At 71.9% G+C, this 56,879-nt stretch carries 50 protein-coding genes and 2 tRNA genes (1 of these 52 only partly in view); 10 read left to right on the forward strand and 42 right to left on the reverse strand.

Translation table 11 applies throughout. The features are described from left to right. Positions 1–286: 286 nt before the first annotated feature. From ACIRC0_RS15745 to ACIRC0_RS15755, 3 genes are all read right to left on the reverse strand, one after another. Positions 287–1,453: a carbohydrate kinase family protein gene (locus ACIRC0_RS15745; RefSeq protein ID WP_403616326.1), complete on the reverse strand. Its 1,167-nt coding sequence runs from the start codon at positions 1,451–1,453 to the stop codon at positions 287–289. Between the two features lie 203 nt (positions 1,454–1,656). Next, positions 1,657–2,952, reverse strand: a complete 1,296-nt coding sequence (locus ACIRC0_RS15750; protein WP_403616328.1) for a glucarate dehydratase family protein — start codon at positions 2,950–2,952, stop codon at positions 1,657–1,659. Next, positions 2,949–3,845 carry a 5-dehydro-4-deoxyglucarate dehydratase gene (locus ACIRC0_RS15755; RefSeq protein WP_403616528.1) on the reverse strand — a complete coding sequence of 299 codons (897 nt, stop codon included), beginning with the start codon at positions 3,843–3,845 and terminating at the stop codon, positions 2,949–2,951. The genes ACIRC0_RS15750 and ACIRC0_RS15755 overlap by 4 nt, the downstream gene beginning before the upstream one ends. 177 nt (positions 3,846–4,022) lie before the next feature. On the opposite strand from ACIRC0_RS15755, the gene ACIRC0_RS15760 reads away from it, so the two are divergent. Continuing rightward, positions 4,023–4,805, forward strand: a complete 783-nt coding sequence (locus tag ACIRC0_RS15760) for an IclR family transcriptional regulator (RefSeq protein WP_403616330.1) — start codon at positions 4,023–4,025, stop codon at positions 4,803–4,805. 261 nt (positions 4,806–5,066) lie between these two features. After that, on the forward strand, positions 5,067–6,317 hold the full coding sequence (locus ACIRC0_RS15765; protein ID WP_403616332.1) for an MFS transporter: 1,251 nt from the start codon (positions 5,067–5,069) through the stop codon (positions 6,315–6,317). Here the strand turns inward: ACIRC0_RS15765 and ACIRC0_RS15770 are convergent. From ACIRC0_RS15770 to hrcA, 10 genes are all read right to left on the reverse strand, one after another. After that, the gene (locus tag ACIRC0_RS15770) at positions 6,281–7,273 is read right to left on the reverse strand and encodes an adenosine deaminase (protein WP_403616335.1); all 993 of its coding nucleotides are present in this window, start codon (positions 7,271–7,273) and stop codon (positions 6,281–6,283) included. The genes ACIRC0_RS15765 and ACIRC0_RS15770 overlap by 37 nt on opposite strands. A 20-nt stretch (positions 7,274–7,293) precedes the next feature. Beyond that, entirely contained in the window at positions 7,294–8,199 is a 906-nt protein-coding gene (locus tag ACIRC0_RS15775; protein ID WP_403616338.1) for a ribonuclease Z, read from the reverse strand. Between the two features lie 6 nt (positions 8,200–8,205). Beyond that, positions 8,206–8,559 (reverse strand): histidine triad nucleotide-binding protein, encoded by a 354-nt coding sequence (locus tag ACIRC0_RS15780; RefSeq protein ID WP_200417318.1) that lies wholly within the window; start codon positions 8,557–8,559, stop codon positions 8,206–8,208. 120 nt (positions 8,560–8,679) lie between these two features. Further along, on the reverse strand, positions 8,680–11,883 hold the full coding sequence (locus ACIRC0_RS15785; protein ID WP_403616341.1) for a S41 family peptidase: 3,204 nt from the start codon (positions 11,881–11,883) through the stop codon (positions 8,680–8,682). A 71-nt stretch (positions 11,884–11,954) separates the two neighbouring features. Continuing rightward, a complete protein-coding gene (locus ACIRC0_RS15790) occupies positions 11,955–12,524 on the reverse strand; it encodes a hypothetical protein (RefSeq protein ID WP_403616343.1) in 570 nt (189 codons plus the stop codon). Positions 12,525–12,608: 84 nt separating this feature from the next. Beyond that, complete coding sequence (locus ACIRC0_RS15795; protein WP_403616346.1) at positions 12,609–13,001, reverse strand: VOC family protein; 393 nt, start codon at positions 12,999–13,001, stop codon at positions 12,609–12,611. 45 nt (positions 13,002–13,046) lie between these two features. Further along, positions 13,047–13,796: a 16S rRNA (uracil(1498)-N(3))-methyltransferase gene (locus ACIRC0_RS15800; protein WP_403616348.1), complete on the reverse strand. Its 750-nt coding sequence runs from the start codon at positions 13,794–13,796 to the stop codon at positions 13,047–13,049. Next, positions 13,793–14,866, reverse strand: a complete 1,074-nt coding sequence (locus ACIRC0_RS15805) for a nitronate monooxygenase (protein ID WP_403616350.1) — start codon at positions 14,864–14,866, stop codon at positions 13,793–13,795. The genes ACIRC0_RS15800 and ACIRC0_RS15805 overlap by 4 nt, the downstream gene beginning before the upstream one ends. A gap of 235 nt (positions 14,867–15,101) precedes the next feature. After that, complete coding sequence (dnaJ, locus tag ACIRC0_RS15810; protein WP_403616353.1) at positions 15,102–16,238, reverse strand: molecular chaperone DnaJ; 1,137 nt, start codon at positions 16,236–16,238, stop codon at positions 15,102–15,104. After that, the gene (hrcA, locus tag ACIRC0_RS15815; RefSeq protein WP_103838309.1) at positions 16,239–17,258 is read right to left on the reverse strand and encodes a heat-inducible transcriptional repressor HrcA; all 1,020 of its coding nucleotides are present in this window, start codon (positions 17,256–17,258) and stop codon (positions 16,239–16,241) included. Between the two features lie 196 nt (positions 17,259–17,454). Here hrcA and ACIRC0_RS15820 point away from each other — a divergent pair, with 196 nt between their 5' ends. Together ACIRC0_RS15820 and ACIRC0_RS15825 are read left to right on the forward strand one after the other, a co-directional pair. After that, on the forward strand, positions 17,455–18,189 hold the full coding sequence (locus ACIRC0_RS15820; protein WP_403616355.1) for an MBL fold metallo-hydrolase: 735 nt from the start codon (positions 17,455–17,457) through the stop codon (positions 18,187–18,189). Between the two features lie 54 nt (positions 18,190–18,243). Then, on the forward strand, positions 18,244–19,056 hold the full coding sequence (locus tag ACIRC0_RS15825) for a DUF3097 domain-containing protein (protein WP_403616358.1): 813 nt from the start codon (positions 18,244–18,246) through the stop codon (positions 19,054–19,056). On the opposite strand, the gene ACIRC0_RS15830 is transcribed toward ACIRC0_RS15825, so the two are convergent. The 3 genes from ACIRC0_RS15830 to ACIRC0_RS15840 form a co-directional block, all read right to left on the reverse strand. Beyond that, positions 19,034–19,624 carry a Uma2 family endonuclease gene (locus tag ACIRC0_RS15830; protein WP_403616360.1) on the reverse strand — a complete coding sequence of 197 codons (591 nt, stop codon included), beginning with the start codon at positions 19,622–19,624 and terminating at the stop codon, positions 19,034–19,036. The genes ACIRC0_RS15825 and ACIRC0_RS15830 overlap by 23 nt on opposite strands. Positions 19,625–19,727: 103 nt before the next feature. Further along, positions 19,728–20,960 (reverse strand): radical SAM family heme chaperone HemW, encoded by a 1,233-nt coding sequence (hemW, locus tag ACIRC0_RS15835; RefSeq protein ID WP_403616363.1) that lies wholly within the window; start codon positions 20,958–20,960, stop codon positions 19,728–19,730. A gap of 31 nt (positions 20,961–20,991) precedes the next feature. Continuing rightward, complete coding sequence (locus ACIRC0_RS15840; RefSeq protein WP_403616366.1) at positions 20,992–22,923, reverse strand: SpoIIE family protein phosphatase; 1,932 nt, start codon at positions 22,921–22,923, stop codon at positions 20,992–20,994. A 157-nt stretch (positions 22,924–23,080) separates the two neighbouring features. Here ACIRC0_RS15840 and ACIRC0_RS15845 point away from each other — a divergent pair, with 157 nt between their 5' ends. Continuing rightward, entirely contained in the window at positions 23,081–23,665 is a 585-nt protein-coding gene (locus tag ACIRC0_RS15845; protein WP_403616369.1) for a two-component system response regulator, read from the forward strand. A gap of 7 nt (positions 23,666–23,672) precedes the next feature. Here the strand turns inward: ACIRC0_RS15845 and ACIRC0_RS15850 are convergent, their stop codons facing one another. Together ACIRC0_RS15850 and lepA are read right to left on the reverse strand one after the other, a co-directional pair. Next, entirely contained in the window at positions 23,673–25,547 is a 1,875-nt protein-coding gene (locus tag ACIRC0_RS15850; protein WP_403616371.1) for an AMP-dependent synthetase/ligase, read from the reverse strand. A 266-nt stretch (positions 25,548–25,813) separates the two neighbouring features. Next, positions 25,814–27,682 carry a translation elongation factor 4 gene (gene lepA, locus ACIRC0_RS15855; protein ID WP_403616374.1) on the reverse strand — a complete coding sequence of 623 codons (1,869 nt, stop codon included), beginning with the start codon at positions 27,680–27,682 and terminating at the stop codon, positions 25,814–25,816. Between the two features lie 287 nt (positions 27,683–27,969). Between lepA and rpsT the strand changes: the two genes are divergently transcribed. Then, a complete protein-coding gene (rpsT, locus tag ACIRC0_RS15860; RefSeq protein ID WP_403616377.1) occupies positions 27,970–28,236 on the forward strand; it encodes a 30S ribosomal protein S20 in 267 nt (88 codons plus the stop codon). 494 nt (positions 28,237–28,730) lie between these two features. Here the strand turns inward: rpsT and holA are convergent, their stop codons facing one another. The 8 genes from holA to leuS form a co-directional block, all read right to left on the reverse strand. Beyond that, complete coding sequence (gene holA, locus ACIRC0_RS15865; RefSeq protein ID WP_403616379.1) at positions 28,731–29,720, reverse strand: DNA polymerase III subunit delta; 990 nt, start codon at positions 29,718–29,720, stop codon at positions 28,731–28,733. A gap of 61 nt (positions 29,721–29,781) precedes the next feature. Then, a complete protein-coding gene (locus ACIRC0_RS15870) occupies positions 29,782–30,027 on the reverse strand; it encodes a hypothetical protein (protein WP_403616382.1) in 246 nt (81 codons plus the stop codon). A gap of 203 nt (positions 30,028–30,230) precedes the next feature. Next, positions 30,231–31,070: an arylamine N-acetyltransferase gene (locus ACIRC0_RS15875; RefSeq protein WP_403616384.1), complete on the reverse strand. Its 840-nt coding sequence runs from the start codon at positions 31,068–31,070 to the stop codon at positions 30,231–30,233. Between the two features lie 4 nt (positions 31,071–31,074). Beyond that, positions 31,075–33,600: a ComEC/Rec2 family competence protein gene (locus tag ACIRC0_RS15880; RefSeq protein WP_403616387.1), complete on the reverse strand. Its 2,526-nt coding sequence runs from the start codon at positions 33,598–33,600 to the stop codon at positions 31,075–31,077. Beyond that, complete coding sequence (locus tag ACIRC0_RS15885; protein ID WP_403616389.1) at positions 33,597–34,676, reverse strand: helix-hairpin-helix domain-containing protein; 1,080 nt, start codon at positions 34,674–34,676, stop codon at positions 33,597–33,599. The genes ACIRC0_RS15880 and ACIRC0_RS15885 overlap by 4 nt, the downstream gene beginning before the upstream one ends. A gap of 128 nt (positions 34,677–34,804) precedes the next feature. Next, positions 34,805–35,650: a DegV family protein gene (locus ACIRC0_RS15890; protein WP_403616392.1), complete on the reverse strand. Its 846-nt coding sequence runs from the start codon at positions 35,648–35,650 to the stop codon at positions 34,805–34,807. Between the two features lie 72 nt (positions 35,651–35,722). Continuing rightward, positions 35,723–36,457: a hypothetical protein gene (locus ACIRC0_RS15895; RefSeq protein WP_403616395.1), complete on the reverse strand. Its 735-nt coding sequence runs from the start codon at positions 36,455–36,457 to the stop codon at positions 35,723–35,725. A gap of 149 nt (positions 36,458–36,606) precedes the next feature. Beyond that, positions 36,607–39,486 (reverse strand): leucine--tRNA ligase, encoded by a 2,880-nt coding sequence (gene leuS / locus ACIRC0_RS15900; protein WP_403616398.1) that lies wholly within the window; start codon positions 39,484–39,486, stop codon positions 36,607–36,609. Between the two features lie 573 nt (positions 39,487–40,059). Between leuS and ACIRC0_RS15905 the strand changes: the two genes are divergently transcribed. Both ACIRC0_RS15905 and ACIRC0_RS15910 read left to right on the forward strand, forming a co-directional pair. Continuing rightward, positions 40,060–41,364 carry a cytochrome b/b6 domain-containing protein gene (locus ACIRC0_RS15905; RefSeq protein WP_403616401.1) on the forward strand — a complete coding sequence of 435 codons (1,305 nt, stop codon included), beginning with the start codon at positions 40,060–40,062 and terminating at the stop codon, positions 41,362–41,364. Further along, entirely contained in the window at positions 41,361–42,977 is a 1,617-nt protein-coding gene (locus ACIRC0_RS15910; protein ID WP_403616404.1) for an NADH-ubiquinone oxidoreductase-F iron-sulfur binding region domain-containing protein, read from the forward strand. Before ACIRC0_RS15905 ends, ACIRC0_RS15910 begins: the two co-directional genes overlap by 4 nt. 203 nt (positions 42,978–43,180) lie before the next feature. On the opposite strand, the gene ACIRC0_RS15915 is transcribed toward ACIRC0_RS15910, so the two are convergent. The 4 genes from ACIRC0_RS15915 to ACIRC0_RS15930 all read right to left on the reverse strand — a co-directional run bounded on the left by ACIRC0_RS15915 (position 43,181) and on the right by ACIRC0_RS15930 (position 45,319). After that, positions 43,181–43,253: transfer RNA gene (locus ACIRC0_RS15915), tRNA-Ala, on the reverse strand. A 116-nt stretch (positions 43,254–43,369) separates the two neighbouring features. Continuing rightward, entirely contained in the window at positions 43,370–43,603 is a 234-nt protein-coding gene (locus tag ACIRC0_RS15920; RefSeq protein ID WP_016643127.1) for a hypothetical protein, read from the reverse strand. A gap of 3 nt (positions 43,604–43,606) precedes the next feature. Continuing rightward, positions 43,607–43,780, reverse strand: coding sequence for a hypothetical protein (locus ACIRC0_RS15925; protein ID WP_200417343.1), 174 nt, complete (start codon positions 43,778–43,780; stop codon positions 43,607–43,609). A gap of 69 nt (positions 43,781–43,849) precedes the next feature. Continuing rightward, positions 43,850–45,319: an MFS transporter gene (locus ACIRC0_RS15930; protein ID WP_403616408.1), complete on the reverse strand. Its 1,470-nt coding sequence runs from the start codon at positions 45,317–45,319 to the stop codon at positions 43,850–43,852. 118 nt (positions 45,320–45,437) lie between these two features. Between ACIRC0_RS15930 and ACIRC0_RS15935 the strand changes: the two genes are divergently transcribed. Further along, the gene (locus ACIRC0_RS15935) at positions 45,438–46,322 is read left to right on the forward strand and encodes a helix-turn-helix transcriptional regulator (protein ID WP_403616411.1); all 885 of its coding nucleotides are present in this window, start codon (positions 45,438–45,440) and stop codon (positions 46,320–46,322) included. Positions 46,323–46,399: 77 nt separating this feature from the next. On the opposite strand, the gene ACIRC0_RS15940 is transcribed toward ACIRC0_RS15935, so the two are convergent. The 7 genes from ACIRC0_RS15940 to ACIRC0_RS15970 all read right to left on the reverse strand — a co-directional run bounded on the left by ACIRC0_RS15940 (position 46,400) and on the right by ACIRC0_RS15970 (position 50,834). Further along, positions 46,400–46,472, reverse strand: a tRNA-Ala gene (locus ACIRC0_RS15940). 118 nt (positions 46,473–46,590) lie between these two features. Next, positions 46,591–47,259 (reverse strand): histidine phosphatase family protein, encoded by a 669-nt coding sequence (locus tag ACIRC0_RS15945; protein WP_403616414.1) that lies wholly within the window; start codon positions 47,257–47,259, stop codon positions 46,591–46,593. Then, the gene (rsfS, locus tag ACIRC0_RS15950; RefSeq protein WP_403616417.1) at positions 47,256–47,714 is read right to left on the reverse strand and encodes a ribosome silencing factor; all 459 of its coding nucleotides are present in this window, start codon (positions 47,712–47,714) and stop codon (positions 47,256–47,258) included. The genes ACIRC0_RS15945 and rsfS overlap by 4 nt, the downstream gene beginning before the upstream one ends. Positions 47,715–47,823: 109 nt before the next feature. Next, positions 47,824–49,593, reverse strand: a complete 1,770-nt coding sequence (locus ACIRC0_RS15955) for a LytR C-terminal domain-containing protein (RefSeq protein ID WP_403616420.1) — start codon at positions 49,591–49,593, stop codon at positions 47,824–47,826. Between the two features lie 16 nt (positions 49,594–49,609). Beyond that, complete coding sequence (gene nadD, locus ACIRC0_RS15960) at positions 49,610–50,272, reverse strand: nicotinate-nucleotide adenylyltransferase (RefSeq protein WP_366024483.1); 663 nt, start codon at positions 50,270–50,272, stop codon at positions 49,610–49,612. Positions 50,273–50,354: 82 nt separating this feature from the next. Beyond that, positions 50,355–50,510: a hypothetical protein gene (locus ACIRC0_RS15965; RefSeq protein WP_403616423.1), complete on the reverse strand. Its 156-nt coding sequence runs from the start codon at positions 50,508–50,510 to the stop codon at positions 50,355–50,357. Positions 50,511–50,678: 168 nt separating this feature from the next. Beyond that, positions 50,679–50,834, reverse strand: a complete 156-nt coding sequence (locus tag ACIRC0_RS15970; RefSeq protein ID WP_200417350.1) for a hypothetical protein — start codon at positions 50,832–50,834, stop codon at positions 50,679–50,681. Positions 50,835–50,952: 118 nt separating this feature from the next. On the opposite strand from ACIRC0_RS15970, the gene ACIRC0_RS15975 reads away from it, so the two are divergent. Beyond that, positions 50,953–52,086: a M48 family metallopeptidase gene (locus tag ACIRC0_RS15975; protein WP_403616426.1), complete on the forward strand. Its 1,134-nt coding sequence runs from the start codon at positions 50,953–50,955 to the stop codon at positions 52,084–52,086. Between the two features lie 64 nt (positions 52,087–52,150). Here the strand turns inward: ACIRC0_RS15975 and ACIRC0_RS15980 are convergent, their stop codons facing one another. The 5 genes from ACIRC0_RS15980 to proB form a co-directional block, all read right to left on the reverse strand. After that, positions 52,151–53,218, reverse strand: a complete 1,068-nt coding sequence (locus ACIRC0_RS15980; RefSeq protein WP_403616429.1) for a hypothetical protein — start codon at positions 53,216–53,218, stop codon at positions 52,151–52,153. A gap of 178 nt (positions 53,219–53,396) precedes the next feature. After that, complete coding sequence (locus tag ACIRC0_RS15985) at positions 53,397–54,029, reverse strand: hypothetical protein (protein WP_403616432.1); 633 nt, start codon at positions 54,027–54,029, stop codon at positions 53,397–53,399. A 94-nt stretch (positions 54,030–54,123) separates the two neighbouring features. Beyond that, positions 54,124–55,410 carry a glutamate-5-semialdehyde dehydrogenase gene (locus ACIRC0_RS15990; RefSeq protein WP_403616435.1) on the reverse strand — a complete coding sequence of 429 codons (1,287 nt, stop codon included), beginning with the start codon at positions 55,408–55,410 and terminating at the stop codon, positions 54,124–54,126. Positions 55,411–55,471: 61 nt separating this feature from the next. Further along, positions 55,472–55,975, reverse strand: coding sequence for a hypothetical protein (locus ACIRC0_RS15995; protein WP_403616438.1), 504 nt, complete (start codon positions 55,973–55,975; stop codon positions 55,472–55,474). 189 nt (positions 55,976–56,164) lie between these two features. Then, on the reverse strand, positions 56,165–56,879 hold the 3' portion of the coding sequence (gene proB / locus ACIRC0_RS16000; RefSeq protein ID WP_403616440.1) for a glutamate 5-kinase. 413 nt of this gene lie beyond the right edge of the window; 715 of the gene's 1,128 nt are visible here — the last part of the coding sequence; the start codon falls outside the window, past its right edge — the gene reads right to left on this strand; the stop codon is at positions 56,165–56,167.

A 56,879-nucleotide genomic window follows, 5' to 3' on the forward strand; every position in this document is an offset into this window, starting at 1 on the left:
CCCGGGCCTGGCGAGGACTGCGTCCCTCTGCCCGCCTTACGGGGCTCCGCCCCTGCACCCCGCTGGGGCTTCGCCCCAGACCCCGTCCGGGGGGCGGCCCTCGGACCCCCGCTCCTCAAACGCCGGAGGGGCTGAATTTCCGGTCCCCCTGCTCGAAGAGCTTGGGGGAGTTTGCGGACGAGGCCGTGCAGGCCGAAGCGGGGGGCTGGAGGCGCAGCCCCCAGGGACGGGAAGGGTAGGGGCGGCGGGGGCGAAACAACCCTCGGCGCCCGCCCGCCCGCGAGCGTCACCCCGGTCGGCGGAAGCCGATCGTCGGGACGGCCCGGCGGCGCGGCCACGCTTCGATGTCCTCCTCGGGGACCAGCCCGTCCAGGAACGCGTAGCGGGTCAGGGCCGCCGGGTCCTGGTTCTCGTAGGACTGGACCTTGCGCCACCACGCCCCGATCTCCGACCAGTCGGGCGCCGACAGCGAGCCGCCGAACTCCTGGACGGACAGCGCCGCCGTCAGCCCGGCGAAGGCGAGGCGGTCGGCCAGCGGCCACTCCGCCAGCGTGCCGGTCACGAAACCCGCCACGAAGACGTCACCCGCCCCGGTGGGGTCCAGCGCCTCCACGGCGATCGCGGGCACACCCGCGCTCTCCCCGGTGCGCCCGTCCACGGCGTACGCCCCCTCCGCGCCGAGGGTGACCACGGCCAGCGGCACGTACTCGGTGAGTGCGTGCGCGGCGGCGCGCGGGCAGTCCGTGCGCGTGTACCGCATGGCCTCCTCGGCGTTCGGCAGGAACGCCTCGCAGTGTTCGAGGTCGGCCAGCCCCGCCGGGTCCCACGCCCCGGTCTCGTCCCAGCCGACGTCGGCGAAGATCCGTGTGCCCTGCTTCGCGGCCTCCGCGATCCACGGCTCACGCCTGCCCGGCGTCAGCGAGGCGACTGCGGCCCGGGCCCGCGGCGGGCAGTCGAAGAGACCTGCGCCCGGAGGGCGTCCGTTGAGGGTGGTGGTGGGCGACGGGCGGGCGGGCTCCTCCGGCGGCGGCTCGTGGCCGTGGGACACCATGGTGCGCTCGCCCTCGTAGGCCATGGAGACGGTCACCGGGGAGTGCCAGCCGGGGACTTTGCGGGAGTGCGAAAGGTCGATGCCCTCGCCCTCCTGCAACTCGTCCCAGCAGTACTCGCCGTAGTGGTCGTCACCGAAGGCCGCCGCCAGGCACGTCCGCAGGCCGAGGCGGGCCAGCGCGGTGGCCATGTTGGCGACGCCGCCGGGGCTCGACCCCATGCCCCGCGCCCAGGACTCGGTGCCGCGCACCGGGGCGGAGTCGAGGCCGGTGAAGATGATGTCGAGGAAGACGGTCCCCGTGAGGTAGACGTCCCAGGGCGGGTCGCCGGGCGCGCGCAGCGCGGCAAGGGGGTCGACGTGGGCGTGGTGGCGGTGTGGTCCCTCTCCGATGGACGCGGTCACGGTGCGCTCCCTGGCGTGGTGCTGATCCAGCCAGTGTGCACCAAGCGTCCCTCCGAGCGGGCCGGCCACCCGCGCCCGCCCGGGTCGGCGGCCGGCAGTCGGGGGTCGGCAGTCGGCAGTCCGGGGTTGGCAATCGGCAGTCGGGGGTCGGCGGCCGGCTACCAGCGGGGCGCGCGCCCCGCGCCCGCCAGGTTCGCGGACCGCTACCAGCGGGGCACCGTCGGCGTCACCCACCCCGGGTCCGCGACCCGCATCGCCGCCGCGTCGTCGCGGTCGCGCAGGCCGCCGTCGTCGGCGAGCCAGCGCTCGTGCAGCGCGGCCAGCCGATCGCGGTCCAGGGTGACGCCGAGCCCGGGCGCGTCGGGGACGGCGACCCGGCCGCCGGTGAAGGCGATGCGCTCGGTGACGACGTCCTCGGACTGCCAGGGGTAGTGGGTGTCGCAGGCGTGGTGCAGGCCCGGCACGGTGGAGGCGACATGGGTCATCGCGGCCAGCGAGATGCCTAGGTGTGTGTTGGAGTGCATGGACACCCCGACCCCGAACGTGCGGCAGATCGCGGCCAGTTCGCGCGTGTTGCGCAGCCCGCCCCAGTAGTGGTGGTCGGATAGGACCACCTGCACGGCACCCTGCGTGAACGCCTCCTTGATCTCGTCGAACGTGGTCACGCACATGTTGGTCGCGAGCGGCACTCCGGTCCGCGCGGCGACCTCGGCCATGGCGGGTGTGCCGAGGGCCGGGTCCTCCAGGTACTCGAGGACGTCGCGCAGTTCCTCGGCCACCTTCACGGAGGTCTCCACCGACCAGGCACCGTTGGGGTCCAGGCGCAGCGGATGCCCGGGGAACGCCTCGGCGAGCGCGCGGATCGCGGCGATCTCCTGATCCGGCGGGAAGACCCCGCCCTTGAGCTTGAAGGACGTGAAGCCGTACCGCTCCTTGAACCTCCGCGCCTGGGCGACGACTCCCGCCGGGTCGAGCGCGGCACCCCAGTCGTCCTGCTCCGACGCCACGCCGTCGGGGTGGCCGGCCCACTTGTAGAACAGGTACGCGCTGTACTCGACCTCGTCGCGCAGTCTGCCGCCGAGCAGCGCGTGCACGGGCAGGCCGAGCGCCTTGCCGAGCGCGTCGAGGCAGGCGACCTCGAAGGCGGAGAGGACGGACAGGCGCAGCTTGTCGCTGGTCTGGACGCCGCGCAGCCCGCCGACGTCGAGCCGGTCGGAGGCCCGGGAGCCGTCGACGGCCACGTCCTCGGCGACCGTGAAGAGGCCGTTCAGGTCGGACACCTGACGGCCGACCAGCTTGTCGGCGAAGGGCCGGGCGAGTTCCAGGTACTTGCTGTCGCCGTAGGTCTCGCCCACGCCGCTGGTCCCGTCGGCCGTCACCACCTCGACGATCAGCCGGGGCGTGTACGGCTGGTGGACGCCCTGGGTGTTCAGCAGGGGCGGGTCGGCGACCAGGATCGGGGTCAGCCGTACCTCGGAGACGGTCAGGTCGCGGGTCACAGGGCGGCTCCTACGAGGTCGAGTCCGGCGGTCAGCAGGTCCTTCAGGTCGGCCAGGTCGGCGGCCGACGGCTCGGTGAGCGGGGCGCGCACGGGTCCCACGGGGCGGCCGCGCAGCCGGGCGGCGGCCTTGACCAGCGACACGGCGTATCCGGGCACCCGGTCGCGCAGGTCGACGAGCGGGACGTAGAAGTCGCGCAGCAGCGTGTCCACCGTGGCGTCGTCTCCGGCGCGCAGCGCGGTGAAGAAGGCGCCCGCGATCTCGGGGGCGAAGGCGTGGACGGCGGAGGAGTAGGCGGGGACGCCCACGGCGGCGTACGCGCGGGCCTGGACCTCCGCGGTGGCGGCGCCGTTGAAGAACAGGAAGCCCTCGGGTGCCGCGAGGGTGAGCCGTTGCAGCCGGTCGAGGTCGCTGTGGCCGTCCTTGAGGCCGATGACGCCGGGGATCCCGGTGATGCGCCGGAACGCCTGAAGGCCGTAGGCGACCTGACCGCGCTGGTAGGCGATCAGCGGCAGCCGGGTACGGGCGGCGATGTGCTCGAGCTGGGCGACGAGCCCGTCCTGCGGGGCGGCGACCAGGTAGTGCGGCAGGACGAGCAGCGCGTCGGCGCCCGCGTCCTCGGCGATCCGCACGAACCGCACGGCCTGCGCCCAGCCGTATCCGACGCCTGCGACGACGGGCACGGCACCTCCGGCGGCCTCCGCCGCCGCGGCGACGACCTGCCCGTACTCGTCCTCGTCCAGGGAGAAGAACTCACCGGTGCCGCAGGCGGGGAAGACGGCGCCGGGGCCGGTGGCGAGCTGCGCCTCGACATGGGCGCGGAAGCCCTCGAGGTCGAGGGAGCCGTCGTCGTGGAAGCTCGTGAGCGGGAACGACAGGATCCCGCGCGCCATACCGTCCCGCAGCCGCCGTGCCACGGCCTCCGTGTCCGAACCGCCGCTCACCCTGTTCATCTCCCTGCCTGGATGCCATCCACGTATGAAGATGGAGGTTAGATAGGCGAACGGAGACCGTCAATGCCCCGCACCGCGACCGGAGTGCCACACCGTCCGCCGCATTACCATCGCCGCATGTCCGACACAGGGGGCGTCCGCGAGGTGAAGTCGGCCGCACGCACGGTGGAGCTGCTGGAGGTGCTCGCCGCGCGCGGTGACCGTCCGGCACGTCTGCAGGAGCTGGCGGACGAGCTCGGCGTACCGCGGAGCTCGATGTACGCCCTGCTGCAGACCCTGATCTCACGGGGCTGGGTGCGGACGGACGTCACCGGCTCGCTGTACGGCATCGGCATCCACGCGCTGCTGACGGGCACGAGCTACCTGGACTCCGACCCGCGCGTCCGCACCGTCCGCCCCTACCTGGACGAGGCGTCGGAGGCGCTCGGCGAGACGATCCACCTGGGACGGCTGGACGGCAGGGACGTGGCGTATCTGGCGACGCGCGAGTCCCACGAATACCTGCGCACGATCAGCCGCGTGGGCCGGCGGCTGCCCGCGCACGCGGGCGCGCTCGGCAAGGCACTGCTGGCGGAACGGCCGGACGAGGCGGTGCCGCAGGGGCCGTTCGAGCCCCTGACCGCCAACACGCACACGACGCGGGAGTCCCTGCTGACGGACCTCGCCGCCACGCGCGAGCGGGGCTATTCCATCGACCGGGAGGAGAGCGTCGTCGGCATCGCGGGCTTCGGCTTCGCCCTGCGCTACGACACCCCGGCACAGGACGCGATCAGCTGCTCGGTGCCGGTGGCCCGGCTGACGTCGGGTCATGAGGAGCGGATCGTCGCGGTGATGCGGGAGATCCGGGCCAGGATCGAGGGCATCACGGTGGGCGGTGCGGGCGCTCCGCACTGGCGCTGAGAACGGACGACGACCAGCCGAGGGCGGCCGACGACCGGCTAAGGGCGGCCGGCGACCGGCTAAGGGCGGCCGGCGACCAAGAGAGCGACTGGTACTACCCGGCCCCACCAGGACCAAACGCGAAAGTGGCTCAGATCACACACTCTGCGCTTCTTCTCGAAACGCGTGCTTGATACAAATTCTCTGCACGTTCCTGTCGTTCGACGGACGGCGCCCCTCCCCCCTTTCTGAGCCGCTCTTTTCGCACGCCCTGGAACGCCCGTGTCCTCCCGCACCGCCCCTCCCTGGCCCCTCGTCGCCCTTTTCACGGCCGGGTACCTCGCCTCGTACCTGCTGCCCACCACGGTCGGCAGGCTCGACTCCGGCCTTCCGCTCTCCGCCACCGAGGCCGGCTCCATCGGCAGTGCCCTGCTGCTGAGTTCGGCCACCGCCGGGTTCCTGCTCGCCGCGCACGTCCGGCGCATCGGCTCCCGCCGCCTCGCCCGCGCCGGGCTCCTGTGCACGGCCGTCGGCTACGGCACGGCCGCCCTGAGCCACAGCATCCCCGTGGTCGTCGCGGGGGCGGTCGTCGGCGGGTTCGGCTCGGGGACGGTCACCACGGTCGCCGCCACCGGCATCGCCGCCCAGCGCGACCCCCACCGCGCCTCCACGCTCGGCCTGCTCGGGGTGTCGGCGCTCGCGGGCGCCGTCTACCTGACGGTCCCCCACCTCGGCCCGGGCCACGGCCTGCCGCTCGCCGCGATCGCACTCACCGCGCTGCTGGTGTGGCCCGCGACCGCTCGCCTCACCTCCGACGGCCCGGACACCACGGCCACCCGCGAGAGCGGCCGGCTCCCCCATCCGCGCTCCGGGCTGGTCCTGGCCGCCGGCATCCTGTGCTGGTCCCTCGCCCAGAACTCCCTGTGGGGCGTCAGCGGACGCATCGGCCTCACCCAGGCGCACCTCACGGAGGTCACCGTCGGCGCGGTCTTCGCGGTCGCGCTCGGCGCCGGGCTGCTCGGCGTGCTGGGCGCGGGCGCGCTCGGCCCGCGCCTCGGCCGTGCGCTGCCCATCGGCGCGGGCACCGCGCTCATCGCCGGCTGCATCGCGGTCAGCGCCTCCGCCACCGGGCTCGGCACCTTCGCGACCGGCGAGATCGCCTGGAACACGCTCTACCCGATCGTGCTGTCGTATCTGATCGGCCTCGCCGCCTCCCTCGACGGGCGCGGCCGGTGGGCCGTCCTCGTCGGCTCCGCGTCCTCGCTCGGCACTGCGGCGGGCCCCCTGACCGGCAGTGTGCTGTCCGCGCAGGCGGGGTTCCCGGCGATGGGCGCGATCCTCGCCGCCGGGCTGCTCGTGATCGCGTTCCCGCTGACCGCGGTCGCCCTGCGCACCGGGGGCCGCACGCCGCGGCCGGCCGCGGTGCGCCGCGGGTGGGTATCCCCCCGGCTCGAAGAGCTCGGAGGCGGCGCACCGGTCGTGGACGTACCCGACGCCTACGGGAACGCGTACGCGTCCACCTCGGCGAGGTAGCGCGCCCGCCGCTCCTCGTCGTGCTCCAGGAAGGACGCGAGGAAGGAGTTGCGGGCCAGCTCGCGCAGCCGCTCCTCACCGAGCCCCAGGGACGCGCGGACGGCGTCGAAGTTGTCGCCGGCGTAGCCGCCGAAGTAGGCGGGGTCGTCGGAGTTGACGGTGCACAGCAGCCCGGCGTCGAGCATGGCCGGCAGCGGGTGGTCCTCCAGGGTGTCGACGGCGCGCAGGCGGACGTTCGACAGAGGACACAGGGTCAGCGGGATCCGCTCCCGCACGAGCCGCTCGACCAGCGCCGGGTCCTCCATGCAGCGCAGCCCGTGGTCGACGCGCTCGACACCGAGCACGTCGAGGGCCTCGGTGATGTACTCCGGCGGCCCCTCCTCACCGGCGTGCGCGACGCGCCTGAGGCCCAGGGCGGCGGCGGCCTCGTACACCTCGCGGAACTTGACCGGCGGATGCCCGACCTCGGCCGAGTCGAGACCGACACCGGTGATGCGGTCGAGGTACGGCCTCGCCGCTTCCAGGGTCTCCATGGCCGACTCGGCGGACTCGTCCCGCAGGAAGCACATGATCAGCTGGGTGGAGACGCCGTGGTTCTGCTCGCTGGGGCCGAGCGCGCGCCACAGCCCCTCCACCACCGTGCCCATGTCCACGCCGCGGGCGGTGTGGGCCTGCGGGTCGAAGAAGATCTCGGCGTGCCGCACGCCCTGCGCGGCGGCGCGCGCGAGATAGGCGTTCGCGAGGTCCTCGAAGTCCCGCTCGGTGCGCAGGACGGCCATCAGCTCGTAGTACAGGTTCAGGAAGGACTGGAGGTCCTCGAAGGCGTAGGCCGCGCGCAGTTCGCCGGTGTCGGCGTAGGGCAGCTTCACGCCGTTGCGAGCGGCCAGCTCGAAGGCCAGCTCGGGCTCCAGGGTACCTTCGATGTGCAGGTGCAGTTCAGCTTTCGGGAGGGGCATCGAAGCATCGTACGAGGGGTTTACCGCCGTTTCGGAACCGGCACCCGCATCAGGTCGTGTGCCACGGTCAGCTCTCCCTCGAACCCGGCGGCACGCGCCTGCCGTTCGAATTCGTCCGGCTCGGTGTAGCGCTGGCTGAAGTGGGTGAGGACGAGATGCCGCACCCCTGCTTCTACCGCGACACGTCCGGCCTGTCCGGCCGTCAGATGCCCGTGCTCGTCGGCGAGCCCGGCGTCCTCGTCCAGGAAGGTCGACTCGATGACGAGCATGTCGCAGCCGTCGGCGAGGGCGTGGACGCCGTCGCACAGCCGGGTGTCCATGACGAACGCGAACCGCTGCCCGCGCCGCACCTCGCTGACCTCCTGCAGCGACACGCCGCCGAGGGAACCCTCCCGCTGCATCCGCCCGACGTCGGGACCCTTGATGCCGTGCGCCGCGAGCCGTTCGGGCAGCATGCGGCGCCCGTCCGGCTCGATGATCCGGTAGCCGTAGGACTCGACGGGGTGGGAGAGCCGGCGGGCCTCCAGCGTGTACGCGGGGGTGACGGCGAGGGGCCCGTCCGCGTCGACCGGCGCCTCGGTCAGGGAGACGGTCTCGCGGTACGCCGTCGCGTAGCGCAGCCGCTCGAAGAACCGCTGTCCCGAGGTCGGGTAGTGCGCGGTGATCTCGTGCGGCACCTGGTCGAGGTTGATGCGCTGGATGACACCGGCGAGGCCCAGCGAGTGGTCCCCGTGGAAGTGCGTGACGCAGATCCGGTGCAGGTCGTGGGCGGCGACCCCGGCGCGCAGCATCTGCCGCTGGGTGCCCTCGCCGGGGTCGAAGAGGATGCCCTCGCCGTCCCAGCGCAGCAGGTAGCCGTTGTGGTTGCGGTGCCGGGTCGGGACCTGGCTGGCGGTGCCGAGGACGACCAGTTCGCGTACGGACACGGCGCCTTACCCGGGGGGCCACTGCAGGCCGCGGCCGCCCAGGACGTGGGCGTGCGCGTGCCAGACGGTCTGGCCGGCGCCGCTTCCGGTGTTGAAGACGACGCGGTAGCTGTCGAGCTTCTCCTGCGCGGCGACCTCGCCGGCCTCGCGGAGCAGGTCGGCGGTGATGGCCGGTTCGGCGGCGGCGAGGGCGGCGATGTCCCGGTGGTGCACCCGGGGGATGACCAGCACATGGGTCGGCGCCTGGGGATTGATGTCCTGGAAGGCGACGGTGGTGTCGGTCTCCCGGACGATCGTCGCCGGGATCTGCCCCGCGACGATCTTGCAGAACAGGCAGTCGTCCTGCGGCTCTCCCGCCATGCGTGCCTCCTCACACGGACTGATCACTACGACGGCATGCTATCGGCACTCTCCACCCGCCCGCCCCGGAAGGGCGAGCGGGTGAGAGCGACCGCCTGCCCTTCCGGGAGGGGCGGCGGATCACAGTGCCGGCAGCTCCGGGGGCTGTTTCGCCGGACGCTCCTCCAGCGCCGCCAGTGCCAGGCGGATCGCCTCGTCCAACTGCGCGTCGCGGCCCGCCGCGTGGTCCTGCGGGGCCTGGACCACCTCGACGTCGGGATCGACGCCGTGGTTCTCCACCTCCCACCCGTACCCCTCCAGCCAGAAGGCGTACTTGGGCTGGGTCACCAGCGTGCCGTCGACCAGCCGGTACTTGCTGTCGATCCCGATGACACCGCCCCACGTCCGCGTCCCCACCACCGGACCGATGCCGAGCGCCTTGATGGCCGCGTTGACGATGTCGCCGTCCGAGCCGGAGAACTCGTTGGCGACCGCGACGACGGGTCCGCGCGGCGCGTCCTCCGGGTAGCTGTACGGCCGCAGCCCGCGCGGCAGGTCCCAGCCCACGATCCGCCGCGCCAGTTTCTCCACGACCAGCTGGGAGGTGTGGCCGCCCCGGTTCTCCCGGACGTCCACGATCAGCCCCTCCCGGGCGACCTCGACCCGCAGGTCGCGGTGAAGCTGGGCCCACCCGGAACCCACCATGTCGGGCACGTGCAGATACCCGAGCCGCCCGCCGGACCTCTCGTGCACGTACGCCCGCCGGTCCGCCACCCACGCGTGGTACCTGAGCGGCTCCTCGTCGGCGATCGGGACGACGACGGCGTATCGCAGGTCGCCTCCGCCCGCCGGCGAGACCGTCAGCTCCACCGGTTTGCCGGCCGTCCCCACCAGCAGCGGCCCGGGCCCGGTCACCGGATCCACCGGCCGCCCGCCGACCGCGACGATCGCGTCACCGGCACGTATCGCCACCCCGGGCGCGGCCAGCGGTGCCTGGGCGTCGGGGTCGGAGGTCTCCGAGGGCAGCACCCGGTCGACGCGCCAACTGCCGTCCGCGTGCCGGGAGATGTCGGCGCCGAGCAGTCCCTGCCGCCGGTCCTGGCCCGGGCCGTAGCCATGAGGAAGGACGTACGCGTGCGAGGTGCCCAGCTCCCCCTGCACCTCCCACAGCAGATCGACCAGGTCGTCGTGGGTGGCGACCCGCTCGAGCACCGGCCGGTACCGGTCCAGTACGCCGTCCCAGTCGACACCGCCCAGGTCGGGCCGCCAGAAGTTGTCCCGCATGATCCGGCCGGTCTCGTCGAACATCTGCCGCCACTCGGCCGCCGGATCGACGGTCTGCCGGATGCGCGACAGGTCGACGGTGATGTTCGCGTCGGAGTCGTCGTCGTTCGGGGCGCGCCGGTCGCTGGGGACGACCTTGAGCTTGCCGTCGGTCCACAGCAGCACCCGCTTGCCGTCGCCGGTGACCGAGAAGTGGTCGGCGTCCGAGGCGAGGTGCTCGATGCGCTGCTGGACGAGGTCGTACCGCTCCAGCTCGCTCCTGGGGTCGGGATCGTCGGGCGTGGCGCGGGAGGCGCCGAGGACGCCGCGCACCGGGTGCCTGAGCCACAGCACCCCGTCCTTGGCGGCGCGCAGCCCCGAGTAGCGCGCGGCCTCCACCGGGAACGGCACGATCCGGTCGGCGAGGCCCTCCAGGTCGACGCGGGTGGTCGGCGCGCCCTCGCTGTCGGGTGTCTCGTCCTTGTCGGGCGTCTCGAAGGGGCGGCCGTGCCGCTGCGGCCCGAACGGGGACGGGGTGGTCGCGGCGAGCGTGATCAGGTGCGGCCGGGAGCCGCCCACGAAGGCGAGGTCGAAGACGTGGTCGTCGTACACCGGGTCGAAGGAGCGCGCCGAGAGGAACGCGAGGTGCTTGCCGTCGAGGGTGAACGCGGGCGCGTAGTCCCGGAACCGCAGCGGGGTCGCCTCGGTCACCGACAGGTCGGCCGTGTTGGCGAGTTTCAGGTGGCGCAGCGGGCGCGGCCCGGGGTGCGACCAGGCCAGCCACGTCGAGTCGGGTGCGAAGACGAGCCCGCTGACCTCGCCGTCCTCGCTGCGGTCGACCTCGCGCACCTCGCCGCTGTCCCGCTCGACGAGCAGCACCCGCCCGTCGTGCGCGGCGACGGCGACCTTGCTGCCGTCGGGCGACACCGCGAGCCCGAGCACCCGCCCGAGTTGGCCCGCGGCGAGCCGTCGCGGGACGGCGCCGGGGGCGAGGCCGGTGGCGGGCGCGAACTCCAGTGCGTCGTCGCCCTCCGCGTCCGTCACCCACACCACCCACTCCTCGCCGTCCGCGCGGAAGGTGTGCGGCAGCCGGGCGCGCACCCCGTGCTCGGCGGCGAGCGCGCGGGCGGGCCCCGAGCGGTGGGTCACCCAGTGGACGGCGCCGCGCACCGAGACGGCGCTGCCGCGCCCGGTGTGGTCGGGCGAGGCGGCCCCGAACCAGCGGGAGGCGTCGACCGGGTACGGCTGGAGGTCCACGCACTGCCCACCGAGCCGGATGTCGAGCGGCCTGGGCTCCGCGCCGTCGAGGTCGTCGAGGATCCACAACCGGCCGGCGGAGGAGTACACGACCCGGGTGCCGTCGGTGGCCGCGTGGCGGGCGTAGAAGCCGTCGAGAGGCGTGTGCCGCCGCAGGTCGGAGCCGTCGGCGAGCGACGAGTACAGCGCCCCGACGCCCTCGTGGTCGGAGAGGAAGACGATGCGGTCCCCCACCCACGACGGGTACTCGATGTTGCCGTCCAGGTCCTCGTGCAACCGTACGAACTCGCCGTTGCCCTCACGGTCGATCCACAGCTTGCCGGCCGTGCCGCCCCGGTACCTCTTCCAGAGGGCGGCCTCGCGGGCCCCGGCGGACAGCAGCACGATGTGCGGCCCGTAGGCGACCTCGCCCACGGGCCCGTACGGCAGCGTGGTGGCCGGTCCCCCGTCGAGCGGTACGGTGTGCGCCCAGGTGCGGCGCAGCGAGGCCTGACCGACCGTGCTGAGCGCGAGCACGTCCCCCTCGGGGGTCCAGCCGCGCACCTGGGTCTTCCCGCTTCCCCAGTGCGTCAGGCGCTTGGCGGGCCCGCCGTCGATCGGCGCGATGTGCACCTCGGGGGCGCCGTCGCGGGTGGAGGTCCAGGCGACGGTCGTGCCGTCCGGGGAGATGCGTGGGTGGTTCACGGGTATGTTGTCGGCGCTGACCCGCCAGGCGCGGCCGCCGTCGAGTGGGGCGACCCAGACGTCGTCCTCGGCGGTGAAGGCGACCAACTCGCCGTGCAGATGCGGGAAACGGAGATACGCGGGCGATGCGGACTGAGTCACCAGGTCACCCTAAGCAGCGAGCGCGGTCCCGAACAGGGGGCTTTCCCACTTGCCCGGGTCGCATGCGTCCGTCACTTGCCCTGAACCGGCCAGCAGGTGGGGTCGCCCTGGCACCAGATGGTCCTGGTGACGGTGACCGTGACCGTGGGCCCGGGCCGCCCGGGGCCGGTCGGGTGGCCGGCGGGTGGGCTGGGCGTGCTGCCCTGGCAGTTGCCGAGGCCGCTGACGTGGAACAGCTCCTTGCCGCCCACGGTGGCCCTGAGGTCCCCGCGGACGCACCTGCCGTCGACGGCGCGGGTGACCCGGCCCTTGACGGTGATGTCCTTGCCGTCGTCCGTCTGCCCCTTGCAGTCGACGGTGACGACGGCGGTCTCGCTCGCCGAGGGCGCCGAGCCGGACGTGCCCGAGGTGCCGGCCCCGCCGCTGCCGTAGTCGCCCGAGCAGCTCAGCCAGCGCACCTTCACATGCTGCCGCTCCAGCTCCTTGGTGGCGGTCTGGTCCGTGGTGTACGCCACCGACGCGGAGCTGAGATCACCGGGCTGGCAGGCCACGGCTCCGCCCACGGCCACGACCGCGAGGCCGGTGACCGCGGCGAGCCGTCGTGACCCGGGTCGTCGCCCAATGCGCCGCAATGCCCCCATGAAGGGCAGCGTGCCACTCCCGCGGCGGCGACGGTAGAGCGCATACGGTCATGCGAGCGCCCCGCCGTCAGCCTCCCCGCGCCGTCAGCCGCGCAGCAGCAGCCACTGCTGAAGTTCCACCAGATTGCCCTCCGGGTCCTTGAGGTGGGCGACGCGCATACGGTCGGTCATGGGGGCCGGGCCGTGCAGCAGGGTCGCGCCGCGGGAGGTGATCTCGGCGCAGTACGCGTCCAGGTCGTCCACGCGCAGCACCACCAGCGAGCGGTGGCCCGTGGCCTCGCCGCCCAGTTCGCCGAGGACCTGGGCCATCATCGCCCGGTCCTGCAGCGCGATGCCCGCGGAGCCGGTGGCCGGGCTGAACTTCTCGTACGGCCCGTCGGCCGCGCCCGACTGCGGCTTGAGGCCGAGGACGTCGGCGTAGAAGCGGTAGCAGGCCGGGAAGTCCGAGACCAGCAGCCGCACTTGGGCGAGTTCCATGGCGTTCCCCCGGTGGCTCGATGGATCCGTTGGAGATCGGTGCTTTCAGGACCAGCGGCCCGTGCGCCCGAGCAGCAGCGCGGCCGCCGCGGTGCCGGCGGTCGATGTACGAAGGACACTACGCCCGAGGACGTACGCCTTCGCACCCGCTTCCCGGAACAGCGTCAACTCCTCGGTCGAGATGCCCCCTTCGGGCCCGACGACCAGCACGATCTCTCCCCCGGTGGGGAGTTGGGCGGTGGCGAGCGGCTCGCTGCCGTACTCGAAGTCCGAGTGGAGCACGGCGGCGAAGTCGGCTTTGGCGAGAAGTGCGGCAACCTGCTTGGTGGTCGCCGCGTCCGCGACCTCCGGGAAGCGCACCCGGCGCGACTGCTTGCCCGCCTCGCGGGCGGTGGCCCGCCACTTGCCGAGCGCCTTCAGCCCGCGGTCGCCCTTCCACTGGGTGATGCAGCGGGAGGCCTGCCAGGGGACGATCGCGTCGACGCCGACCTCGGTCATGGTCTCCACGGCCAGTTCACCGCGGTCGCCCTTGGGGAGGGCCTGGACGACGGTGATACGGGGAGACTCCAGGGGCTCCTCGTTCACCCCGTGCATGTGGACGACCAACCGGTCCTTGCCCTCGGTGTCGACGACCTCGCACTCCGCCCACCGCCCGGCGCCGTCGGTCAGTACGACGGTCTCCCCCGGGCGCAGCCGCTTCACGGACACCGCGTGGCGTCCCTCGGGCCCGTCCAGGACGTAACGGCCTCCGGGACCGGCCCGGAAGTCCTCCACCACGAACACCGGCGCGGTCATCGCCCGGTACCTCCCGTCGACAACGCTGTCGCCGCCTCCTGAACCTCCGCGGCCAGCACCTCCACCAGCCGGCCTGCGGGCAGGTCCCGCGCCAGGCGGTGGCCCTGGCCCGCCCACAGCGCCATGCCCTGCGCGTCACCGGCCTTGGCGGCCGCCTTGCGCAGGGGGGAGGTGAGGTGGTGGATCTCGGGGTACGCGGCGGGCGCGTAGGGGCCGTGCTCGCGCATGAACCGGTTGACCAGCCCGCGCGCCGGGCGTCCGGAGAACGCCCGGGTCAGCTCGGTGCGGACGAAGTGGGGGTCGGTCAGCGCCTGCTTGTGCGCGGGGTGGGCGCCGGACTCGGGGGTGGCGAGGAACGCGGTGCCGAGCTGGGCGGCGCTCGCGCCCGCGGCGAGGACGGCGGCGATCTGGCTGCCGCGCATGATGCCGCCGGCGGCGACGATCGGAATGCTCACGGTCTCGCGGACCTGGGCCAGGAGCGAGAGCAGCCCTGTGCCGGCGCCGTCGTTCTCGTGACTGTCCCGGTGGGTGCCCTGGTGGCCGCCGGCCTCGACGCCCTGTGCGATCACCGCGTCGGCGCCGGCCTCCTGCACGGCCAGGGCCTCCTCGGCGGTGGTCGCGGTGACCAGGGTGAGGGTGCCGAGGCGACGCAGGGAGTCCAGGACGTCCGGGGCCGGGACCCCGAAGTGGAAGGAGACCACCGGGACCGGGTCGTCGAGGAGGACGGCGAGTTTGGCGTCGTAGCCGTCGTCACGGCCGCTGTCGCGGTCGCCGAGCTCGGTCTTGTACCAGGTGGCCTCGCCGGCGAGCTGGTTGGCGTAGACCTCGACGGCGGCCGGGTCGGCGTGGTCCGGCTGCGGCATGAAGACGTTCACGCCGAAGGGGCGGTGGGTCAGCCCGCGGAGCTGCTTGATCTCCTGGTACATCCCGTCGGCGGTCTTGTACCCGGCCGCGAGGAACCCCAGGCCACCGGCCTCGGACACGGCGGCGGCGAGCTGCGGCACGGAGGCGCCGCCGGCCATGGGGGCCTGCACGATCGGGTGTGGGAAGAGATCGGTCAGGGTGGACATGACGGCATGTTGTCACGCCCTTCGAACAAGTCCGAATCCACCGGTCCCGTGGCGTGCGCCAGGGGAAACGGCTCCGGTCCCCCCGACGCCGGGTGGTATCCCGACGCCGGGCGCCCAAGACCGCTCACCGTCCGTTGAACGCGTCCTTCAACCGCGAGAACAGGCCCTGCTGCCCCGGCTGACCGTGCCTCCCGGGGGCCAACCCCCGGCCCCCCGGCCGACCCCAGCACTCACCTCACCGTCCGTTGAACGCGTCCTTCAACCGCGAGAACAACCCCTGCTGCCCGGGCTGGAACTGCCCCTGTGGCCGTTCCTCGCCGCGCAGCTTCGCCAGTTCGCGCAGCAGTCGCTCCTGCTCCGGGTCCAGCTTGGTGGGCGTCTGGACCTCGACGTGGACGACCAGGTCGCCCCGGCCGCCGCCGCGCAGATGCGTGACACCGCGGTTGTGCAGCGGGATCGACTGCCCGGACTGCGTACCGGGACGGATGTCGACGTCCTCGAGGCCGTCCAGCGTCTCCAGCGGCACCTTCGTGCCGAGGGCCGCCGCCGTCATCGGGATGGTGACCGTGCAGTGCAGGTCGTCGCCGCGGCGCTGGAACATCGGGTGCGGCAGCTCGTGGATCTCGACGTAGAGGTCACCGGCGGGACCGCCGCCGGGGCCGACCTCACCCTCGCCCGCGAGCTGGATCCGTGTGCCGTTGTCGACACCGGCCGGGATCTTCACGGTGAGCGTCCGCCGCGAGCGCACCCGCCCGTCACCGGCGCACTCCGGGCACGGGTTCGGGACGATCGTGCCGAAGCCCTGGCACTGCGGGCAGGGCCGGGAGGTCATGACCTGGCCCAGGAAGGACCGGGTGACCTGCGAGACCTCACCGCGGCCACGGCACATGTCACACGTCTGCGCCGATGTACCGGGCGCCGCGCCCTCGCCGTTGCAGGTGTTGCAGACGACGGCCGTGTCGACCTGGATGTCCTTCGTCGTGCCGAAGGCCGCCTCGTCCAGCTCGACCTCGAGCCGGATCATCGCGTCCTGGCCCCGGCGGGTGCGCGAGCGCGGACCGCGCTGCGACGCCGTACCGAAGAACGCGTCCATGATGTCGGAGAAGTTCCCGAAGCCGCCCGCACCGAAGCCGCCCGCGCCGGCGCCGCCCGACTGGGACAGCGGGTCGCCGCCGAGGTCGTAGACCTGCTTCTTCTGCGGGTCCGAGAGCACCTCGTACGCGGCGTTGATCTCCTTGAACCGCTCCTGCGTCTTCGGATCGGGATTGACGTCCGGGTGCAGCTCGCGGGCGAGCCGGCGGAACGCCTTCTTGATCTCTTCCTGCGACGCGTCGCGGCGCACGCCGAGTACGGCGTAGTAGTCCGTGGCCACTTACGACTCCGCCAGGATCTGTCCGACGTACCGTGCCACCGCTCGTACCGCTCCCATCGTTCCCGGGTAATCCATGCGGGTCGGTCCGACCACGCCGAGTTTCGCTACTGCCTCGCCGCCCGAACCGTAGCCCACGGAGACGATGGACGTGGAGTTGAGTCCTTCGTGCGCGTTCTCATGGCCGATACGTACCCGCATGGCCGGATCCTTCGCCTCACCCAGCAACTTGAGGAGCACGACCTGCTCCTCCAGCGCCTCCAGCACGGGGCGGATGGTGAGAGGGAAGTCATGCGCGAAGCGGGTCAGGTTCGCGGTGCCGCCGATCATCAGCCGCTCCTCGGTCTCCTCCACCAGCGTCTCGAGGAGGGTGGAGAGCACCGTCGAGACCGTGCCGCGGTCCTCCGGCTCCTCGAACGCCTCGGGCAGATCCTGCACGAGTTGCGGGACGTCCGCGAAGCGGCGGCCGGCGACCCGGCTGTTGAGCCGCGCGCGCAGGTCCGCGAGCGACGTCTCGCCGAACGGCGCCGGGCAGTCGATCATGCGCTGCTCCACCCGGCCGGTGTCCGTGATCAGCACGAGCATCACACGCGCGGGTGCCATCGACAGCAGCTCCACATGGCGCACGGTCGAACGCGTCAGCGACGGGTACTGCACCACGGCGACCTGCCGGGTGAGCTGTGCGAGCAGCCGCACCGTGCGCGCCACCACGTCGTCGAGGTCGACGGCGCCCTCCAGGAAGTTCTGGATCGCGCGGCGCTCGGGCGGGCTCATCGGCTTCACGGCCGCGAGCTTGTCGACGAAGAGGCGGTAGCCCTTGTCCGTGGGAATGCGTCCTGCGCTGGTGTGCGGCTGGGCGATGTACCCCTCGTCCTCCAGCGCGGCCATGTCGTTGCGGACGGTGGCCGGGGAGACGCCGAGGTTGTGCCGCTCGGTGAGGGCCTTGGAACCCACCGGCTCTTCGGTGCCGACGTAGTCCTGGACGATGGCGCGCAGCACCTCGAGCCTGCGTTCACTGAGCATCGCGCACACCTCCAGCGGTCATGTCCCCTTGGCGCTTCCCCTGGCACTCTGCACTTGCGAGTGCCAGCATTCCCCGGCCCAGTGTACGGCTGTCGGGTACACACCCGGCAAGGGCGGGCGCCGGTGCCGTACCGAGGTGTACCGACCTGTACCGGCCTGTCCTGCCGGGTAGGGCGCCTGCGGATAGCGTCGCCGTATGACGGTGTTGTGGGAAGGGTCGGGGTGGGAGGCGCTCGGCGCGCGCGTGGGGCGGGCCAGGCTTCCGGTCTGGGACTGCACGGCCGGGCTGGTGGTGGGCGACAGCGCGGCGCTGCTGGTCGACGCCGGATCGAGCGTGGCCGAGGGAGCGCGCTTGCGCGGCGATGCGGAGCGGCTGCTGGAGCCGCTCGGCGGAGACCGTCGTGTGACGCATCTCGCGCTCACCCATCCGCACTTCGACCATGTCTTCGGGGCGGCGGCGTTCGCGGGCGCGGAGGTGTTCGGGGCGGTGGGCATCGACAGGGTGCTCGCGTACGGACGGGGGGAGCTGGTCGCGGACGCGGTGCGCAACGGTCTGGATCCGGCGGAGGCGGCCGAGGCGGCGGACGCACTGGTCCGCCCGCGCCACCAGGTCTCCGGCGAGTGGACGCTGGACCTGGGCGGGGTCCAGGTGCTGCTGGCGAATGTGGGCCCGGGCCACACGGCCCATGACCTGGTGGTGTTCGTCCCCGGGGACCCGGAAGCGGTGTTCTGCGGGGACCTGGTGGAGGAGTCCGGCGAACCGCAGGCGGGCCCGGACGCGATCCCCTCGCACTGGCCGGCGGCCCTGGACCGGCTGCTGGAGCTGGGCGGGGAGGACGCGGTGTACGTGCCGGGGCACGGGGCGGTGGTGGACGCGGGGTTCGTACGGGCCCAGCGGGACGAACTTGCGGCCCGTTTCGGCGTGTCGTAGCGACTTCCGGCGTGTCGTGCGACCTCGCGGACGCCTTCTCCTATCGTCATCCGAATGCGCCAGTACTCTCCGGATCTCACCCCTCCGTGGAAGAAGCCGAAGCCCGTCCCGGAGGTCCCGGCGGACCCCGGCCTGGTGGTGGAGGAGCCGCGCACGGGGTTCTGCGGCGCGGTGATCCGCTGCGAGGCGGGCACGGTGACGCTGGAGGACCGCTTCGGCAAGCACCGGGTGTTCCCGCTGGAGCCTGGGGGCTTCCTGCTGGAGGGCCGGACGGTGACGCTTGTCCGTCCCAAGGCCGCCGTGCAGCGCCCCACGCGTACGGCGTCGGGGTCGGTCGCCGTTCCGGGAGCGCGCGCGAGGGTGGCCCGGGCCGGCCGTATCTACGTCGAGGGCCGTCACGACGCGGAACTGGTGGAGAAGGTCTGGGGCGACGACCTGCGCATCGAGGGCGTGGTGGTGGAGTACCTGGAGGGCGTCGACGACCTGCCGTCGATCGTCGAGTCCTTCGCCCCGGGCCCGGACGCGCGTCTCGGTGTCCTGGTGGACCACCTGGTCCCCGGCACGAAGGAGTGGCGGATCGCGCAGTCGGTGACGAGCGAGCACGCGCTGGTGGTCGGGCACCCGTACATCGACATCTGGGAGGCTGTGAAGCCGGCGTCGCTGGGTATCGCGGCGTGGCCGACGGTGCCGCGGGGGCAGGACTGGAAGACGGGGGTGTGCCGGGCCCTGGGCTGGCCGTCGGACAATACCGGCGCGGTGTGGCAGGCGATCCTGAAGCGGGTGGGGTCTTACAGGGACCTGGAGCCGGAGTTGCTGGGGCGGGTGGAGGAGTTGATCGACTTCGTTACGGCCGGTTGTGGGGCTTGATGCCCTTGTAGGTGCCGAACTCGGTGGTGTCCAGCTCGATGCCGAGCGGCTTCAGCGGCACCGGCGCCCCGAACTTGGTCACCCGTTGCAACTGGTAGTCAGCTTCCTCGCCGGTGCCCGTCGGCTCGGTGAGCAGGACACAGTGCCCCACGATCGGGTCGATGATCAGGTAAATAGGCACGCCGCCCGCGGCGTAGATCGAACGCTTGACGTCGTAGTCACGCTCGACACTGGTCTTGGACACGACCTCGACGACCATGCTGATCAGCTTCGACGGCATCAACTGCCCCGCACGCGGTCCGACGCCCCTCTCCACCAGTACGAGGTCCGGCAAGGGTTCACTGGTTTCTTGCAGGATGGCGACGGCCACCGTCTGCAGCCTCCTCCAATTCCGGCGCGGGAACTGGTCGAGAACCGCTTCGACGATGTCGATGTGCACCAGATCCGGCGCCGCCATCATCACGATTTCCCCCCGGAGGAGTTCGGCCTTGTATCCCTCGGGAACCTCGAGGTTCTCGAAGAACTCCACGACATCGGTGGTCATCGGTCGGTCGTCCACAGCGGTCATCTCCGCAGCCCTCCGGTTTCCGCCACCGTCAAGAACGGCAGCAGCGTACGAACCAGGTTAGGGACCGAACCGGCGTTCCGCACCGATTCACCCACCGGAGTGATCAGTCCACCAGGTCCCGCACCACCGCATCCGCCAGCAACCGCCCCCGCAGCGTGAGCACGGCCCGCCCCTCCTCATACAGATCGGGCTTCAGCAGCCCCTCCCCCAGCGCCCGCCGGGAAGCCGCGAGCCCCTCCTCCTTCAGCAGAGCCAACGGCACCCCCTCCCGAAGCCGCAGCTCCAGCAGGATCCGCTCGACCCGGCGGTCCTCCTCCGACAGGACCTCACGCCCGGCTCCGGGAGACCGCCCGGCCGCCAGGGCCGCCGCGTACGCCCCCGGGTGCTTCACGTTCCACCAGCGCACGCCGCCCACGTGGCTGTGGGCGCCCGGGCCCGCGCCCCACCAGTCCGCGCCCCGCCAGTACAGCTCGTTGTGCAGGCAGCGGCCGGCGGTGGACGTGGCCCAGTTCGAGACCTCGTACCAGTCGTAGCCCGCCGACCCCAGCACCTCGTCCGCGATCAGATAGCGGTCCGCGTGCACGTCGTCGTCCGTCATCGGGATCTCGCCCCGGCGGATGCGGCGGGCGAGCTGCGTGCCCTCCTCCACGATCAGCGCGTACGCCGAGATGTGGTCCGGGGCCGCCGCCAGCGCCGCCTCCAGGGACGCGCGCCAGTCGTCGTCCGACTCCCCCGGGGTGCCGTAGATCAGGTCAAGATTCACGTGCTCGAAGCCCGCCGCCCGCGCCTCGGCCACGCAGGCCTCGGGGCGGCCCGGGGTGTGCGTGCGGTCGAGGATCTTCAGGACGTGCGGGCGGGCACTCTGCATGCCGAAGGAGATCCGGGTGAAGCCGCCCTCCCGGAGGGTGGCCAGATACGCCGGATCGACCGACTCCGGGTTCGCCTCCGTCGTCACCTCCGCGTCCTGCGCGAGGCCGAACTCGTCGCGGATCGCCCCCAGCATCCGTACGAGGTCGTCCGCGGCCAGCAGCGTCGGCGTACCGCCCCCGACGAAGACCGTACGCACCTCGCGCGGGTCGTCGCCCAGCACCTTGCGGGCCAGGCGGACCTCGTCGATCAGGGTCGACGCGTAGTTGTCCCGGGAGGCGAGGACGCCTCCCGTGCCCCGCAGCTCCGTCGCCGTGTACGTGTTGAAGTCGCAGTAGCCGCAGCGCGTCGCGCAGTACGGCACATGGAGGTAGAACCCGAGGGGGCGCTCGGCGGCCCCGGCGAGCGCGTGCGCGGGCAGCGCGCCGTCGTCGGGGACCGGTTCGCCGTCGGGGAGTGCGGAAGGCATGTCCTCCATTGTCCCGTACTGCCAGAAGTCCTCATTCCGCCTGCAGCACCAGCAGCGCCAGATCGTCCTCCGGCGGCTTCCCGCCGAACTCGTGCACCAGCGTCCTGATCCGCTCGGCGACCAGCTCCGCGTTCATCCCGGCGCAGTCGGCCAGGGCGGCCGCGAGCCCGTCGCCGTCGTCGAACTGGCGGGACCCGCTGCGCCGCTCGGTCACCCCGTCGGTGACGCACAGCAGCGTGTCGCCGGAGCGCAGATCGAAGGTCTCGCACGTGTACGTCTCGTCCTCGACGACCCCGAGCAGCGTCTGCGGCTGGGCCACGGCCCGTACGTCGCCGTCCGGGCCGAGCAGCAGCGGCAGCGGATGCCCGGCCGAGGCGAGCGTGCAGCGCACTCCGCCGTCGAAGGGGACGAGTTCCCCGTAGAGGAGGGAGAGGAAGCGGGCGTGGGGGCCCTCGTCGGCGACCGGCATCGGCGTGCCCGCAGCGACCAGCGCCCGCGCCGCCGCGTCGGAGGCCTCCGTGGCGTCGTCGAGCAGGAGCTGGTTGAGGCGGTCCAGGACGTCGGGGACGTCGTAGCCCTCGCGGGCCAGCAGCCGCAGCCAGGGCCGGGCGAGCCCGATCACGACCGCGGCCTCCGGACCCTTGCCCTGGACATCGCCGAGCGCGAAGCACCACCGTCCGTGGCCGGCGGGGAAGATGTCGTAGAAGTCACCGCTCGGCCCGCCCATGTCGCACGGCTCGTACACAAGTGCGCTGCTCACCCCGGGGATCTCGGCGACCGCGCCGGGCAGCAGCCCGCGCTGGAGCACCCGGCTGATGGTGGCCTGGCGCGCGTACTGGCGGGCCGCCCCGATGGCCAGCGCCACCCGGCGGCTGAGGTCCTCGACCAGTCCGGTGATCTCGTCGGGGAAGCGCAGCAACCCGGCCCGCCCGATGACGAGCGTGCCGAGCGGCCGCCCGCCCGCGATCAGCCGGTAGGCGAGCGCAGCCCCGGTCGCGCCCCGCGGGCCCAGCGCCTCGCCGGGCCAGGGCACGGGCACCGCCCGGGAACGCACCGACTCGGGCAGCCGGGGCGGGTCCTTCTCCAGGGCCCGGCGCAGTTCCTCGATGCGGTTCTCGCTGCCGTGCCAGACGCGGGCGAGCCGGGGCCCGGCCGCGACCGGCGCCGAAGGGCCGCGCCAGCCGGTCGCCTCGTCCTCCAGCCACACCGCGCACCAGTCGGCGAGCCGGGGCACGATCAGCTGCCCGGTGAGCGCGGCGACCAGGTCCTCGTCGAGCTGCCCGGCGAGCAGGTCGGACGCCTCGGCCAGGAAGGACAGCGCGCCGCGGCCCCGCCACTCCCCCTCGTGCAGGCCGCGCCCGGGCTCGGCGAAGGCGGAGAGTTCGGGCCCGAGTATCTCGGCCGGGCTCAGCCCGCGTCCCAGGGCGCTGTCTTTGGCGTACGTCTCGATCCCGTCCTCGGCGTCCAGGGCGGCGTGCAGGGGAAGCAGCGCCCAGACGGTCTTCGTGCCGGTGCGGTAGCTGATCCCCCAGGCCGTGGAGAGGGAGGAGACGAGGCGCAGGCCGCGCCCGTACTCCGGTATGCCGTAGGGGCGCTCGGCGCCGTCGTCCCGGACCGCGCGCGAGGGGTGGTGGTCGGAGACCTCGACGAGGAGCCCGGCCGACTCGCCCTGCGCGTCCTTGAGGCGGCAGACCAGCTCGACTTCGGTGCCGGCGTGGACGACGGCGTTGGTGACGAGTTCGCTGACGACGAGCAGGGCGTCGTCGGCCAGCCGCTCGGTGACGGCGTCGGGCTCGGCGGCCCGGTCCCACTCGCTGAGCGCGGCGCGCACGAGCCGGCGGGCGTTGCCGGCCGCGAGGGGGCTGCCGGGCAGGGTCGACCGCACCACCGTGCGCAGCCCCGCGGACTCGAGCACGTCGGGGGCGCGGGAGGCGGTCTCCCGTTGGGTGGGAATGGGCCCCATGGACAGCTCCCCGGGCAGTTCGGTCGAATGAGCCTGTGGCGATGCGGACAGGGTGACAGACTGACCCCGCCCATAAGCACCGAGTTACCGAAGTGGCCCGCCATGAGTGAGAACCGTGCTACCCATGTGGTCGAAGACGGACAGATTCGAGCAGGGCATGCCTACTGAGAAGACGTCCGAGGACAGCGCCGGCATCCTCCTCGTCGACGACATGGAGGACAACCTGACCGCGCTGGAGGCCGTGCTGCGCTCGCTCAACGAACCGCTGGTGCGCGCGCGTTCGGGCGAGGAGGCGATGAAGGCGCTGCTCGAGCGCCGGTTCGCGGTGGTCCTGCTGGACATCCGCATGCCGGGCATGGACGGTTTCGAGACCGCCGCGCACATCAAACGGCTCGACCGGACCAAGGACGTCCCGATCGTCTTCCTGACCGGCTCGGACGCGGAGGCCGGGTATGCCTTCCGGGGGTACGCGACGGGGGCCGCGGACTATCTGACGAAGCCGTTCGATCCATGGGTGCTGCGCGCCAAGGTGACGGTGTTCCTCGATCTGTACCGCAAGAGCAGGCGGTTGGAGCGGCTGCAGGAGGGCCTGGCCGGCCTGGCGGAGCACCTGTCCGGCATGGAGGAACGCCTGTCCGGCATAAAGGAACGCCTGTCCGCGGACGGCCTCCCGGACCTGGCGGAGCTACGGTGCCGGGTCCGGGAGTTGCAGCAGTTGGCAGCCCAGGAACAGACGTCCTGACGCCCCCTCAGGCTTCGCGCGATCCCGCGTACATCTCGTCGATCAGGTGCTTGTACTCCCGTTCGACGACCGGACGCTTCAGCTTCAGGCTGGGCGTGATCTCCCCGTGCTCCACATCGAGATCCCGCGGCAGCAGCCGGAACTTCTTGATGGTCTGCCAGCGCTGGAGGCCCTCGTTCAGCTGCTTGACGTAGCCGTCGACCATCTCCACCGTCTGCGGGGCGGCCACGACCTCGGCGTAGGACTTGCCCTCCAGGCCGTTCTCCTTGGCCCACTGAAGGATCGCGACCTCGTCGAGCGCGATGAGCGCGGTGCAGAAGTTACGGTCGGCGCCGTGCACGAGGATGTTGGAGACGTACGGGCAAACCGCCTTGAACTGTCCCTCGACCTCGGCGGGCGCGATGTACTTGCCGCCGGATGTCTTGATGAGGTCCTTCTTGCGGTCGGTGATGCGCAGATACCCGTCGGGCGACAGCTCGCCGATGTCACCGGTGTGGAACCAGCCGTCCGGCTCCAGCACCTCGGCGGTCTTCTCGGGCAGCCCGTGGTAGCCCTCCATGATGCCGGGGCCGCGCAGCAGGATCTCGCCGTCGTCCGCGATGCGCACCTCCGTGCCGGGCAGCGGCTTGCCGACCGTGCCCGTGCGGTAGGCCTCGCCCGGGTTGACGAAGGAGGCCGCGGAGGACTCGGTGAGGCCGTAGCCCTCCAGGATGTGGATGCCGGCGCCCGCGAAGAAGTACCCGATCTCGGGGGCGAGGGCGGCCGAGCCGGAGACGCAGGCCCGCAGCCGGCCGCCGAACGCCTCGCGGATCTTGGCGTACACGAGGGCGTCCGCGACCTTGTGCTTGGCGCCGAGGCCGAAGGGCACGGCGTGGGTGCCGGTGCGGCGGAAGTTGTCCTGCGAGACCTTGGCGTACTCGCGGGCCACCTCGGCCGCCCACTGGAAGATCTTGTACTTGGCCGGGCCGCCCGCCCGGGCCTTGGCCGCGACGCCGTTGTAGACCTTCTCGAAGATGCGCGGCACGGCGGCCATGTACGTCGGCTGCACGACCGGCAGATTCTCGATGATCTTGTCGACGCGGCCGTCGACGGCGGTGACGTGCCCGACCTCGATCTGACCGGAGGTGAGCACCTTGCCGAAGACGTGGGCCAGCGGCAGCCACAGGTACTGCACGTCCTCGGGGCCGAGCAGCCCGGTCGCGGCGATCGCCTTGGCCATGTACGCCCAGTTGTCGTGCGGCAGGCGCACGCCCTTGGGGCGGCCGGTGGTACCGGAGGTGTAGATGAGGGTGGCGAGCTGGTCCTTGGTGATCGCGCCGACCCGTTCCTTGATCAGCTCGGGGTGCTTCTCCAGGTAGGCGGCGCCGCGCTGCTCCAGTTCGGCCAGGGTGAGCACCCCGTCGCCGGTCTCGGCGCCCGCCGGGTCGATCACCACGACGTGGGTCAGGGCGGGCAGTTCGTCGCGCTTCTGCTGTGCCTTGGCGAGCTGCTCGGCGTTCTCCGCGACGAGGACCTTGCTCTGGGAGTCGGAGAGGATGAAGGCCGACTCCTCGGCATTGGTCTGCGGATAGATGGTGGTCGTGGCGGCGCCGGCGCACAGGATGCCGAGGTCGGCGAGGATCCACTCGACCCGGGTGGAGGAGGCTAGGGCGACGCGCTGCTCGGGCTGGACACCCAGCTCGATGAGCCCGGCCGCGATCGCGTGGACCCGCTCGGCGGCCTCGGCCCAGCTCAGCGACTTCCAGTCGTCGGGGCCCTGGCCGGAGGCCGGGGGTACGGGGTAACGGTAGGCCTCGGCGTCCGGCGTGGCAGCCACGCGCTCCAGGAAGAGCGCCGCCACGGAGGGCGGACGGTTCTCGATCAAAGTCTGTGTGTCGCTCACGACATCCTCCGGGGCCCGCGGCGGTGCGGCTGGCTGGCTCATTGCTGCTGGATCGTTGCGGCTGCGGTCACTCGAGACCGTTTGTTTAACTCACGAGTAACCCTCGAGCAGGCATCAGAGTAGAGCCCGACCGGCCGGTGCGTAAGGGGCGGTGGCCTGTCGTTTCGTACACAGAGCGACCGGGCGCACGCGCAGGGGCCCGCCGCGCTTTCGCACGACGGGCCCCGTACCGCCCGGTTTGCCGGGGTCAGCGCGCCAGACCCGGGTTACTTCTTGCCCTTGCTCGAACTCGCGCTGTCATCGCTGGAGAGCACCGCGATGAAGGCTTCCTGCGGAACCTCCACGGAACCCACCATCTTCATCCGCTTCTTGCCCTCCTTCTGCTTCTCCAGCAGCTTCCGCTTACGGGAGATGTCACCGCCGTAGCACTTGGCGAGGACGTCCTTGCGGATGGCGCGGATGGTCTCGCGGGCGATCACGCGGGAGCCGATGGCGGCCTGCACCGGCACCTCGAAGTTCTGCCGCGGGATGAGTTCCTTCAGCTTGGCGACGAGCCGGACGCCGTAGGCGTACGCCTGGTCCTTGTGGGTGATCGCCGAGAAGGCGTCGACCTTGTCGCCGTGCAGCAGGATGTCCACCTTGACAAGTGAGCTGCTCTGCTCTCCCGTGGGCTCGTAGTCCAGGGAGGCGTACCCGCGCGTCTTGGACTTCAGCTGGTCGAAGAAGTCGAAGACGATCTCGGCGAGCGGCAGCGTGTAGCGGATCTCGACGCGGTCCTCGGAGAGGTAGTCCATGCCGAGGAGGGTGCCGCGGCGGGTCTGGCACAGCTCCATGATCGCGCCGATGAACTCGGTGGGCGCGAGGATCGTGGCCCGTACGACCGGCTCGTACACCTCGGCGAGCTTGCCCTCGGGGAATTCGCTCGGATTGGTGACCGTGTACTCGGTGCCGTCCTCCATGATCACGCGGTAGACCACGTTGGGCGCGGTGGCGATCAGGTCCAGCCCGAACTCGCGCTCCAGCCGCTCGCGGACGACGTCGAGGTGCAGCAGTCCGAGGAAGCCGACCCGGAAGCCGAAGCCGAGGGCGGCGGAGGTCTCCGGCTCGTAGACGAGGGCGGCGTCGTTGAGCTGGAGCTTGTCGAGGGCCTCGCGCAGATCGGGGTAGTCCGAACCGTCCAGCGGATACAGGCCCGAGAAGACCATGGGCTTCGGGTCCTTGTACCCGCCCAGCGGCTTCTCGGCGCCCTTGACCTGGCTGGTGATGGTGTCACCGACCTTGGACTGGCGGACGTCCTTCACCCCGGTGATGAGGTAACCCACCTCACCGACCCCGAGGCCGTCGGCACCGAGCATCTCGGGCGAGTTGACGCCGATCTCCAGCAGTTCGTGCGTGGCGCCGGTGGACATCATCCGGATGCGCTCGCGCTTGTTGAGCTGGCCGTCGACGACACGGACGTAGGTGACGACGCCGCGGTAGGAGTCGTAGACCGAGTCGAAGATCATCGCGCGGGCGGGCGCGTCGGCGACGCCGACCGGGGCCGGGATCTGCTCGACGACCTTGTCCAGCAGCGCCTCGACGCCGAGGCCCGTCTTGGCGGAGACCTTCAGCACGTCGCCGGGATCGCAGCCGATGAGGTTGGCGAGCTCCTCGGCGAACTTCTCCGGCTGCGCGGCCGGCAGGTCGATCTTGTTGAGGACGGGGATGATCGTGAGGTCGTTCTCCATCGCCAGGTAGAGGTTGGCGAGGGTCTGCGCCTCGATGCCCTGGGCGGCGTCGACGAGGAGGATGGTGCCCTCGCAGGCGGCGAGGGACCGCGAGACCTCGTAGGTGAAGTCGACGTGCCCCGGGGTGTCGATCATGTTCAGGATGTGCGTGTTGCCCGGATCGTGGGTGGGGGCCCAGGGAAGCCGCACGGCCTGGGACTTGATCGTGATGCCGCGCTCGCGCTCGATGTCCATGCGGTCGAGGTACTGAGCGCGCATCTGCCGCTGCTCGACGACGCCGGTCAGCTGGAGCATCCGGTCGGCGAGCGTGGACTTGCCGTGGTCGATGTGCGCGATGATGCAGAAATTGCGGATCAGAGCCGGGTCGGTACGGCTCGGCTCGGGCACATGGCTAGGGATCGCGGGCACGCAGGGTCCTGATTCTTGAGGCGTCCGCAGTGTCTGCGGTCTCGGGTCGGATCGATACGTAGCCTCCATGGTCCCACGCGCGCGGGGCTACGACCGGTTCGGGCCGTGCCGAAGGCGGTGGAACGGGTGGCCAGGGGAGGCCTCGCGGCCGGTTTGGGCGGGCCAGAGGGCGGCTGGTAGCCTGGGTGGCTGTGTCTCCTGCCCTCTCAGCGCGAGACACGTCTTCAAGAAATCACCGGCGCGTGAGACGTCCAGTCTCCCGTGCCTGAACCTGTAAAGGCTCATTCGTGGCGAACATCAAGTCCCAGATCAAGCGGAACAAGACGAACGAGAAGGCGCGCCTGCGCAACAAGGCCGTCAAGTCCTCGCTCAAGACCGCGATCCGCAAGGCTCGCGAGGCCGCTGCCGCGGGCGACGTCGAGAAGGCCACCGAGCTCCAGCGCGCCGCCGCGCGTGCGCTCGACAAGGCCGTCTCGAAGGGCGTCATCCACAAGAACCAGGCCGCCAACAAGAAGTCGGCGCTGGCCACCAAGGTCGCGGCCCTCAAGGGCTGAACCCCTCCTTTTGATCTGAACTGATCCAACCGCCGGAAGGACCCAGAGCGGGCCCTCTCTCATCCGCTCCCGACCGGCACCCCGAGTCCGTACGCGGCCTGCGTTCGCCACGCGGGTACGGACTCACCCGCTCGAACCGAAGGCCCCGCAGCCCGTCCTTCCCCAGGACGGAGTGTGCGGGGCCTTTGGCATGGGCCGCCGGTCGGGGACGGGTAGGCAGTCGGCGGGGGGCCACGTCGGCACGGGGAGCCACGCCGGCGGAGGGAGCCACGTCGGGGTGGGGAGCCACGCCGGGGTGGGGAGCCACGCCGGGGTTGGGAGCCACGCCGGGGTGGGGAGCCACGCCGGGGTGGGGAGCCACGCCGGCGGGGGGAGTCGGTCGGCACGGGCAGCCAGTCGGCCGGGGGCTGCACGGCGAGCCAGGCCAGCGGAGGGAGCCACGTCGGCACGGGGAGCCACGCCGGTAGCCGCGGGTGGGCGGGCCGCGCTCCTCGCTAGCCGCGCCCCCGGGACCGCGCCGCCCGGGCGATCGTCACCACGGCCTTCTCCAACGCGTACTCCGGGTCGTCCCCGCCGCCCTTCACGCCCGCGTCCGCCTCGGCCACCGCGCGCAGCGCGACCGCGACCCCCTCCGGCGTCCAGCCCCGCATCTGCTGCCGAACCCGGTCGATCTTCCACGGCGGCATGCCCAGCTCCCGGGCGAGGTCCGCGGGGCGACCGCCCCGGGCCGAGGAGAGCTTCCCGATCGCCCGCACGCCCTGCGCCAGCGCGCTCGTGATCATCACCGGCGCCACACCTGTCGCCAGCGACCACCTGAGCGCCTCCAGCGCCTCCGCCGCCCGCCCTTCGACCGCCCGGTCCGCGACCGTGAAGCTGGAGGCCTCGGCCCGCCCGGTGTAGTACCGCCCGACCACCGCCTCGTCGATCGTGCCCTCGACGTCCGCGGTGAGCTGCGCCACCGCCGACGCCAGCTCCCTCAGGTCGCTGCCGATCGCGTCGACCAGCGCCTGGCACGCCTCGGGCGTCGCCGAACGCCCCTGCGTGCGGAACTCTCCGCGCACGAACGCCAGCCGGTCCGCCGGCTTCGTCATCTTCGGGCACGCCACCTCCCGGGCGCCCGCCTTGCGCGCGGCGTCGAGCAGGCCCTTGCCCTTGGCGCCGCCCGCGTGCAGCAGCACCAGGGTGATCTCCTCGGCGGGCGAGGAGAAGTACCCCTTGAGTTCCTTGATCGTGTCGGCCGGAAGATCCTGTGCGTTGCGCACGACCACGACCTTGCGCTCGGCGAAGAGCGACGGGCTCGTCAGCTCGGCCAGCGTGCCGGGCTGCAACTGCTCCGGGGTCAGATCCCGTACGTCCGTGTCGGCGTCGGCGGCCCGGGCGGCGGCCACCACCTCCCGCACGGCACGGTCGAGCAGAAGGTCCTCCTGGCCCACGGCAAGGGTGACGGGGGCGAGAGGGTCGTCATTCGCGGTCTTCTTGGCCATCACGGACAGCATCCCACGCGCCACTGACAACGGGTGCCCGCGGCCGCCGCCGCCCGGAGGGTTACGGCTCCTCCCGCCAGCCGTCCCACTCCCCCGCGAACGCGTCCAGCCGCTCCGGATCGAGCAACTGTCGTTCGTCCCGCAGCACCACCAGCCACTGTGCGTCCTCGGCATCGTCCTCGCCGGCCAGCGCGTCCCGGACGATCCGCGGTTCCTCGTCCAGCCGGAAACGCTCCGCCAGCGCCTCCGCCGCCTCCTGAGCGGCATCGCGGTCCGGTAGCACCAGCACATGTCTCACATCACTCACGAGGCCATTCTCCGGCACCGGGACGCCACCGACGCCCAAGCCCGGAACCGCTCGCTGGAGAACTCGAGCGAAGTCGCACTCCACCACTGGTGAGACCGCCACCACACGACTGGCACCACACGACTGGCACCACACGACCGGCACCACACGACCGCAGAGCGGGATCCAGCACCTGTGCCGGAATACGCGACGCGTAACACCGGTCAGCCGCTTCGGCCCGTCTTTCGCAGCGTGGGCGCCCGGTCCAGCTCGATCCCGAACCGCTCCCGGTACACCTCCAGCACCTCCTTCTCATCCGCCAGTTCCATCGCCTCCTTCCGCCCGTCCGGGGTCGTCACCGTCAGTCGGCTGCCGCTGAGCGTGATCCGCCCTCCGTCCTCCGTGACCCGCGAGCACACCAGCGACCGCACGAAGTGCGACTCGGGCGACGTGCTGTGCCACCAGGCCCCGGCCCTGAAGTCTCCGAGCGCCCGCGGCCGCACCTCCAGCCGGTACTGCCGCCTGCCCTCCCGCATCACGTCCAGATCCTCGAACTCGGCCGAACCGCCGCCTCCCCGAGCCCCCGCCGCATCCGCCCCGGCCTCGATCACCCGGAACACCCCGGCCGGGTCCCGCTGCTCGCCCCGCTGCCGGAACGCCAGCGGACAGTGGCTGTGCGCACCGAACCCGACGTCCGCCAGCCAGTCGCCTCCGTCCACGGTCCGTACCCGCAGCGCGAGATGGTCGTACGGAATCCCAAGCCGCCCCTCGTCGTCGTAGACCCGCCCGGCGAGCAACGTGACATCGAAGCCGAGCGCGGCCAGCAACGCCCCGAACGCTCCGTTGAGTTCGTAGCAGAAGCCGCCCCTGCGCGCCCCCACGATCTTGTCCAGCAGCCGCTCCTCCTCCAGCACGATCTTCTCGCCGAGGTGGATCGACAGGTTCTCGAACGGCACGGTCATCAGATGGCGCAGATGCAGCTCGCGCAGCACATCGCCGGTGGGCCAGGCGGGGTGCCGCGCCCCGATCCTGCGGAGGTAGGCGTCGACCTGTGCGGAGTCCATGCCCTCAGTCTCTCGCCACACTCAACCCCCCGCCCGCCCCGGTGACGGCGATCGCGCCGTCCTGATCCGTACGCAGCACCAGCGCGCCCTCGTCCCGCAGCGCCGCGACCGTGCTCGGCGCGGGATGACCGTAGGGGTTGTCCCTGCCGCACGAGATCAGCGCGAGCCGCGGTGCCACCCTGCGTATGAGCTCCGGGTCCTGGTAAGCCGACCCGTGGTGGGCGACCTTGAGCACGTCCACGGGTCCCAGCTCCGCCCCGGCCGGTGATCTCATCAGCGCCTGCTGGGCCGGTGGTTCGAGATCCCCGAGCAACAGCAGGGTCAGCCCTCCCGACCGCACGAACAGCGCCACGCTCGCGTCGTTCGGTCCGTCGGGGGACGGGGCGGGATCCGGGGCAGGCCACAGCACCCGCCAGTCGAGCACCCCGGTGCGGCGGGCCTCCCCGGCGACGGCGCGCGTCACCGGAATGTGCCGGGCGGCCGCCTGAGCGCGCACGAACGCGGCCTGGTCCGGGGGCTCGTCGAACCCGGTCGTCTCGATCGCCCCCACCGCACGCCCGCGCAGCACTCCCGGGAGCCCCGCCACATGGTCGGCGTGGAAGTGGGTCAGCACGAGCAGCGCGACGCGGCTGACGCCGAGCACGGTCAGACACCGGTCGACCAGCGCAGGATCGGGCCCCGCGTCCACGACCACCGCCGTGCCCTCGCCCGCCGCCAGCACGGTCGCGTCACCCTGTCCCACGTCACACATCGCGAACCGCCAGCCCGGCGGCGGCCACCCGGTGATCACCCGGGTCAGAGGGGGCGGCTGCACCACCACGAGCAGCAGCACCACGGCACAGGCACCGGTCAGCCAGGGGTGCCTCAGCAGCCGCCGGCAGACGAGCAGGACCATCGCCGTCACGGCTGCCAGCAGCAGCGCCCCCGTCCAGCTGCCGGGCCAGTCCACCGCGCCGCCCGGCAACGACGCCCCGGTGCGCGCGATGCCGGCGATCCACCCGGCCGGCCAACCCGCGCACCACGCCAGTGCCTTGGCGACCGGCAGGGCCACCGGAGCGACCGCCAGTGCCGCGAACCCGAGCACCGTGGCCGGTGCCACCGCCAACTCCGCGAGCAGGTTGCAGGGCACGGCGACCAAGCTCACTCGCGCCGACAGCACCGCGACGACCGGTGCGCACAGCGCCTGGGTGGCGGCCGCGGCGGCCAGCGCCTCGGCGAGCCTGGGCGGCACCCGGCGCCGCCGCAACTCCGCGCTCCAGCGCGGGGCGACCGTCAGCAGCGCCCCGGTGGCCAGCACGGACAGCAGGAAGCCGTAGCCCCGCGCGAGCCAGGGGTCGTACAGCACCAGCAGCAGGACCGCGGCGGCCAGCGCGGGAAGCAGGGATCTGCGGCGCCCGGTGGCGAGCGCGAGCAGCGCGATCGTCCCGCAGGCCGCGGCGCGCAGCACGCTCGGGTCCGGCCGGCACACGACCACGAAGCCGAGGGTGAGCACGCCGCCCAGCAGCGCCGTGCCGCGCAGCGGGATGCCGAGCAGCGGTGCGAGTCCTCGGCGCTCCACGCGCTGCGCCAGTCCGGCCGGACCGACGAACAGGGCCAGCAGAAGCGTGAAGTTGCCTCCGCTCACGGCCAGTAGATGCGCGAGATCCGTCTCCTTGAAGGCGTCGTCCAGCTCCGGGGTGACTCGTGAGGTGTCGCCCACGACCAGCCCCGGCAACAGCGCCCGCGCGTCCGGGCCGAGCCCGTCGGTCGCCTCCCGCAGCCCCGCGCGCAACCGCCCCGCCCATCGCTGCGCCGTCGACGGCTCGCCCACGACGTCGGGTGGTCCCCCGTCCCGGACGCGCACCACGGCGGCGACGCGGTCACCTCCGGTCAGCGGGGGTGCCAGCCTGCCCGCCACGCGCACACGCGTCGAGGGCAGCGGCGCAAGCCAAGGCGACCGCCCGGGCTCCACCCCGGGGGTGCGCGGATCGACGACCAGCAGCACGGGCGTCCGCGTCGCCACCGCGGTCCCGTCGGCCTTCGTCAGGCGCCGCATCTCGCCGTCGAGCAGGACGGCGGCAGCCGTGGCGTGATCGCCCTTGATCCTGGGCCGGGTGAGCCGTGGATCGGAGGTGATCTCGACCTCCGCGGTCACCTCGGCGTACTGACGCGCCAGAGGGGGAACGGGCCCCCGTCGCAGATCCGCGCCATGGAGCCCGGCGGAGGCGGCGGCAGCGGCGGCACAGAGCAGCACGGCGGCGACCGACACCGCCGACCGCGGGCCCCCGGCCCGAAGCCCGCCGCCGGGGCCTCCCCACCGCAGCACCAACAGCCCACCGGCTACCGCAAGACAGCCGACGGCCACACCGACGACCCAGGCGGCCGACGCGTCCAGAGCCCACGCGGCCGCGCTCCAGGCCCCCAACGCGGGCCCCACCAGCCGGAGATCCGCCGGCCCCTCCTGCCTGGGGTGGGGATCACCCAGCGGACTGCGGACATCCCCCAGTGGCGCCTTCGGCCGGTCCGCACCGGGTTGCTTCGGCGGCCTCATGGCCGTACGAGGTTCCGTAGGTCGGCGAAACGGCGTTCGCCGATGCCGTTGACCTCACGGAGTTCGTCGACCGAGCGGAAACCGCCGTGCTGGGACCGGTAGTCGACGATGTGCTGGGCCAGCACGGGCCCCACTCCGGGCAGCGCGTCGAGCTGGTCCACCGTCGCGGTGCTGAGGGAGACCGGGGTGCCGGGAGCGGCCGATCCGCCGGCCGCCGGGAGGGCCGGTCCGGTGCCCGGTGCCGGGGCCGGACCGCCCACCACGATCTGCTCGCCGTCCACCAGGAGGCGGGCGCGGTTGAGGCCGTCGGTGTCGGTGCCCGGCCGTACTCCGCCCGCCGCCCGCAGGGCGTCCGCCACCCGTGACCCGGCCGGCAGCCTCTGCAGCCCGGGGTTGCGCACCTTGCCGCCGACGTCCACGACCACGGCGGCTCCCGTCCCCGCTCCGGTGACGCCTGTCGCCTGCGGTCCCGTCGAGGCGCCCGACTCCGCCGAACGTCTGGCTCCCGCCGTCCCGTAGGGCGCCGCCGCCCGCACCACCTCGGGCGCCCGCACCTGCTCTGTCCGGCCCGTCCAGAAGTGCTGTGTGGCGAAAACCACGGCCACCAGCAGGAGCACACCCAGCGCGGCCACGCTCCTCCGCTCCAGCCCGCACCTGGCCTGCAGCCACAACGGCATCCGTTCGCGCAGCGCCGGGACGACCCGCTCCCGCCAGGCGCCGCCCGTCGCGGCGGGCTCGGGTGCGTCCACGTCGCCGACGGCGGCCGACCCGCTCGGCCGGGCGAGCCCGCTCCCCGCCGACGTGCCCGCCCGTGACTCCCCGACGTCCCGGTCCGCCCTCGGCGGCCCGTTTCCCCAGGCCTGTCGTTCCGTTGCTCCTTCGGCGAAAGGTGCCTCCGCGCGTTCGGCGAAGAGTGCCTCCGCACGCAGGCGCAACACGTCAGCGGCCGAGGGCTGGTGTCGTCGGGCGTGCGCCCGCGGATGCCGCGGGCGGTGGTGCGCGCGGCCGTCGGAGCCGGGGCCGCGGCCGGGACCGCTTGTGGGAGCGGCGGTGCGTGAACGTGATCGAAGTGCCATGCGCCGAGGATCGGGCAGATCGCCGACCTCGCGATGATCTTGGTCAATTCCCGGGGATTACTGCCCAGTTGTGGATAACTCCATCACCCACATGGGTCACCATCGCCCCAGGTGCCGGTGTGACCTCGTCATCGAGGCGACACCACGGCCCCCAGCAGACCCGGTCCCGTGTGAGCCCCGATCACCGCCCCGACCTCGCTCACATGCAGATCGGCCAGCCCGGGCACCCGTGCGCGCAGGCGGTCGGCGAGCGCCGACGCCCGTTCCGGAGCGGCGAGATGGTGGACCGCGATGTCGACCTTTCCGCTGCCGGCGCGCTCGGCGACGATCTCCTCCAGGCGGGCGATGGCCTTGGACGCCGTACGCACCTTCTCCAGCAACTCGATGCGGCCGCCGTTCAGCTGCAACAGCGGCTTCACCGCGAGCGCCGAGCCGAGCAGCGCCTGCGCGGCGCCGATCCGGCCTCCGCGCCGCAGATAGTCCAGGGTGTCGACGTAGAAGTACGCGGAGGTGTCCGCGGCCCGCTTCTCCGCCGCCGTGACGGCGTCGTCGACCGTGCCGCCCGCCTCCGCGGCCCGAGCGGCGGCCAGCGCGCAGAAGCCGAGGGCCATCGCGACCATCCCGGTGTCGACCACGCGCACCGGTACGGGAGCCTGGCGCCCGGCGAGCACCGCGGCGTCGTACGTGCCGGAGAACACGGAGGACAGGTGCAGCGAGACGATGTCGGTCGCCCCCGTGGCGGCGACCTTGCGGTAGGTGTCGGCGAACAGCTCGGGGCTGGGCCGGGAGGTGGTGACGGGCCGTCGCTTCTGCAGGGCCTGGGCCAGGGAACGGGCGGAGATCTCGGTGCCCTCTTCGAGTGCCTGGTCGCCGAGGACCACGGTCAGGGGCACCGCGGTGATGCCGTGGCGCTCCATCGTCCGCGGCGGCAGGTAGGCCGTTGAATCGGTGACGATCGCGACATGGCGGGACATGAGCTGGAGGTTACCTGCCGGAACGCGCCGGTGGCAGACCGACCCCGCCGACCTGGACGGTCCGTGGAGTGATCATCGAGTGCTCTCGGGGCGGGGCTTCCTCTGCCAGGGGTACACGGGCCGCTGGGTGCGCGAGCCGAGCGCCGGCCGGGTCTGCTCCCGCGCCGTACGCGACTCGGGCGTCTCCGGCCAGGTCTGGGAGGAGGCCGCATCCGCCGGCGCCGGCGCCTCGGGCCAGGGCGGGGCGGAGCCCGTCGGCTGCTCTCTGGTCCAGTGGCGCAGGGCGCCCGCCTCCACATCGATCTGGGCGCTCAGCGCGTCCAGGTCGTCGTCCGCGAACCGGCGTGCCCTGTCATGGGCGGCCCAGCGCAGGGAGTCCGCCGACCGGGTGACGCGCTCGGTCCGTTCGCGGAGCTCGGGCAGCCGGGAGACCAGCGCCTGGCGGTCCGGCTCCGTCTCCAGGCGCCGCAGCTCGGCGTCCAGTTCGTGTCCGTGCGCACTGAGGCGCTTGAAGAGGCCCAGCGCCTCCTTCAGCGACTCGTCCTCGGTGACGCCCGCGTGGAGGGCGTCCTGAGTTGCGCGCATCGAGGTGCGCAGCCTCAGCCGCAGCTCGGCGAGTTCACCCGCCGGACCGGGCTGGGTGAGGGTCCTGGCGCGCAGGGTGGTGTCCTCCACCGTGCGGCGGGCCTGCGCGATCGTACGGTCCACGCCGCGTTTCGCCGCGCCGACCGCCTTCACCGTCGCATACACGCCGAGGACGAGGCACAGCACGAACAGGAGCGCCATCACGGTCAGAACGGCTTCCACAACGCTCCTCCTCCGGTCGGCCGGGCGGCTGCTCACCGCTCTTCCACGGTAAACGCAACGGGCAGGCCCAGGGTTCCGGAAGAACCCCGAACCTGCCCGTAGGGGACTACCCCGACAAGGGCGGCACCGGTCACCCGAGGCGACGGCCGCTATGCCGTGACGATGTTCACCAGCTTCGGCGCGCGCACGATCACCTTGCGGATCCCGGCGCCGCCCAGGGCCGCGACCACCTTCTCGTCGGCCAGCGCCACCTTCTCCAGTTCCTCCTCGGAGATCGAGGGCGGAACCTCCAGGCGCGCCTTGACCTTGCCCTTGACCTGGACCACGCAGGTCACGGTCTCGTCCACGACGTACGCGGGGTCGGCGACCGGGAAGTCCTGGTGGACGACGGAGTCGGTGTGGCCCAGCCTGCGCCACAGCTCCTCGGCGATGTGCGGGGCCAGCGGAGCGATCAGCAGCACCAGCGACTCGGCGACCGAGCGCGGCACCGAGCCTCCCGCCTTCGTCAGGTGGTTGTTCAGCTCGGTGATCTTGGCGATGGCCGTGTTGAACCGCAGGCCCTCCAGGTCCTGGCGCACGCCGTCGATGGCCTTGTGCAGGGCGCGCAGGGTGTCCTCGTCGGGCTCGGCGTCGACGACGGTGACCTCACCGGTGGTCTCGTCGACGACATTGCGCCACAGCCGCTGCAGCAGCCGGAACTGGCCGACCACCGCGCGCGTGTCCCAGGGCCGCGACACGTCCAGCGGACCCATCGCCATCTCGTACAGGCGCAGGGTGTCCGCGCCGTACTCGGCGCAGATCTCGTCCGGAGTGACGGCGTTCTTCAGGGACTTGCCCATCTTGCCCAGCAGGCGGGTGACCTTCTCGCCCTGGTAGTAGTACGCGCCGTCGCGCTCCTCCACCTCGGCGGCCGGCACCGCGATGCCGCGGCTGTCGCGGTAGACGTAGGCCTGGATCATGCCCTGGTTGAACAGCTTGTGGAACGGCTCCGCGGAGGAGACGTACCCCAGGTCGTACAGCACCTTGGACCAGAAGCGCGCGTACAGCAGGTGCAGCACGGCGTGCTCGGCGCCGCCGACGTACAGGTCGACGCCACCGTGCGGCATGTCCTCGCGCGGGCCCATCCAGTACTGCTCGATGGCCGGGTCGACCAGCTTCTCGCTGTTGTGCGGGTCCAGGTAGCGCAGCTCGTACCAGCAGGAACCGGCCCAGTTGGGCATGGTGTTGGTCTCGCGGCGGTACTTCTTCGGGCCGTCGCCCAGGTCCAGGGTGACGTTGACCCACTCCTGGTTGCGCGACAGCGGGGTCTCGGGCTGGGTGTCGGCGTCGTCCGGGTCGAAGGTGCGCGGCGAGTAGTCCTCGACCTCGGGCAGCTCCAGCGGCAGCATCGACTCGGGCAGCGCGTGGGCGACGCCGTCCTCGTCGTAGACGATCGGGAAGGGCTCGCCCCAGTAGCGCTGGCGGCTGAACAGCCAGTCGCGCAGGCGGAAGTTGACCGTGCCCTCGCCGATGCCCTTGCGCTCCAGCCACTCGGTGATGCGCGCCTTGGCTTCGGTGACGCCCAGACCGTCCAACTTCACCGAGTCACCGGAGGAGTTGACGATCTTCGCGTCGTAGGAGACGAAGGCGTCGTCCCAGGCCGACGGGTCGGTGCCGCGGCCGTCGGTGGGCTCCACGACGCAGCGGATCGGCAGCTCGAAGGCGCGCGCGAAGGCGAAGTCGCGGCTGTCGTGCGCCGGGACGGCCATGATCGCGCCGGTGCCGTAGCCCATCAGCACGTAGTCGGCGATGAAGACGGGGATCTTCTCGCCGTTGACCGGGTTGGTGGCGTACGCGCCCGTGAAGACGCCGGTCTTGTCCTTGGCCTCGGCCTGCCGCTCGACGTCGGACTTGGAGGCGGCCTGGGCGCGGTAGGCGGCGACGGCCTCGGCGGGCGTGGCGTGGCCGCCGGTCCACACCTCGTGCGTGCCCTCGGGCCACGCCTCGGGGGTGAACTTCTCGACCAGCGGGTGCTCAGGTGCCAGCACCATGTAGGTGGCGCCGAACAGGGTGTCCTGGCGTGTGGTGAAGATCGTGATCGTCTCGCCGTCGATCGGGAAGTCGACGCGGGCGCCCTCGGAGCGGCCGATCCAGTTGCGCTGCTGCAGCTTGATCGCCTCGGGCCAGTCCAGCTCCTCCAGGTCCTCCAGCAGCCGGTCGGCGTAGGCGGTGATGCGCATGTTCCACTGGCGCAGCTTGGCCTTGAAGACCGGGTAGTTGCCGCGCTCGGAGCGGCCGTCGGCGGTGACCTCCTCGTTGGCCAGGACGGTGCCCAGGCCGGGGCACCAGTTGACGGGCGCGTCGGAGGCGTAGGCCAGTCGGTACTCGCCCAGGACGTCGGCGCGCTCGGCGGGGGTCAGCTCGTTCCACGCGCGCGTGGTGCCCGGAATCCCACGCTCACCAGACTCGAACTGGGCGATCAGCTGGGAGATCGGGCGGGCCTTGCGGGCGTCCTCGTCGTACCAGGAGTTGAAGATCTGCAGGAAGATCCACTGGGTCCACTTGTAGTAGTCCGGGTCGATCGTGGCGAACGACCGGCGCTTGTCGTGGCCCAGGCCCAGTCGGCGCAGCTGGGACTTCATGTTCTCGATGTTGGCCTCGGTGGACACGCGCGGGTGCGTGCCGGTCTGCACGGCGTACTGCTCGGCGGGCAGGCCGAAGGCGTCGAAGCCCAGGGTGTGCAGGACGTTGTGGCCGGTCATGCGCTGGAACCGGGCGAAGACGTCGGTGGCGATGTACCCCAGGGGGTGGCCGACGTGCAGCCCGGCACCCGAGGGGTACGGGAACATGTCCATGATGAACTTCTTGGGCCTGGCGGCCAGCTCGGGATCGCCTGCCAGGTCCCCGCTCGGGTTCGGCGCCTCATAGGTGCCCTCGGCGTCCCAGAAGTCCTGCCAGCGTGCCTCGATCTCGGCCGCCAGAGCGGCCGTGTAGCGGTGCGGCGCAGCCTCCGCCGACACGGCGGCGGCAGCGGGGTTCGTCTCGCTCATGATCCTCAAAGCTCCATAGATCGTCTCTGCCAGCGGAAATGAAAAAGCCCCTCGCACAGGAGGGGTCGCCGCGCCGATTCCGACCATCGGATTCGCCCGGTGGTCGGGACTGATCAGCGCGGCTCGCTAAGCAGAAGGCGTACGGCACGCATGGCGTCAGGGTACCGCAGCGCCCGAGCGCACGGCGACGGGCCACCGACGGCACCCCGGGGCGCACCTGGGGCGCGACCGGGAACCACCCTGGCACGACCGGGCCGGCCCGGATGGGACTCGAACCCGACCCGGCCCACTCGGACCGGACTCGGGCCGGACTCGGGGCGGACTCGGAGCGAACCGGATGAACCCAACACCGATCGCAGCCGTACTCAGACATCGACGGTCAGGTGGCGAACGTCACGAAAGGCTGAATCGAGTTCAAATATTACTTCGCGTAACAGCAGCTAATCGGACATCGCAACCACGCCGTCGCCCTTTGATAACAGCGCAATAACTGAAACCACGTACCGCTCGGTTTGGAGCCACCTAGAGTGCGGCAGCGGGACCGCCTTCCCGAAACTGTTCGGAGTTGCCCCCATGAACCCTCCACGTAGTAACAGCTCGCTCCCCAGGCCGGGCCGCTCGGCCTACGGCGTGGCGTCGGCTGTGGTGCTGCTGCTCATACCCGTCATCGTGCTGTCCGGCGGGAACGCAGTCCGGGACTTCCTCAACTTCGGAGCGGGCGTCCTCTCGCTCGTCTCCCTCAGCTGCTCCGTGATCTGGGGGCTCGTCGCCCAGGACCGGATCTTCCTCAACACCCGCCAGCGGATCGTGGCGCAGGCCGTCCACCGGACGACCGCGGTCGCTTCGATCGCGTTCCTCCTGGTGCACGTCACCGTCAAGATCGCGCTCGAACACACGGTGCTGATCGCCGCGCTGATCCCCTTCAGCCTCGGCGTCAGCGGCTCGGCCGGTCTCATCGGCCTCGGCTCCCTGGCCGGCCTCCTCATGATCTTCGTGGGCATCACCGGCGCGCTGCGCAGCAACTTCGCGACCCCGGCGCCGGTCGCGGCGCGCTGGCGGGCGATGCACATGCTGGCCTACCCGTCCTGGTGCGCCGCGCTCGTGCACGGCCTGTACGCGGGACGCGCGGCGAAGCCGTTCTTCATGGTGTCCTACGAGCTGTGCCTGCTCGGGGTCATGGGGGCGCTGGCCCTGCGCGCCGCGCCGCGCCCGTTCAAGCGCAAGGTGGCCGACAGGATCTTCGCGATCGTCGGCGGCGGTGACATGGCGGGACGCGAAGGACTGGACGCCAGCCGCGCTCGCAACGCGGAGGCGGCGGCCACCCTGGCGGGCTTCTCGGGGCGCTCGGCGGACCGCGCCGGCGGCTGGGAGGGTCTGGTCCCCCCGCAGCCCTCGACGCCCCTGTACGAGGCTCCGGCGGCCCGCACCATGACCCCGGAGCCCGGCAACGGCTTCGCGGCCGCCTACCGGGCCACGTCGGCCACCCCGCGCGCGCAGACACCGATGATGCCGGACGCCACCCAGCGCATGGACCTGTACGACACACAGGCCACCGAGGCCATGCCGCGCGTCGACGCCGGAGGCAGCACCTCGGGCAGCTGGCCGATCCCGTCACCGCCGCCGGTCGGGGAGGCGCCTCCCTCCGCCTACGACCCGCTCCAGGACACCGGATACACCATCCCGGCCTATGGCAATCCTGGATACAACGGGTACGGCGCCAGTGAGATGTACGACACCGGTGAGACGAACGTACCGTTCGGCACGTACAACTCGAACAACACGTACAACAGCGGTCCCGCAGCGGAAACGTTCCCCGGCGCCTTCGACACGCCGGGAGCCGGCGAACCCTGGAACGCGCCTTCCGGAGGCTTTAAGTGAACGAGGCCCTGCCCGACGTCCCAGAAGTCCGGGTGGTCGGGCTTCCGCAGCTCACGTCGGGCTTCGACCTTGTCGAGAGACTCGACCTGCCGATGCACCTCAAGGTGCACGGCCCGCTCGAGCCGATGGGCGGAGAGCAGCTCGCACAGCTCGCCGAGCAGATCAACCTCAAGGGGCGCGGCGGCGCCGGATTCCCCTTCCACAAGAAGCTGCGCTCGGTCGCCGAATCCGCGATCCGCCGCGGCATCCGGCCGGTCGTGGTCGTCAACGGAAGCGAGGACGAGCCCGCCTGCCGCAAGGACACGGTGCTGATCAACCGTGCCCCGCACCTCATCCTGGACGGCGCCCTGCTGGTCGCGGAGGCCCTGGGTGCCCGCACGCTCGTCGTCGGGGTGACACGTGCCTCGACCGAGCGGTCGATGGAACAGGCGCTGGCCGAACGGGGGCTGAGCGACCGGCGCGGCGCGCCCATCCGCGCGCGCGTGCAGCGCAATCCGGTGCGCATGGTCACCGGAGCCGCCGCCTCGCTGATCCGCTCGATCGACGGCGGTCCGGCGATCCCTCCGGGGCGCAAGACCAGCGCCTCGCAGAGCGGGGTCGGCGGCGCGCCCACGCTGCTGTCGAACGCCGAGACGTTCGCCCAGCTGGCGATCGCCGCGCGCATCGGCGCCGAGCGCTACTGCAACACCGGTCTGTACGACGAGCCCGGCACCGTCATGCTCACCGTCTCGGGCGCGGTCAACCGCCCCATGGTGATCGAGGTCCCCACGGGCGTCCCGCTGCGGTACGTACTCCAGCTGGCCGGGGCCCCGCCGGTCCCGCAGGGCGTGCTGACCGGCGGCTACCACGGCAAGTGGATCGACGCGACGACCGTCGACGAGGCGGTCGTCTCGCGCAACTCCCTGGACGCCGTCGGCGGCTCGCTCGGCGCCGGCGCGATCCTGCCGATCAGCCAGGAGACCTGCCCGCTCGGCGAGTCCCTGCGGGTGGCGAAGTGGCTGGCCGAGGAGAGCGCGGGCCAGTGCGGCCCCTGCTACCTGGGGCTGCCCGCCGCAGCCCGTGGCATGGAGGACATCCTCAACGGCGGCGGGCCGGCCGCCCTGGAGGCCCTCAAGCAGGTCGCCAAGAACGTCAAGCGGCGTGGCGCGTGCTCGCACCCGGACGGCTCGGCGATGTTCCTGGAATCGACCATCAAGGCGTTCACGGACGACCTGGCCGCGCACGTCCTCGGCAACGGCTGCGGCAGGCCCGTGGAGGGCGTTCTGCCGCTGTTCGAGGGCGGCAGGGCCCCGACGGGCATCCCGGGCGGCGGACAGGCCGAGCCGGAGGCGGGGGCCAGCCGGCAGAAGATCTACGTGGACTGGACGCTGTGCCGCGGCCACGGACTGTGCGCGGACATCCTCCCGGAGGTCTTCGAACTGGGTGCCGACGGCTTCCCCACTGTCGCCCAGGCGCCGGTGCCGCTGTACGCGGAGGCGAAGGCCCTGCGGGCCGTGCGCCGCTGCCCGGCGCTCGCGCTGCGGATCGAGGAGGACACCCGGTCCGGCCCGCCGTCGCGCAGCAACCTGCCCGTGCTCTCGCAGGGCCGCGGACGCCGGGCCCTCGGACGCTGACCGGGCCCTCGGGCGCCGACCACACGGACGGCGGGCCACCCTCACCGGGTGGCCCGCCGTTTCGTGTGCGCGCACCTGCGTACGCGGACTGTCCTGACGGCGTGAGCAGCAGGCCTCCCCGCTCGCACGGGTGTCCGCGGCCGTCCACGCCGAGAACACGACGAAGGCGGCCCATCCCTCGGATGAACCGCCTTCAACTTCTGTGGAGCTAAGGAGAATTGAACTCCTGACCTCCTGCATGCCATGCAGGCGCTCTACCAACTGAGCTATAGCCCCTTGCGGCCACGCGGTGGAACCGCGTCTCGGCCTTGTCGCCCGGTTTCCCCGGCGGCGACGCCAACATTACACGGTCCACCGGGTGGAACACCAAATCGTTTCCCGCGTCCCCCGCGTCAGGCCGTGGCGAACGAGTAGAAGCGTTTGAGCGTGCAGTGCTCGTCCAGGAGGCGGCCGTAGATCGGCTCCCCCTCCAGCTCCCGGTAGGTCTCGATCGGGTCGCCTTTTATGATCAGCGCCCGTGCGCATTCCTCGCACCAGTACTGGTAGTCCGGGTTGACCGGCTCCATGTCGCGGACGATCGGCGTGCCGCTGCCACACCAGTCGCACTTCCGCCTGTGTGCACCCATCGATCAGCTCCAGCTGTGGCCGCAGGCCGTGCACACGTAAGAGATGCCGCCGTTGTCGCCGAGCACCTGGGCGACGTGGGACGAGCCGCACGAGGGGCAGTCGAGGAGGGTGGCATTCCGACGTGTCACCGCCACTGCGAGAAGATCGTGGACCTCCCCGCGGATGCTCGCTGGCATCGCTACTCCCTCCCGTCGGGCCGCGCCCCCTTCCGGCCGTTTGATTCTGCCACGGCCGGACCAATACGGTCAGCGACGCCTTCGTACCAGTCCGGACACGGCACCCAACGTGGCCGTCGCGGCCAGCGCGTACATGCACACGAGGAGCGCGTCCGAAGAGGTATACGCCCCAGGGGCCCCCAGTGACTCAAGCCGGTTCAGGAAGAGTGCGCCGAAGGCCGCCACACCGATCAGCTGGCCGAGCTGGGTGACCGTGGCGAGCAGGCCGCTGGCGTCGGCCGCGTCCTCGGGCCGCACGGTGGCGAGGGCCCTGGTCAGCGTGGGACTGAAGGCGAGCGCAAGGCCTACCCCGACGCCCGCGAAGGCCGCGTACAGCCCGGCTCCGCCGTGGCTCCCGCCGTGCAGCGCGAGGCCCACCCCGGTCACGGACAGGCCGGTGAGGAGGAACCCTGCCGGGATCAGGTGGCGTTGCCAGGAGGCCGGCCACTTCCGCCAGGTCAGACCGGCCAGCCCGAACACCACGGCGGTCGGCGCGAAGGTCAGCCCGGCCCGCAGGGCGCTGTAGCCGAGGCCGCCCTGGATGTGCAGGGTCAGCGAGAAGAGGAATCCGGCGTTGACCGCCATCACGGCCAGCAGCCGGAAGACCGCGAGGCCGATACCGGGATGGCGCAACACCCTCGGCGCGATCAGCGGCGCCCCACCGCGCCGGGCGAGCCGGGACTCGTACCCCTGGAACAGGGCGAAGGCCAGTGCGGCCGCGGCCAGGGACAGCCAGGACCACAGCGGCCAGTGCTCCTCCTGACCGAGCACGAGCGGCACGGTCAGCAGCGAGACGGCACCGCCGAGCAGCACCAGGCCGGGCAGGTCGAGGCCGCGCGAGCGGTCCCTGGCGTGGGCGTCGTCCCGCGGCAGGACGCGGCTGCCGACGGCCAGCAGTACGGCGCCGACGGGCACGTTCACGAGGAACACCGGCCGCCAGCCCGCGCCGAACAGGTCGGCGCTGACCAGGACCCCGCCGAGCACCTGCCCGGCGGCGGCACCGGTGGCCAGGACGGCGGAGTAGGCCCCGAGCGCCTTGGCCCGTGCCTCGCCGGTGAAGTGACGCTGGATCAGGCTGAGCACCTGCGGGATCATCACGGCCGACCCGGCGCCCTGCACCAGCCGGAAGGCGATCAACTCCCCCGTTCCCCGGGCCAGTCCGCAGGCCAGCGAGGCGGCCGTGAACACCGCGATCCCGGCGAGGTGGACCCGGCGGTGGCCGAGCAGGTCGCCGAGGCGCGCACCGGTGATCAGCAGCACGGCGTACGCGATGGAGTACCCGGCGACCACCAGCTGCAGTCCGGCGCCGCTCGCGTGGAGGTCGGAACCGATCGTGGGTACGGCGACGTTGACGATGAAGACGTCGAGCAGGGCCATGAACTGGGCGGTGAGCACGACCGCGAGCAGCCGGCCGGGGCGATTGTCAGTGGTGGGGGTTTTACTGGTCGCAGGTCGGGTTCCGGGGGTGGACCCGGGACCCGGTGAGGTTGTCGTCGTCATGCCTGCGAGCCTGACGACGGGCGGACACGGGTGACGAGAGCCCGCCGATGCTGGTACCGACAGCACCTGGCAGCGGCCGACTCCGGTCCCGACGATGGAGACGGGGGATGTGAGGACCATGACGACGACACAGCGCCGCAGGCCGGAGCTGGCCGCCTTCCTGCGCAGCAGGCGGGCCCGGGTGACACCGGCCGACGTGGGCATGCCGCCGGGACTGCGGCGCCGGACACCGGGCCTGCGCCGCGAGGAGGTGGCGCAGCTCTCCGGGGTGGGCGTGACCTGGTACACATGGCTCGAGCAGGGCCGCCCGATCAACGCCTCGCCGCAGGTCCTGGACGCGGTGGCGCGCACGCTGCGCCTGGACCAGCCGGAGCGCGAGCACCTGTACCACCTGGCGGAGGTGCCCTACGACGGGGGCGGGGAGGGGCTGCCCCAGCGGGTCGGCCAGGACGTGCAGGACGTCATCGACGCCCTGGACCCGCGTCCGGCGGTGGTCTACAACTCGCGTTACGACGTCCTCGCCACGAACGCCGCCTACGACGACCTGTTCCGGATTCCGAGGACGCCGGACATCGGCGCGGCGAACGCGCTGTGGACGCTGTTCACGGTGCCCGAGGAGGTCTGCCCGGTGGTGCACCGGGACAGGGAGCTGCCGGTGATGGTGGCCACCCTTCGCTCCGCGTACGGCAGACATGTGGGCGAGCCGGCGTGGGAGGACTTCATACACAAGCTGTCGGCGGCCAGTGCGTACTTCGCGGAGCTGTGGGCGAGCGGCACGGTGATCCCGCCCGGGCCGCGGGTGAAGACCTTCCGTCACAAGGCGGTGGGCGAGCTGCGGATGACCTCGCTGTCGCTGTCGATCGACGGAATGCCGGAGTGCAGGATCGTGGCGTACGCGCCGGAGAACGAGGAGGCTCACGAGAAGGTCGCACTGCTCAGGGCGCGGAGGCAGCGGCTGTGGCCGTCGTCGGACGAGGCGGCCGGGGAGATCGTCCGCATGTGAAAAACAGAAAATCCCGCCCCTTGACGGGACGGGATCCTGACCATCGATCTTTGACAACTCAACAGAGTGCCGATCCGTGGAGCTAAGGAGAATTGAACTCCTGACCTCCTGCATGCCATGCAGGCGCTCTACCAACTGAGCTATAGCCCCTCGTGCCACGCAGCGGAGCCGCATGGTGTTTCGCCCCGCTCGGCGGGGCGAACAAGAAGAACTTTAGCCTGCGACCTGCCAGAAAGTGAAATCCGGGTCCGGACCGCCGCGAGGCCGCTCAGTCGTCGTCGCCGAGGACCGGTTCCGGCAGGGTGCCCGCGTTGTGTTCGAGGAGGCGCCAGCCGCGGGTGCCTTCGCCGAGGACGGACCAGCAGCAGTTGGAGAGACCACCGAGGCTCTCCCAGTGGTGGGCCTCCAGGCCGAGCAGGCGGCCGATGGTGGTGCGGATCGTGCCGCCGTGGCTGACCACCACGAGCGTGCCGTCCACGGGGAGCTTCTCGGCGTGGCGGAGCACCACGGGGGCGGCCCGGTCGGCGACCTCGGTCTCCAGCTCGCCACCGCCGCGGCGGACGGGCTCGCCGCGCTTCCATGCGGCGTACTCCTCGCCGTACCGGGCGATGATCTCCTCGTGGGTCAGCCCCTGCCAGGCGCCCGCGTACGTCTCGCGCAGGGCCTCGTCGTGGGTGACCTCCAGGTCGGTGAGCGTGGCCAGCTCGGCGGCGGTGGCGGCGGCGCGCCGGAGGTCGGAGGCGACGATGGCGTCCGGCTTCAGCGAGGCGAGCAGGCGCGCGGAGCGGCGGGCCTGGCCGATGCCGGTCTCGGTCAGTTCGACATCCGTGGAGCCCTGGAAGCGGCGCTCCACGTTCCAGGACGTCTGGCCGTGGCGCCACAGGATGATCCGGCGCCCCCGACCCTTCTTCCCCGTGTCGGTGCCCGCTGCCGTCACCGCAGCTCCCCGCCCAGCTCCGCGTCCAGCTCGGCGGCGTCCTGGGCGGCCTGCAGCCTGGCGTGCTCCTCGGCCTTGCCGCGGGTGGCCTTGGCGTCGGGCGGCAGGTCCAGCTCGGGGCAGTCCTTCCACAGCCGCTCCAGGGCGTAGAAGACGCGCTCCTCGCTGTGCTGGACGTGCACCACGATGTCGACGTAGTCCAAGAGCACCCAGCGGGCCTCGCGGTCGCCCTCGCGGCGTACCGGCTTGGCGCCGAGTTCCTTCAGCAGCCGCTCCTCGATCTCGTCGACGATCGACTTGACCTGGCGGTCGTTGGGGGCCGAGGCCAGAAGAAAGGCGTCCGTGATCGACAGCACATCGCTGACGTCGTAGGCGACGATGTCGTGCGCGAGCTTGTCGGCGGCCGCCTGAGCGGCGGTGTTGATGAGTTCCAGAGAGCGGTCCGTGGCGGTCACTACAAGGCTTTCCGTCGGCGGTCAGTGATACCTCAAGGGTCTCACGGACCGCCGACGGCACCCCATGTGATTAATGGAGCACGCCCCGGCGGCCGGGGTGTGGCCCACGTCACGAGGACGGCTTGAAGTCCTTGCCGAGCACGACCGAGACGTTCGCGTTCGAGACGCCCGTGCCCTTCTTGACGGCGCTGGTGGGCAGGCCGAGGGTCTTGGCGACCTCGATGGCGTTCTGCTTGTCGCCGTCGTCGGCGTAGGTCACCTGAGAGGTGGCCTGGGCTGGGCCGGTGCCGGCGTCGACGGAGGTGTAGCCGCCGTTGACGAGGACGACACGGGCCTGCTCGGCGGCGGCCTGGGAACCGGTGGCGTTCTTGATGCCGACCCGGACGGCGTCACCGGCCTGGGGGCTCTTCACGGTGCCACCGAGCAGCGTCTTGACCACGGTGTCGGTGGCCTTCTGCCCGATGGTGCCGTCGGACTGGACCGGCAGCAGTGCGGTCTTGTAGTCGCCGTCTTTGGCGTGGTCCGCGAGCTTGGCCAGGAAGGTGCCGAGGTCGTTGTCGGTCAGGGAGGGGTCGAGGATCTGGGCGAGCGTCTGCACGGTGGTCGTCGCGGCCTGCGGGTCGGAGGACATCTTGCGCAGCACCCCCTGCATCACCTGGCCGAACCGCTCGAGCTGGGCGTCCTGGGACTCTCCGGTGGCGCGGTAGGTGGCGTAGGCGACGGCCATCGTGCCGCTGAGGGTCTGGTCCTGCCCCTTGTGAACGAGGGGCGCGCCGCCCTTCTTCTTGGCGTCGGGGTCGGGGACGTCGGCGTTGGTGTCGACCTCGATGTTGCCGACGAGTTCGACGAGGTTCTCCAGGTAGGGGGTGTCGAGGCGCCAGGTGCCCTCGATCCTGGTGCCGAGGACCGAGTCGATGGCGTCGCTGGTGCCGGAGGAGCCGTCGTCGGCGACCGACTTGGCGAGGGTGGTCGTGCTGCCGTCGTCCGAGGTCAGAGCGAGGGAGTTGGGCAGCAGGACGGTGGCGCCCTGCTTGGTGGTGGTGTCGTCGACGAGCAGCGCGGTGGAGGTGCCGCCGCCTTTGGTGTTGTGCAGGTGGACGACGATCACGTCGCGGTTCTGGGCGGTCGCGGCCGTCGTCGTCGTGCCGGACTTGGCGCCGGAGGAGAGGCCGGGCAGCTTGCCCGCGTACCAGAGGTAGCCGACGCCGCCGACCGCCACCAGGGCGAGCACGACGGCCAGGGCGACGATCCGGCTGCGGGCGCGGCGACGGGCCTCCTCGCGGCGCTCGGTGCGGTTCTCGGTGAACTTCAGCCAGTCGATGACGTCCTCGGAGTCGCCGTCGGGCTCCTCGACGAAGGCGAACGGCTCGGTGCGGTAGTCGCGGTCGCCGTGCGGCTCCTCCTCGGAGGTCTCGCCGCCTGCGGGCGTGCCGTCGTCGGCGAAGCCGGTCCCGGGCGCGTGCCCCGGGGCGCTGTCGGCCGGGCCGGCCTGGTGCGGGATGTAGGCGGTCTGTTCGGTGACGCGTGGCTGCTGACCACTGGTCGCGGCCCGGCCGTAGGGGTCGTGGCCGGCGGCGGTCGTGGTGCCGTACGGGGCGTAGGGGTCGTAAGGCGCGGCGGGGTGCTGCCGGCCGGTGTCATGGGAGGGCACGGGCTGCTGCCGGCCGGTGTCGTAGGGCCCCACGGACTGCTGGGTGCCGGTCGCGTACGGGTCGTAGCCGTATCCCTGGTGCTGCTGGTCGGGCTGTGTGCCGTACGGGTCGTAACCCTGCGGGGTCCGCTGTGCGGGCACCTGTCGGTACACAGGCTGCCCGAACTCGTCGTAGCCGACGAGCTCGTACTGGTCGCCGCCCGCGTACCCGTCGTATCGGTCGTTCACCGGTGCCCCTCTCGGCTCACTCGCCGCGGTACAGCTGCCGTTTGTCGATGTAGCGCACCACGCCGTCCGGCACCAGGTACCAGACGGGTTCGCCCTTGGCGACTCTCGCACGGCAGTCTGTGGACGAGATGGCGAGCGCGGGAACCTCGACGAGCGAGACGCCGCCCTCGGGCAGACCCGGGTCGGCGAGGGTGTGACCGGGGCGGGTGACGCCGATGAAGTGGGCCAGGGAGAACAACTCGTCCGTGTAGCGCCAGGTGAGGATCTGGCTGAGCGCGTCGGCGCCGGTGATGAAGAAGAGGTCGGTGTCGGGGTTGAGCGCCTTCAGATCACGGAGGGTGTCCGTGGTGTAGGTGGGACCGCCGCGGTCGATGTCGATGCGGCTCACCGAGAACTGGGGGTTCTCGGCGGTCGCGATGACCGTCATCAGATAGCGGTCCTCGGCGGGGCTGACCTTGCGGTCGGTCTTCTGCCACGGCTGGCCGGTGGGCACGAACACCACCTCGTCGAGGTGGAACTGGGCGGCGACCTCGCTGGCCGCGACCAGGTGGCCGTGGTGGATCGGATCGAACGTTCCGCCCATGACGCCGAGGCGGCGCTTGCCCGGGTTCGACGGCCCGCTGCCGGGGCCGGGTCCCGTGCCCTTCGCCGGACCGGTGGGTGTGTGCTGCTCTCCCATGCGTGCAGACCCTACCGGCCCGGCAGCCGGGCACCGGCCGACAGGCCCCCGCGAACGGCCGGGACGGGCTCTTGGCCTCGGCTCAGCGGTCGCGGTTGAAGCGGGTGGTGATCCACAGCAGCAGGAGGAGGATGACGAGGGCGCCCCCGCCCGTCATGAAGGGGCTGATGCTCGCGTGGCGCTCACCTTCGCCCTCGGCGAGGGTGACCAACTGGGCAGCGGTGCTGTGGAAGCTCATCTTCGGCAGTACCTATCCGGTGTGGGCGGGATAAAGACGTCGGCTCATCGTATGCGGGCGCGTTCCCGGGCATCACGGCGACTCCGCCGTTGGACGCCGACCTCGGGCTTCGGGCAGGCCCGGACCGGCGGTTCCGGCCCGCCGGGCGCCCCCGCGCGGCGGGCCGGGTCAGTCCTTGCGCTTGTAGCCCCGCAGCAGGAACCAGCCGGTCAGGACGCAGCCGAGGACCATCACGATCAGGACGACTCGGAGCAGGTTGCCCGGGCCCTGTCGGCTGGCGGCCGTCGCTGCCTCGGTGAGCCAGGCGGCGCTGATGTGCTCCATGAGATCGCTCCTTACGGTGTGCTGCCCTGTCACGGTATCTCCGCCTAGGCTGGACACCGCTTCGGGGGCGCATCACGCGGGTCGCGCACAGTGAGCCATCAGACACATGGGGGAACGCATGTCCGACGACGGTCAGGGTCAGAACGGTCACGAGCAGGTGCCGAGCAGGCAGCGCAAGCGCTTTCCGGGGATCTCCTCGCGCGCGTACGAACACCCGGCGGACCGTTCGGCCCTGGTGGCCCTGCGGAAGCTGAGCGGCTTCGACACGGTCTTCAAGGCCCTCAGCGGTCTGCTGCCCGAGCGCAGCCTCAGGCTGCTGTTCCTCTCCGACTCGGTGCGGGTCTCGGACGCGCAGTTCCCCCACCTGAACGACATGCTGCGGGACGCCTGCTACATCCTGGACCTGGAGAAGGTCCCGCCGATGTACGTCACGCAGGACCCGCAGCCGAACGCGATGTGCATCGGCCTCGACGAGCCGATCATCGTCCTGACGACCGGGCTCGTGGAGCTGCTGGACGAGGAGGAGATGCGGGCGGTCGTCGGTCACGAGGTCGGGCACGCGCTCTCGGGCCACTCCGTCTACCGGACCATCCTGCTGTTCCTGACCAACCTCGCGCTCCGGGTCGCCTGGATCCCGCTGGGCAACCTCGCGATCATGGCGATCGTGACCGCGCTGCGGGAGTGGTTCCGCAAGTCGGAGCTGTCGGCCGACCGGGCCGGTCTGCTGGTCGGGCAGGATCTGCAGGCCTCGATGCGCGGGCTGATGAAGATGGCGGGTGGCAACCATCTGCACGAGATGAACGTGGACGCGTTCCTGGAGCAGGCCGAGGAGTACGAGGCCGGGGGCGATCTGCGCGACTCCGTGCTCAAGATCCTGAACGTGCTGCCGCGTACGCACCCCTTCACCACGGTCCGCGCGGCCGAGCTGAAGAAGTGGGCCGCCTCCCGCGACCACCAGCGGATCATGGACGGTCACTACGTGCGGCGCAGCGAGGACGGGGACACCTCGGTGTCGGACTCCTTCCGGCAGTCGGCGGCGAGCTACGCGAACGAGGTCAGGCAGTCCAAGGACCCGCTGATGAAGCTGGTCAACGACCTCGCGGGCGGCGCGGGCGACCTCGGCGACCGGGTGCGGCGCGGCTTCGCGGGCTTCTCGGGAAGCGCCCCCAAGGACGCGCCGCGCGAGCCGGACGACAGCCACCCGGGCGACGACCGCCACCCGGGCGACGAGACCCCCTACGGCAAGGACTGACGGGCTCCGCAACCCGGCGGGCCGGGTGCGGGGGTGACGGAACCTGTGGGCGGTCGGGCGGTCCCTACACCTTCGGTTCCGCGCTCGTGGACAGCGTGCCGCACAGGGCCGTCGCGCTGCCCGTCGCGAAGGGGTCGGTGCCGGCCGGGCCGCCCGCCTTGGCGGTCTGGCCGGCGAGCAGCGGCCGGAGGTGGTTCGCGGTGTCCTCGGCGCAGGTGAGCGGTCCGGCCTGGACGTAGGCGGCGACCAGTTCCGCCTGGTTCAGGTGCAGGTCGTCACGGTCGAAGCGGAAGGTCAGCTGGCGGCGCACGGTGAACAGCGACGCCTTCGCCTTGGCGTCGGAACCGGCCGGCTTCAGCGCGTACACCACGGTGTGGTCGGCGCTGACCTCCAGCGTGTCGGAGTCGGCCTCCGTGGCCTGGAGCGTGCCCTGGACGCGGATGTCCTGGTCGGCCAGCCGGGCCCGGGAGGGGTCGAAGCGGACCAGCCAGCCGGTGGCCGCGTGCCGCCCGTCCGAGGCGGGGTGGGAGAAGCTCTGGTCGAACTGGTCGAGCTGCTGCGGATCGAGCAGCAGGCGCACCGGGCGCACGGCGCCACCGGTGAGGACGGCCGGGTCGAGCGAGGAGGCGACCAGGTAGTTCTTCGCGTTGCTCAGGGCGGCGTAGACCTGGCTCTCGGAGAAGTGCGCGGTACGCCGGGCGGCGGGGAAGGTGATGCCCTGGGCGCCGACGCGGAACTGCGCGGCGGGGCTGTGCGCGTACAGCGCCTCGGGGTCCGTGGCGCCGGGTACGGCGGACTGCGGGGCCAGCGGTATCACCGTCATGCGCAGCGGTTCGACGGTCTGGGCCCTGGGCGCCTGGTAGGGATGGCGCACGCCCATGTAGATGGCGGTGGCGAAGGCGACGGCTATGAGCAGGACGAGGATCAGCGCCTGTCTGGGCAGCGCGCGGTGCAGGAGCGGGCGCCGGCGCACGGCGGGGGCGTGGTCGGCCATCCGCTCCTGGGCGGAGTACTCCTGGAGGCGGGCAGCCCGGACGAACGACTCGTCGAACACGACGGATCGGTACTCGTCCTCGCCACCACTGGGAGCACCCTCGGGCAGCCCCTCAGGTGGGTCTCCAGGCCCGCCCATATCTTCAGAGTAGGTCTCCGGGAGCCCGGGTAAACGCCCTGGTACACGACAAGTTCTGACAGGTCCTCACCAGGTTTTCGAACGAGTTTCCAACCCTGGGTCGGGGTCGTTCGGCCCATCGCCCGTGAGCTTGTGGAACGCCCGGCTCGGGGGTCAGGGGGTCGGCGGCGTGCGGAGGTCAGGGGGTCCGCGGCACCGCTGAGAACGCCGGGGGCGAGTAGTCCGCGGAGGCCGAGGGGCCGATACCCGTGCCGGCTTCCTGGCCCTGCTCCAGACCGGTCGAGGCGGGCGTGGGGACCTGTTCCTGACGACCGGAGGACCCGCCCCGGTACACCGCGGTGAAGGCCAGGGCGACCATGCCGATGCCCATCACGAGGGCGAGCATCCAGGCGACCGGGCGGTGCCAGCGGGCGCCCTTGCCGTACGCCCTGCCGAAGGGGCCCGTGGTGCCGTAGCGGCCGTCGAGGACGTCCACGTCGTCCAGGTCGTCGGGGTCCAGGCCGTGGCCGAAGCCATCGGGACCGAATCCGTCGTCGTAGCGCTCCTCGTCGCCCCGTGCGGCCCTGCCGCGCGCCCGGCGCGCCTCCGCCTCCTGGGCGTCGGCGCGGGCCTGGGCCGCGGCGAGGAGTCTTTCCACGGCCGTCGGCTCGTGGACCACGGCGGCCCGTATCCAGGCCTCGTCGAAGACCGCGGAGGCGAACTCTTCGTCCATCGCTCCGCGGTCGCGGTCGTCGTCGGGCTCCGGGCCGTCAGCGAACGGCGTGCCCCCCACGTCCTCCGGCACGGATCCAGAGTAGACCTGGGGGGTCAATTTGGGCAGACGGTATGGAAATTCATCCGCCTGGCGAGACGGGTTCACAGGTGGGTGCCGGGAACCGTCACCGCCCTGAGGAACGAGCGCTCGCTCAGCGCCGTACGTGCCCGTCGCCGGTGACGATGTACTTGGTGCTGGTCAGCTCCGGCAGGCCCATCGGACCCCTGGCGTGCAGCTTCTGGGTGGAGATCCCGATCTCCGCGCCGAAGCCGAACTGGCCGCCGTCCGTGAAGCGCGTCGAGGCGTTCACGGCGACCGTCGTCGAATCGACCAGTTGGGTGAATCGGCGGGCGGCCTGCTGCGAGGTGGTGACGATCGCCTCGGTGTGGCCGGAGCTCCACAGCCGGATGTGCGACACGGCCTTGTCGAGGGAGTCCACGACCGCGGCGGCGATGTCGTACGACAGGTACTCGGTGTCCCAGTCGTCGGCCGTCGCCTCCACCACCGTGGCCCGGGAGCCCTTGGCGTACGCCATCACGCGCTCGTCGGCGTGCACGGTGACCCCCGCGTCCGCGAGGGCCTCCAGGGCGCGCGGCAGGAACTCGGGGGCGATGTCCTGGTGGACCAGCAGCGTCTCGGCCGCGTTGCAGACACTCGGTCGCTGCGCCTTGGAGTTGATCAGGATGTCGATCGCCATGTCGATGTCGGCCTGGGCGTCGACGTAGACATGGCAGTTGCCGGTGCCGGTCTCGATCACCGGGACGGTGGACTCCTCGACGACCGTGCGGATCAGGGAGGCGCCGCCGCGCGGGATGAGCACGTCGACCAGGCCGCGGGCGCGCATCAGCTCGCGCACCGACTCGCGGCTCTCCCCGGGCACGAGCTGGACGGCGTCGGCGGGCAGGCCGGCCCCGCCCACGGCGTCGCGCAGCACCCGTACGAGCGCGGTGTTCGACTCGTAGGCGGAGGACGAGCCGCGCAGCAGGACCGCGTTGCCGGACTTCAGGCACAGGGCGGCGGCGTCGACGGTCACGTTCGGCCGGGCCTCGTAGATGATCCCGACGACGCCGAGCGGGACGCGGACCTGGCGCAGGTCGATGCCGTTGGGCAGCGTGGAGCCGCGGACGACCTCGCCGACCGGGTCCGGCAGGGCGGCGACGTCCCGGACGTCGGAGGCGATGGCCCGGACCCGCTCGGGGGTCAGCGTGAGCCGGTCGATGATCGCCTCGCTGGTGCCGGCCTCGCGGGCCTTGGCGATGTCCCTCGCGTTGGCCTGGACGATCTCACTCGTGCGGACCTCCAGCGCGTCCGCCATGGCGAGCAGCGCGTCGTCCTTCTCGGACCGCGGCAGCGGCGCGAGGTCTGCGGCGGCGGCCCGGGCACGGTAGGCGGCCTGGGCCACCGGGGACATGGAGTCGTACGGCGAGAGCGTGGTCATGAGGGAAGCGTAGTGCGCCGGACATCCCCGTTCAGGGCTCGTCCCACACACCGAGACGCGCTCAAAACGGGTGAACTCCGACCGGTGTGGCCGGTGGCGGCCCGTATCCCTCGGTGACCCGCTGGTGGTAGGTGTCGCGGTCGACGACCTCCAGGCCGACGATCTCCCAGGGCGGCAGCCCCGCGCTCTGCCGGTGCTCGCCCCACAGGCGAAGCGCGACCGCGGCGGCGTCGTGCAGGTCCCGGGCCTCCTCCCAGTAGCGGATCTCGGCGTGGTCGCACGCGTAGCGGCTGGTCAGCAGGAAGGGGTGGTCGTTGGCCAGCTGTTCGAGGGAGCGCCGCACCTCCTTCAGCGGGGCCTCCTCACCCGAGACGCTGAGCGTGACGTGCCACAGCCGGGGCGTCTCGCCGGGCTCCTGGTGAGCGTCGGCGGGCTCCTGGTACGCCTCCCCGGCCGGGACGCTGGTCAGCGCGCGCTGCTCGTCGGCCCTGCGCGGGCCGCCGCCCCGGGAGGCACCGGAGGTGCCACCACCGCGGGACGCCGCCCCCGGGCGCACTCGTCTCACGACGGCCTCCTTACGCGGTGCTCGTGCGGAATGGGTGTCAGGGACCCGGTCGGCCGACCGGTCCCCGAGACCCAGTGGAGCAGGCCGCGCGGGCCCGTGGGGCGGTTTTGCGGAACGTCCCTCACCGGACGGGCCCGCGGGGCGGGACTTTCGGCCTGTCGCGGATGCGTGGAACGCGTGCTTACCGCCTCACGCGTGCAGGACGACCAGGTCGTCCCGGTGGATGACCTCGCGTTCGTAGGCCGGGCCCAGCTCGCGCGCCAGTTCCCTGGTCGAGCGGCCGATCAGCCGGGGGATCTCCTTGGCGTCGAAGTTGACGAGCCCGCGCGCGACCGCCCGCCCCTCGCTGTCACGCAGTTCGACGGGGTCGCCCGCGCTGAAGTCGCCCTCGACCGCGGCGATGCCGGCGGGCAGCAGCGACTTGCGGCGTTCGACGACCGCGCGCACGGCCCCGTCGTCGAGGGTGAGGGCGCCCTGCGGCGCGGAGGCGTGCTGCAGCCACAGCAGCCGGTCGGCGGAGCGCTTGCCGGTGGGGTGGAAGTACGTGCCGGTGTCACGGCCCGCGAGGGCGTCGGCGGCGTGCACGGCGGAGGTGAGCACCACGGGGATGCCGGCCGCCGCCGCGATCCGGGCCGCCTCGACCTTGGTGACCATGCCGCCGGTGCCGACGCCGGCCTTGCCCGCGCTGCCGATCTCCACGTGCGCCAGGTCCTCCGGGCCCCGCACCTCCGCTATCCGCGAGGTACCGGGCTTGCTGGGATCCCCGTCGTAGACGCCGTCCACGTCCGACAGCAGGACCAGCAGGTCGGCGTGGACGAGGTGGGCGACGAGCGCGGCGAGGCGGTCGTTGTCGCCGAAGCGGATCTCGTCGGTGGCGACGGTGTCGTTCTCGTTGACGACCGGC

This window comes from Streptomyces sp. NPDC093984 (assembly GCF_044764595.1).
In the GTDB taxonomy this organism is placed as follows: domain Bacteria; phylum Actinomycetota; class Actinomycetes; order Streptomycetales; family Streptomycetaceae; genus Streptomyces; species Streptomyces cynarae.

Bases quoted from the DNA above. Each gene is read 5' to 3' on its own strand.
- ACIRC0_RS15755 (WP_403616528.1), bottom strand. From the start codon at position 3,845: ATGGCGCGCGGGATCCTGTCGTTCCCGCTCACGAGCTTCCACGACGAC.
- ACIRC0_RS15760 (WP_403616330.1), top strand. From the start codon at position 4,023: ATGTCCGACACAGGGGGCGTCCGCGAGGTGAAGTCGGCCGCACGCACG.
- ACIRC0_RS15770 (WP_403616335.1), bottom strand. From the start codon at position 7,273: ATGCCCCTCCCGAAAGCTGAACTGCACCTGCACATCGAAGGTACCCTG.
- ACIRC0_RS15780 (WP_200417318.1), bottom strand. From the start codon at position 8,559: ATGGCGGGAGAGCCGCAGGACGACTGCCTGTTCTGCAAGATCGTCGCG.
- ACIRC0_RS15790 (WP_403616343.1), bottom strand. From the start codon at position 12,524: ATGGGGGCATTGCGGCGCATTGGGCGACGACCCGGGTCACGACGGCTC.
- ACIRC0_RS15795 (WP_403616346.1), bottom strand. From the start codon at position 13,001: ATGGAACTCGCCCAAGTGCGGCTGCTGGTCTCGGACTTCCCGGCCTGC.
- ACIRC0_RS15800 (WP_403616348.1), bottom strand. From the start codon at position 13,796: ATGACCGCGCCGGTGTTCGTGGTGGAGGACTTCCGGGCCGGTCCCGGA.
- ACIRC0_RS15805 (WP_403616350.1), bottom strand. From the start codon at position 14,866: ATGTCCACCCTGACCGATCTCTTCCCACACCCGATCGTGCAGGCCCCC.
- hrcA (WP_103838309.1), bottom strand. From the start codon at position 17,258: ATGCTCAGTGAACGCAGGCTCGAGGTGCTGCGCGCCATCGTCCAGGAC.
- ACIRC0_RS15820 (WP_403616355.1), top strand. From the start codon at position 17,455: ATGACGGTGTTGTGGGAAGGGTCGGGGTGGGAGGCGCTCGGCGCGCGC.
- ACIRC0_RS15825 (WP_403616358.1), top strand. From the start codon at position 18,244: ATGCGCCAGTACTCTCCGGATCTCACCCCTCCGTGGAAGAAGCCGAAG.
- ACIRC0_RS15830 (WP_403616360.1), bottom strand. From the start codon at position 19,624: ATGACCGCTGTGGACGACCGACCGATGACCACCGATGTCGTGGAGTTC.
- hemW (WP_403616363.1), bottom strand. From the start codon at position 20,960: ATGCCTTCCGCACTCCCCGACGGCGAACCGGTCCCCGACGACGGCGCG.
- ACIRC0_RS15840 (WP_403616366.1), bottom strand. From the start codon at position 22,923: ATGGGGCCCATTCCCACCCAACGGGAGACCGCCTCCCGCGCCCCCGAC.
- ACIRC0_RS15845 (WP_403616369.1), top strand. From the start codon at position 23,081: ATGCCTACTGAGAAGACGTCCGAGGACAGCGCCGGCATCCTCCTCGTC.
- holA (WP_403616379.1), bottom strand. From the start codon at position 29,720: ATGGCCAAGAAGACCGCGAATGACGACCCTCTCGCCCCCGTCACCCTT.
- ACIRC0_RS15875 (WP_403616384.1), bottom strand. From the start codon at position 31,070: ATGGACTCCGCACAGGTCGACGCCTACCTCCGCAGGATCGGGGCGCGG.
- ACIRC0_RS15880 (WP_403616387.1), bottom strand. From the start codon at position 33,600: ATGAGGCCGCCGAAGCAACCCGGTGCGGACCGGCCGAAGGCGCCACTG.
- ACIRC0_RS15885 (WP_403616389.1), bottom strand. From the start codon at position 34,676: ATGGCACTTCGATCACGTTCACGCACCGCCGCTCCCACAAGCGGTCCC.
- ACIRC0_RS15890 (WP_403616392.1), bottom strand. From the start codon at position 35,650: ATGTCCCGCCATGTCGCGATCGTCACCGATTCAACGGCCTACCTGCCG.
- leuS (WP_403616398.1), bottom strand. From the start codon at position 39,486: ATGAGCGAGACGAACCCCGCTGCCGCCGCCGTGTCGGCGGAGGCTGCG.
- ACIRC0_RS15905 (WP_403616401.1), top strand. From the start codon at position 40,060: ATGAACCCTCCACGTAGTAACAGCTCGCTCCCCAGGCCGGGCCGCTCG.
- ACIRC0_RS15920 (WP_016643127.1), bottom strand. From the start codon at position 43,603: ATGGGTGCACACAGGCGGAAGTGCGACTGGTGTGGCAGCGGCACGCCG.
- ACIRC0_RS15925 (WP_200417343.1), bottom strand. From the start codon at position 43,780: ATGCCAGCGAGCATCCGCGGGGAGGTCCACGATCTTCTCGCAGTGGCG.
- ACIRC0_RS15930 (WP_403616408.1), bottom strand. From the start codon at position 45,319: ATGACGACGACAACCTCACCGGGTCCCGGGTCCACCCCCGGAACCCGA.
- ACIRC0_RS15935 (WP_403616411.1), top strand. From the start codon at position 45,438: ATGACGACGACACAGCGCCGCAGGCCGGAGCTGGCCGCCTTCCTGCGC.
- nadD (WP_366024483.1), bottom strand. From the start codon at position 50,272: ATGGGAGAGCAGCACACACCCACCGGTCCGGCGAAGGGCACGGGACCC.
- ACIRC0_RS15965 (WP_403616423.1), bottom strand. From the start codon at position 50,510: ATGAGCTTCCACAGCACCGCTGCCCAGTTGGTCACCCTCGCCGAGGGC.
- ACIRC0_RS15970 (WP_200417350.1), bottom strand. From the start codon at position 50,834: ATGGAGCACATCAGCGCCGCCTGGCTCACCGAGGCAGCGACGGCCGCC.
- ACIRC0_RS15975 (WP_403616426.1), top strand. From the start codon at position 50,953: ATGTCCGACGACGGTCAGGGTCAGAACGGTCACGAGCAGGTGCCGAGC.
- ACIRC0_RS15980 (WP_403616429.1), bottom strand. From the start codon at position 53,218: ATGGGCGGGCCTGGAGACCCACCTGAGGGGCTGCCCGAGGGTGCTCCC.
- ACIRC0_RS15990 (WP_403616435.1), bottom strand. From the start codon at position 55,410: ATGACCACGCTCTCGCCGTACGACTCCATGTCCCCGGTGGCCCAGGCC.